At 54.6% G+C, this 57523-nt stretch carries 54 protein-coding genes (2 of these 54 only partly in view); 26 read left to right on the top strand and 28 right to left on the bottom strand.

Going from position 1 to position 57523, the window contains the following annotated elements:
- The 4 genes in view from mlaC to mlaF are tightly spaced (at most 17 nt apart) and all read right to left on the bottom strand, a layout consistent with a single transcriptional unit that may run on beyond the window.
- Positions 1 to 224, bottom strand: the beginning of a protein-coding gene (gene mlaC / locus ACOTYN_RS08030) for a phospholipid-binding protein MlaC (RefSeq protein WP_014885387.1). It extends 412 nt beyond the left edge of the window; the window shows 224 of its 636 coding nt (coding positions 1-224); its start codon is at positions 222 to 224; its stop codon lies off the left edge, out of view.
- A 17-nt stretch (positions 225 to 241) separates the two neighbouring features.
- Positions 242 to 790, bottom strand: a complete 549-nt coding sequence (mlaD, locus tag ACOTYN_RS08035) for an outer membrane lipid asymmetry maintenance protein MlaD (protein WP_014885388.1) — start codon at positions 788 to 790, stop codon at positions 242 to 244.
- Positions 791 to 794: 4 nt separating this feature from the next.
- Positions 795 to 1577 carry a lipid asymmetry maintenance ABC transporter permease subunit MlaE gene (gene mlaE / locus ACOTYN_RS08040; protein ID WP_332957655.1) on the bottom strand — a complete coding sequence of 261 codons (783 nt, stop codon included), beginning with the start codon at positions 1575 to 1577 and terminating at the stop codon, positions 795 to 797.
- Positions 1578 to 1584: 7 nt separating this feature from the next.
- A complete protein-coding gene (gene mlaF / locus ACOTYN_RS08045; RefSeq protein ID WP_014885389.1) occupies positions 1585 to 2397 on the bottom strand; it encodes a phospholipid ABC transporter ATP-binding protein MlaF in 813 nt (270 codons plus the stop codon).
- Positions 2398 to 2624: 227 nt separating this feature from the next.
- Between mlaF and ACOTYN_RS08050 the strand changes: the two genes are divergently transcribed.
- The 11 genes from ACOTYN_RS08050 to npr all read left to right on the top strand — a co-directional run bounded on the left by ACOTYN_RS08050 (position 2625) and on the right by npr (position 10544).
- Positions 2625 to 3602 (top strand): calcium/sodium antiporter, encoded by a 978-nt coding sequence (locus ACOTYN_RS08050; RefSeq protein WP_045134767.1) that lies wholly within the window; start codon positions 2625 to 2627, stop codon positions 3600 to 3602.
- A 13-nt stretch (positions 3603 to 3615) separates the two neighbouring features.
- Positions 3616 to 4602: an arabinose-5-phosphate isomerase KdsD gene (gene kdsD, locus ACOTYN_RS08055; protein ID WP_014885391.1), complete on the top strand. Its 987-nt coding sequence runs from the start codon at positions 3616 to 3618 to the stop codon at positions 4600 to 4602.
- A gap of 14 nt (positions 4603 to 4616) precedes the next feature.
- Complete coding sequence (gene kdsC / locus ACOTYN_RS08060) at positions 4617 to 5183, top strand: 3-deoxy-manno-octulosonate-8-phosphatase KdsC (RefSeq protein WP_023331400.1); 567 nt, start codon at positions 4617 to 4619, stop codon at positions 5181 to 5183.
- Positions 5180 to 5755, top strand: a complete 576-nt coding sequence (lptC, locus tag ACOTYN_RS08065) for an LPS export ABC transporter periplasmic protein LptC (protein WP_014885393.1) — start codon at positions 5180 to 5182, stop codon at positions 5753 to 5755. Before kdsC ends, lptC begins: the two co-directional genes overlap by 4 nt.
- Positions 5724 to 6278, top strand: coding sequence for a lipopolysaccharide ABC transporter substrate-binding protein LptA (gene lptA / locus ACOTYN_RS08070; RefSeq protein WP_023331402.1), 555 nt, complete (start codon positions 5724 to 5726; stop codon positions 6276 to 6278). Before lptC ends, lptA begins: the two co-directional genes overlap by 32 nt.
- A gap of 6 nt (positions 6279 to 6284) precedes the next feature.
- Positions 6285 to 7010, top strand: a complete 726-nt coding sequence (gene lptB, locus ACOTYN_RS08075; RefSeq protein ID WP_332957653.1) for an LPS export ABC transporter ATP-binding protein — start codon at positions 6285 to 6287, stop codon at positions 7008 to 7010.
- Between the two features lie 47 nt (positions 7011 to 7057).
- Positions 7058 to 8491, top strand: coding sequence for an RNA polymerase factor sigma-54 (gene rpoN, locus ACOTYN_RS08080; RefSeq protein WP_014885396.1), 1434 nt, complete (start codon positions 7058 to 7060; stop codon positions 8489 to 8491).
- A 22-nt stretch (positions 8492 to 8513) separates the two neighbouring features.
- The gene (gene hpf, locus ACOTYN_RS08085) at positions 8514 to 8801 is read left to right on the top strand and encodes a ribosome hibernation promoting factor (RefSeq protein ID WP_014171818.1); all 288 of its coding nucleotides are present in this window, start codon (positions 8514 to 8516) and stop codon (positions 8799 to 8801) included.
- 82 nt (positions 8802 to 8883) lie between these two features.
- Entirely contained in the window at positions 8884 to 9375 is a 492-nt protein-coding gene (gene ptsN / locus ACOTYN_RS08090; protein WP_008501443.1) for a PTS IIA-like nitrogen regulatory protein PtsN, read from the top strand.
- Positions 9376 to 9420: 45 nt separating this feature from the next.
- On the top strand, positions 9421 to 10275 hold the full coding sequence (rapZ, locus tag ACOTYN_RS08095; RefSeq protein ID WP_071922859.1) for an RNase adapter RapZ: 855 nt from the start codon (positions 9421 to 9423) through the stop codon (positions 10273 to 10275).
- A complete protein-coding gene (gene npr / locus ACOTYN_RS08100; protein WP_003861872.1) occupies positions 10272 to 10544 on the top strand; it encodes a PTS phosphocarrier protein NPr in 273 nt (90 codons plus the stop codon). Before rapZ ends, npr begins: the two co-directional genes overlap by 4 nt.
- Before the next feature lie 38 nt (positions 10545 to 10582).
- Here the strand turns inward: npr and mtgA are convergent, their stop codons facing one another.
- From mtgA to lptF, 5 genes are all read right to left on the bottom strand, one after another.
- Complete coding sequence (gene mtgA, locus ACOTYN_RS08105) at positions 10583 to 11308, bottom strand: monofunctional biosynthetic peptidoglycan transglycosylase (RefSeq protein WP_071922858.1); 726 nt, start codon at positions 11306 to 11308, stop codon at positions 10583 to 10585.
- On the bottom strand, positions 11305 to 11958 hold the full coding sequence (gene elbB, locus ACOTYN_RS08110; protein WP_014885399.1) for an isoprenoid biosynthesis glyoxalase ElbB: 654 nt from the start codon (positions 11956 to 11958) through the stop codon (positions 11305 to 11307). Before elbB ends, mtgA begins: the two co-directional genes overlap by 4 nt.
- Before the next feature lie 232 nt (positions 11959 to 12190).
- Positions 12191 to 14524, bottom strand: coding sequence for an aerobic respiration two-component sensor histidine kinase ArcB (arcB, locus tag ACOTYN_RS08115; RefSeq protein WP_014885400.1), 2334 nt, complete (start codon positions 14522 to 14524; stop codon positions 12191 to 12193).
- Between the two features lie 135 nt (positions 14525 to 14659).
- A complete protein-coding gene (gene lptG, locus ACOTYN_RS08120; RefSeq protein ID WP_014885401.1) occupies positions 14660 to 15742 on the bottom strand; it encodes an LPS export ABC transporter permease LptG in 1083 nt (360 codons plus the stop codon).
- Positions 15742 to 16842 (bottom strand): LPS export ABC transporter permease LptF, encoded by a 1101-nt coding sequence (lptF, locus tag ACOTYN_RS08125; RefSeq protein WP_014885402.1) that lies wholly within the window; start codon positions 16840 to 16842, stop codon positions 15742 to 15744. The genes lptG and lptF overlap by 1 nt, the downstream gene beginning before the upstream one ends.
- Before the next feature lie 266 nt (positions 16843 to 17108).
- Here lptF and pepA point away from each other — a divergent pair, with 266 nt between their 5' ends.
- The 5 genes from pepA to ahr all read left to right on the top strand — a co-directional run bounded on the left by pepA (position 17109) and on the right by ahr (position 23767).
- Positions 17109 to 18620 carry a leucyl aminopeptidase gene (gene pepA, locus ACOTYN_RS08130; RefSeq protein WP_014885403.1) on the top strand — a complete coding sequence of 504 codons (1512 nt, stop codon included), beginning with the start codon at positions 17109 to 17111 and terminating at the stop codon, positions 18618 to 18620.
- Between the two features lie 118 nt (positions 18621 to 18738).
- A complete protein-coding gene (gene holC / locus ACOTYN_RS08135; RefSeq protein WP_014885404.1) occupies positions 18739 to 19182 on the top strand; it encodes a DNA polymerase III subunit chi in 444 nt (147 codons plus the stop codon).
- Positions 19182 to 22037, top strand: coding sequence for a valine--tRNA ligase (locus ACOTYN_RS08140; RefSeq protein ID WP_014885405.1), 2856 nt, complete (start codon positions 19182 to 19184; stop codon positions 22035 to 22037). Before holC ends, ACOTYN_RS08140 begins: the two co-directional genes overlap by 1 nt.
- A gap of 123 nt (positions 22038 to 22160) precedes the next feature.
- The gene (locus ACOTYN_RS08145; protein ID WP_023331404.1) at positions 22161 to 22664 is read left to right on the top strand and encodes a GNAT family N-acetyltransferase; all 504 of its coding nucleotides are present in this window, start codon (positions 22161 to 22163) and stop codon (positions 22662 to 22664) included.
- An 83-nt stretch (positions 22665 to 22747) separates the two neighbouring features.
- Positions 22748 to 23767 carry an NADPH-dependent aldehyde reductase Ahr gene (ahr, locus tag ACOTYN_RS08150; RefSeq protein ID WP_014885407.1) on the top strand — a complete coding sequence of 340 codons (1020 nt, stop codon included), beginning with the start codon at positions 22748 to 22750 and terminating at the stop codon, positions 23765 to 23767.
- Positions 23768 to 23810: 43 nt separating this feature from the next.
- Here ahr and ACOTYN_RS08155 read toward each other — a convergent pair whose 3' ends face one another.
- Entirely contained in the window at positions 23811 to 25451 is a 1641-nt protein-coding gene (locus tag ACOTYN_RS08155) for a dihydroxyacetone kinase subunit DhaK (RefSeq protein ID WP_100124668.1), read from the bottom strand.
- 137 nt (positions 25452 to 25588) lie between these two features.
- On the opposite strand from ACOTYN_RS08155, the gene ACOTYN_RS08160 reads away from it, so the two are divergent.
- The gene (locus ACOTYN_RS08160; RefSeq protein ID WP_071922856.1) at positions 25589 to 27091 is read left to right on the top strand and encodes a helicase HerA-like C-terminal domain-containing protein; all 1503 of its coding nucleotides are present in this window, start codon (positions 25589 to 25591) and stop codon (positions 27089 to 27091) included.
- Here ACOTYN_RS08160 and ACOTYN_RS08165 read toward each other — a convergent pair.
- Complete coding sequence (locus tag ACOTYN_RS08165; RefSeq protein WP_154816861.1) at positions 27071 to 28012, bottom strand: TIGR01212 family radical SAM protein; 942 nt, start codon at positions 28010 to 28012, stop codon at positions 27071 to 27073. The genes ACOTYN_RS08160 and ACOTYN_RS08165 overlap by 21 nt on opposite strands.
- A gap of 686 nt (positions 28013 to 28698) precedes the next feature.
- Here ACOTYN_RS08165 and gltB point away from each other — a divergent pair.
- Complete coding sequence (gltB, locus tag ACOTYN_RS08170) at positions 28699 to 33159, top strand: glutamate synthase large subunit (RefSeq protein ID WP_045268617.1); 4461 nt, start codon at positions 28699 to 28701, stop codon at positions 33157 to 33159.
- A 9-nt stretch (positions 33160 to 33168) separates the two neighbouring features.
- Positions 33169 to 34587: a glutamate synthase subunit GltD gene (gltD, locus tag ACOTYN_RS08175; protein WP_045134760.1), complete on the top strand. Its 1419-nt coding sequence runs from the start codon at positions 33169 to 33171 to the stop codon at positions 34585 to 34587.
- Between the two features lie 114 nt (positions 34588 to 34701).
- On the opposite strand, the gene ACOTYN_RS08180 is transcribed toward gltD, so the two are convergent.
- The 9 genes from ACOTYN_RS08180 to zapE form a co-directional block, all read right to left on the bottom strand.
- Entirely contained in the window at positions 34702 to 35262 is a 561-nt protein-coding gene (locus ACOTYN_RS08180; protein WP_032635417.1) for a hypothetical protein, read from the bottom strand.
- Entirely contained in the window at positions 35259 to 37679 is a 2421-nt protein-coding gene (locus ACOTYN_RS08185) for a fimbrial biogenesis outer membrane usher protein (protein ID WP_332957647.1), read from the bottom strand. Before ACOTYN_RS08185 ends, ACOTYN_RS08180 begins: the two co-directional genes overlap by 4 nt.
- A gap of 4 nt (positions 37680 to 37683) precedes the next feature.
- Positions 37684 to 38388 carry a fimbria/pilus chaperone family protein gene (locus ACOTYN_RS08190; RefSeq protein WP_014885415.1) on the bottom strand — a complete coding sequence of 235 codons (705 nt, stop codon included), beginning with the start codon at positions 38386 to 38388 and terminating at the stop codon, positions 37684 to 37686.
- 120 nt (positions 38389 to 38508) lie between these two features.
- Positions 38509 to 39192, bottom strand: coding sequence for a DUF1120 domain-containing protein (locus tag ACOTYN_RS08195; RefSeq protein WP_045134758.1), 684 nt, complete (start codon positions 39190 to 39192; stop codon positions 38509 to 38511).
- Between the two features lie 453 nt (positions 39193 to 39645).
- On the bottom strand, positions 39646 to 40140 hold the full coding sequence (gene sspB, locus ACOTYN_RS08200) for a ClpXP protease specificity-enhancing factor (RefSeq protein WP_014885417.1): 495 nt from the start codon (positions 40138 to 40140) through the stop codon (positions 39646 to 39648).
- A gap of 5 nt (positions 40141 to 40145) precedes the next feature.
- A complete protein-coding gene (sspA, locus tag ACOTYN_RS08205) occupies positions 40146 to 40784 on the bottom strand; it encodes a stringent starvation protein SspA (protein ID WP_014885418.1) in 639 nt (212 codons plus the stop codon).
- A gap of 309 nt (positions 40785 to 41093) precedes the next feature.
- A complete protein-coding gene (gene rpsI, locus ACOTYN_RS08210; protein ID WP_003860436.1) occupies positions 41094 to 41486 on the bottom strand; it encodes a 30S ribosomal protein S9 in 393 nt (130 codons plus the stop codon).
- A 15-nt stretch (positions 41487 to 41501) separates the two neighbouring features.
- The gene (rplM, locus tag ACOTYN_RS08215) at positions 41502 to 41930 is read right to left on the bottom strand and encodes a 50S ribosomal protein L13 (RefSeq protein WP_003860434.1); all 429 of its coding nucleotides are present in this window, start codon (positions 41928 to 41930) and stop codon (positions 41502 to 41504) included.
- Between the two features lie 332 nt (positions 41931 to 42262).
- Positions 42263 to 43387 (bottom strand): cell division protein ZapE, encoded by a 1125-nt coding sequence (gene zapE, locus ACOTYN_RS08220; RefSeq protein ID WP_214600475.1) that lies wholly within the window; start codon positions 43385 to 43387, stop codon positions 42263 to 42265.
- 189 nt (positions 43388 to 43576) lie between these two features.
- On the opposite strand from zapE, the gene zapG reads away from it, so the two are divergent.
- The 3 genes from zapG (at position 43577) to degS (ending at position 46673) form a co-directional block, all read left to right on the top strand.
- Positions 43577 to 43975 carry a Z-ring associated protein ZapG gene (zapG, locus tag ACOTYN_RS08225; RefSeq protein WP_010436126.1) on the top strand — a complete coding sequence of 133 codons (399 nt, stop codon included), beginning with the start codon at positions 43577 to 43579 and terminating at the stop codon, positions 43973 to 43975.
- A gap of 170 nt (positions 43976 to 44145) precedes the next feature.
- Positions 44146 to 45513: a serine endoprotease DegQ gene (degQ, locus tag ACOTYN_RS08230; RefSeq protein ID WP_023331415.1), complete on the top strand. Its 1368-nt coding sequence runs from the start codon at positions 44146 to 44148 to the stop codon at positions 45511 to 45513.
- A gap of 92 nt (positions 45514 to 45605) precedes the next feature.
- A complete protein-coding gene (gene degS, locus ACOTYN_RS08235; RefSeq protein WP_071922852.1) occupies positions 45606 to 46673 on the top strand; it encodes an outer membrane-stress sensor serine endopeptidase DegS in 1068 nt (355 codons plus the stop codon).
- Between the two features lie 90 nt (positions 46674 to 46763).
- Here degS and mdh read toward each other — a convergent pair whose 3' ends face one another.
- Entirely contained in the window at positions 46764 to 47702 is a 939-nt protein-coding gene (mdh, locus tag ACOTYN_RS08240) for a malate dehydrogenase (protein WP_014885422.1), read from the bottom strand.
- A 397-nt stretch (positions 47703 to 48099) separates the two neighbouring features.
- On the opposite strand from mdh, the gene argR reads away from it, so the two are divergent.
- From argR to yhcN (ACOTYN_RS08255), 3 genes are all read left to right on the top strand, one after another.
- Complete coding sequence (argR, locus tag ACOTYN_RS08245; protein WP_008502836.1) at positions 48100 to 48570, top strand: transcriptional regulator ArgR; 471 nt, start codon at positions 48100 to 48102, stop codon at positions 48568 to 48570.
- A gap of 375 nt (positions 48571 to 48945) precedes the next feature.
- Positions 48946 to 49209: a peroxide/acid stress response protein YhcN gene (yhcN, locus tag ACOTYN_RS08250; RefSeq protein ID WP_014885423.1), complete on the top strand. Its 264-nt coding sequence runs from the start codon at positions 48946 to 48948 to the stop codon at positions 49207 to 49209.
- 111 nt (positions 49210 to 49320) lie between these two features.
- A complete protein-coding gene (gene yhcN, locus ACOTYN_RS08255; RefSeq protein ID WP_048997431.1) occupies positions 49321 to 49587 on the top strand; it encodes a peroxide/acid stress response protein YhcN in 267 nt (88 codons plus the stop codon).
- Between the two features lie 67 nt (positions 49588 to 49654).
- Here yhcN (ACOTYN_RS08255) and ACOTYN_RS08260 read toward each other — a convergent pair whose 3' ends face one another.
- From ACOTYN_RS08260 to aaeX, 5 genes are all read right to left on the bottom strand, one after another.
- On the bottom strand, positions 49655 to 49927 hold the full coding sequence (locus tag ACOTYN_RS08260; protein ID WP_014885425.1) for a barstar family protein: 273 nt from the start codon (positions 49925 to 49927) through the stop codon (positions 49655 to 49657).
- Positions 49928 to 49971: 44 nt separating this feature from the next.
- The gene (locus ACOTYN_RS08265) at positions 49972 to 51426 is read right to left on the bottom strand and encodes an NAD-dependent succinate-semialdehyde dehydrogenase (RefSeq protein ID WP_014885426.1); all 1455 of its coding nucleotides are present in this window, start codon (positions 51424 to 51426) and stop codon (positions 49972 to 49974) included.
- 89 nt (positions 51427 to 51515) lie between these two features.
- Complete coding sequence (aaeB, locus tag ACOTYN_RS08270) at positions 51516 to 53483, bottom strand: p-hydroxybenzoic acid efflux pump subunit AaeB (RefSeq protein WP_071922850.1); 1968 nt, start codon at positions 53481 to 53483, stop codon at positions 51516 to 51518.
- Positions 53484 to 53488: 5 nt separating this feature from the next.
- Positions 53489 to 54421, bottom strand: coding sequence for a p-hydroxybenzoic acid efflux pump subunit AaeA (aaeA, locus tag ACOTYN_RS08275; RefSeq protein ID WP_014885428.1), 933 nt, complete (start codon positions 54419 to 54421; stop codon positions 53489 to 53491).
- Positions 54422 to 54428: 7 nt separating this feature from the next.
- Positions 54429 to 54632 carry a p-hydroxybenzoic acid efflux pump operon protein AaeX gene (gene aaeX, locus ACOTYN_RS08280; RefSeq protein WP_003860416.1) on the bottom strand — a complete coding sequence of 68 codons (204 nt, stop codon included), beginning with the start codon at positions 54630 to 54632 and terminating at the stop codon, positions 54429 to 54431.
- A 179-nt stretch (positions 54633 to 54811) separates the two neighbouring features.
- Between aaeX and aaeR the strand changes: the two genes are divergently transcribed.
- Entirely contained in the window at positions 54812 to 55738 is a 927-nt protein-coding gene (aaeR, locus tag ACOTYN_RS08285; RefSeq protein ID WP_014885429.1) for an HTH-type transcriptional activator AaeR, read from the top strand.
- Between the two features lie 50 nt (positions 55739 to 55788).
- On the opposite strand, the gene tldD is transcribed toward aaeR, so the two are convergent.
- On the bottom strand, positions 55789 to 57234 hold the full coding sequence (gene tldD, locus ACOTYN_RS08290; protein WP_023331419.1) for a metalloprotease TldD: 1446 nt from the start codon (positions 57232 to 57234) through the stop codon (positions 55789 to 55791).
- Positions 57235 to 57318: 84 nt separating this feature from the next.
- Positions 57319 to 57523: the 3' portion of an AsmA2 domain-containing protein YhdP gene (gene yhdP / locus ACOTYN_RS08295; RefSeq protein ID WP_071922849.1), read on the bottom strand. The gene runs 3593 nt beyond the window's last position; 205 of the gene's 3798 nt are visible here — the last part of the coding sequence; its start codon lies beyond the right edge, outside the window; its stop codon occupies positions 57319 to 57321.

Raw genomic sequence — 57523 nt, forward strand, 5'->3', positions numbered from 1 at the left:
GCACCAGCATATTTGATCTGCACATAGGGCAGCAGTTCCTGGTCTACCACGTCACGCAGATAATCAGGATTCGCGCGAATTTTTGGCTGTTCGTTTTTGAGACGGTCGAAGGTTTTCTTCGCAGCTTCGTCCATCAGTTTGTACGGGTTGCTTTGATCCGCAGCATGAGCCGCAGTCAGGGGAGCAATGACCAGCATGGCAACCATTAACAGTCGTTTAAACATGAATGACTTCTCCTGAATTAATTCGTCGCACCTGGGGTCGGCGCAGCGTTGGTATGGTCTTCACTCTGCGCAGGGGCATCGTCAGACTTTTTATCATCCCCTTTACTGTTGTAAAGGAACTGACCAATCATATCTTCCAGCACCATCGCGGACTTCGTATCCTGGATAACGCTACCGTCTTTAAGGATAGTCGTTCCAAGCTCAGGGTCTTCAAAGCCAACGTTGAGCGCCAGGTATTGCTCTCCCAGCAGGCCGGAAGTACGGATTGACAGGGAGCTGGTGTCCGGAATGTGGTTGTAACGCTCTTCGATATCCATCGCAACGCGCGGCAGATACGTTTTCTCATCAAGCGTTATGTCTGATACACGCCCAATAACAACGCCACCAATACGCACCGGTGAGCGCGCTTTCAGGCCGCCGATATTATCGAAGGTGGCATAGACACGGTACGTCGGCTCGGTGCGCACTGAGGTGATATCCGCCGCTCGCAGACAGATAAACAGTGCGGCCAGCAGCGCCAGCAGCAGAAACACGCCGACCCAAATTTCATTTTTTCTCGTTTGCATGAACTCAATTCCCAAACATCAGTGCGGTGAGCACAAAATCCAGACCCAGTACGGCCAGCGACGAATGTACGACAGTACGTGTAGTTGCACGGCTAATGCCCGCCGACGTCGGAATGGCATCATAACCATTGAACAAGGCGATCCAGGTGACCGTAATGGCAAATACCACGCTTTTAATCAGGCAGTTAACCAGATCCATTCGCAGATCGATGGCATCCTGCATGGCGGACCAGAAGAAACCGGCATCAATGCCTTTCCAGTGGACCCCCACCAGCGAACCACCCCAGATCCCCACGGCGACAAACAGAATAGTCAGTAGCGGTAACGAGATCACCCCCGCCCAGAAACGCGGAGAGATGACCCGACGCAGCGGGTCGACCGCCATCATCTCCATGCTGGAGAGTTGCTCGGTGGCGCGCATCAGGCCAATTTCTGCCGTGAGTGCTGATCCTGCACGACCGGCGAACAGCAGCGCCGCCACAACCGGCCCCAGTTCACGCAGCAGTGAGAGCGCCACCAGCATCCCGAGGCTGGTTTCCGCACTGTAGGTGGTCAGAACGAGGTAGCCCTGCAGCCCCAGCACCATACCGATAAACAGGCCGGAGACAATGATGATGAGCATCGACAGCACACCGACATTATAAAGCTGCCGCACCAGCAGAGGCGCTTGCTTGCGAAACTCCGGCTTGCCAACCAGCGCGTTGAATAACATTAATCCGGCACGCCCGAACGTCCTGATGGTTTTTATGCCACGGTGTCCAAGGGCGGCCAACGCATTTAACAGCATGAGTGGCTTAACTCCCTAATCCCAGTAAATCGTCACGATAATCGCCCGCCGGGTAGCGGAACGGTACGGGTCCGTCAGCAATACCATCGAGGAATTGCCGCACGCGCGGATCGCAATTTTCCTGAAGCGCCTGGGCGCTGCCGTGTGCGACGATCTTTTTGTCCGCCACGATATAGGCGTAATCGGCAATGCTCAACACTTCCGGTACATCGTGAGACACCACAATACAGGTTACGCCGAGCGCGCTGTTCAGTTCAGAGATAAGCTTCACCAGCACGCCCATCGTGATGGGATCCTGTCCGACAAACGGTTCGTCGAACATGATTAAATCGGGTTCTAATGCAATGGCTCGCGCCAGTGCGGCACGTCGCGCCATCCCGCCAGACAGTTCTGAAGGCATCAGTTTGGCAGCCCCCCGCAGACCGACAGCTTCAAGCTTCATCATCACCGTGCTTTTCAGCAGTTCAGGCGGCAGGCTGGTATGTTCTCGCAGCGGATAAGCCACGTTATCAAAGACGTTCATGTCGGTGAACAGCGCCCCCGACTGAAAGAGCATACTCATACGTTTGCGGACAGTATACAGGCGCGAGCGCGACATCTCCGGGATGTTTTCGCCATCGAAGAGGATTTCACCGCTGTCAGGTGGTATCTGCCCACCAATAAGGCGCAGAAGGGTCGTTTTACCGATCCCGGACGGCCCCATGATGGCGGTAATTTTGCCACGCGGTACGGTCAACGAAATATCATCGAATATCAATCGATTACTACGCGAGAAACTCACACCGCGGACATCGACTAAATTCGCCATCGTTTGGCTCATTTATGGTTCCTTTCTTACCCTGCTCACGTTTAAGCGTGCAGCCTGAATCAGCCCTAAACTCAGCATTTTTACAGAATATTAGCCATTGAGGTTAGCGAAAGCTGGCATTTGTTTTACTTTTCCGGCGCATAAAGTCAAAATTAGGAATTCGTTACGCCTCAGACCGTATGCAGTCCAGCCATTCCCGCGCGATGGACCGACAAGTATACCTGAAGAAAGGACTTTTGATGCTTTTAGCAACAGCACTGTTAATAATTGGTTTACTTTTGGTGGTCTACAGTGCTGACCGTTTAGTGTTTGCTGCATCAATCCTGTGTCGCCTGACGGGCGTACCGCCGGTTGTCATCGGGATGACCGTTGTCAGTGTTGGCACGTCGCTTCCTGAAATCATCGTCTCTGTCTCGGCATCGTTGCACGGTCAGTTAGACCTTGCAATTGGCACCGCGATTGGCTCTAACATCGTCAACATCTTACTGATCCTGGGCCTGGCGGCGCTGCTCCATCCATTTCGCGTGCATTCTGATGTTCTGCGCCGGGAATTGCCGCTAATGTTAATCGTAAGTCTGCTGGCAGGCTGCGTATTTTATGATGGCGTACTGAGCTACAGCGACGGCATTTTCCTGCTGGCGCTGGCCGTCATTTGGCTGCTGTATAGTGTTAAAATCGCCCGCCAGGCTGAGAAGCTGGGTCATGACAGCCTCACGCGTGAGCAGGTCGCCGAACTCCCGCGCGAAGGTACGCTACCGGTCGCTCTGCTCTGGCTTGGCGTCGCGCTGATTATTATGCCGATGGCAACGCGCATGGTCGTGGATAACGCGACGGTGCTGGCGAACTTTTACGCCATGAGTGAACTGACGATTGGCCTGACGGTGATTGCTATCGGCACCAGCCTGCCGGAGCTGGCCACCGCCATTGCGGGGGCACGTAAAGGGGAAGATGACATTGCCATTGGTAATATCATCGGTTCCAACATATTTAATATCGCGATTGTGATGGGTCTGCCGGCCCTGATTACGCCAGGGCCCTTCAACCCTCTGGCATTCTCTCGCGATTACGGAGTGATGTTGCTGGTCAGCGTGATATTCGCCCTGCTCTGCTGGCGGCGGCAACGACAGATCGGCAAAGGCGCAGGTGCGCTGCTGACAGGTGGATTTATCGTATGGATGGCGATGCTGTACTGGCTCTCGCCTCTTCTCTCTGGGTAAACGGAAACGCATTATGTCGCAAATAGAATTGCAGCCGGGTTTTGACTTTCAGAAAGCAGGCAAAGACGTTCTGGAGATTGAACGTGAAGGTCTGGCGCAGTTAGATCAGTACATTAATCAGGATTTTAGTCTGGCCTGTGAGAAGATGTTTTACTGTGCCGGTAAAGTCGTGGTGATGGGGATGGGCAAATCCGGTCATATTGGCCGCAAAATGGCGGCAACGTTTGCCAGCACCGGAACCTCCTCCTTCTTTGTCCACCCGGGAGAAGCCGCACACGGCGACCTGGGGATGGTCACGCCGCAGGATGTTGTCATCGCGCTGTCCAACTCCGGTGAATCCAATGAAATCCTGGCGCTAATCCCGGTACTGAAGCGCCTGCAGGTGCCGCTGATTTGCATGACCAGCCGCCCGGAAAGCAGCATGGCGCGTGCAGCCGATATTCACCTGTGCGTAAAAGTACCCAAAGAAGCCTGTCCTCTCGGTCTGGCGCCAACGTCCAGTACCACCGCGGCCCTGGTCATGGGCGATGCACTTGCCGTTGCGTTGCTGGAAGCGCGTGGTTTTACGCCGGAGGACTTCGCGCTTTCCCACCCGGGTGGCGCGCTGGGACGCAAGCTGCTGCTTCGGGTAAACGACATTATGCACACAGGGGATGAGATCCCTCACGTCAGTAAAGAGGCCTCCCTGCGTGATGCGCTGCTGGAAATCACCCGCAAGAATCTGGGCATGACGGTCGTGTGTGACGACCTGATGAAAATTCAGGGGATCTTCACCGATGGCGACCTGCGTCGCGTGTTCGACATGGGTGTAGATGTCCGTACACTTGGCATTGCCGATGTCATGACGCCCGGCGGGATTCGCGTGCGTCCGGGTACGCTGGCCGTGGATGTGCTGAACCTGATGCAGTCCCGCCATATCACCTCCGTTATGGTTGCCGATGGCGACCAGTTGCTGGGTGTGGTACATATGCATGATCTGCTGCGCGCAGGCGTAGTGTAATGAAGGATAAGACAATGAGTAATGCGGGTGCATCCCTTGCAACCTGTTATGGACCGGTTAGTACCCAGATGATGGCAAAGGCGGAAAATATTCGTCTGCTCATCCTTGATGTCGATGGCGTACTCTCCGATGGCCTGATTTACATGGGCAATCATGGCGAAGAGCTGAAAGCGTTTAACGTCCGCGATGGCTACGGAATTCGCTGCGCGCTCACCTCGGGTATCGAGGTGGCTATCATCACCGGGCGGAAAGCTAAACTGGTAGAAGACCGCTGTGAAACCTTAGGGATTACCCATCTGTATCAGGGGCAATCCGATAAGATGGCAGCGTTCAACGATTTACTGGGTAAACTGGCGATCGCGCCGGAAAACGTGGCCTATGTCGGGGACGATTTGATTGACTGGCCAGTGATGGCTGAAGTCGGTCTCAGCATTGCGGTTGCTGACGCTCACCCGTTGCTGCTCCCACGCGCTGACTACGTTACCCACATCAACGGTGGCCGTGGTGCCGTACGTGAAGTCTGCGACCTGCTTCTGCTGGCGCAGGGCAAGCTTGATGAGGCCAAAGGGCAATCAATATGAGTAAAACCAGACGTTGGGTTATCATTCTGCTTTCGCTTGTCGCACTGGTATTGATTGGCGTGAACCTGGCCGATCGCGACGATACGCAAAAGGAAGTGATCAACAATAACGATCCAACCTACAAAAGCGATCACAGCGACACCGTGGTCTATAGCCCGGAAGGTGCGCTTAACTATCGCCTGGTTGCCCAGCATGTGGAATATTTTTCCGATGAGGGCGTTTCGTGGTTTACCCAACCCGTCATGACCACATTCGATAAAGACAAAGTGCCGACGTGGTCAATTAAGTCAGATCGGGCCAAACTGACAAATGACCGTATGCTTTATCTGTATGGCCACGTTGAAGTCAACGCCCTGACCGCTGACTCGCAACTGCGGAAAATTACGACCGATAATGCCCAGATCAACCTGGTAACCCAGGACGTGACCTCGCAGGATCTGGTCACACTGTATGGCACAACATTTAATTCCAGCGGTTTAAGAATGCGCGGGAACTTACGCAGCAAGAACGCCGAGCTGATTGAAAAGGTTAGAACCTCCTATGAAATTCAAAACAAACAAACTCAGCCTTAAAGTAATTATCGCCAGCGCGATGCTGGCGGCCAGTCTCCCCGCGCTTGCTGTAACGGGCGATACCGACCAGCCGATCCACATCGAGTCTGACACTCAGTCCCTCGATATGCAGGGTAACGTCGTCACCTTCACGGGTAACGTCGTGATGACGCAGGGCACCATCAAAATTAACGCCGATAAAGTGGTCGTTACCCGTCCGGGTGGCGAGCAGGGCAAAGAGATCATTGATGGTTACGGCAACCCGGCCACCTTCTACCAGATGCAGGACAACGGCAAGCCGGTGAAAGGCCGCGCCTCGCATATGCACTATGAGCTGGCGAAAGACCTGGTTATCCTGACCGGAAACGCGTATCTGGAACAGCTGGACAGCAACATTACCGGCGACAAGATCACCTATCTGGTGAAAGAGCAAAAAATGCAGGCCTCCAGCGAGAAAGGCAAACGCGTAACCACCGTGCTGGTTCCGTCTCAGCTGCAGGATAAAGGCAAGGGTCAGGCCCCTGCACAGAAGAAGAGTAACTAATTCGTTATGGCAACATTAACTGCAAAAAATCTCGCGAAGGCCTATAAGGGCCGCCGTGTCGTAGAAGATGTCAGTCTGACCGTCAACTCCGGCGAAATTGTGGGCCTGCTTGGCCCTAACGGTGCGGGTAAAACCACCACCTTCTACATGGTGGTTGGCATTGTCCCGCGTGATGCCGGCAACATCATCATCGATGATGAAGACATCAGCCTGCTGCCACAGCACGCGCGCGCGCGCCGTGGCATCGGCTATCTGCCGCAAGAAGCCTCTATTTTCCGCCGTCTGAGCGTCTTTGATAACCTGATGGCGGTTCTGCAAATTCGTGACGACCTGACCAGCGAACAGCGTCAGGATCGCGCCAACGAGCTGATGGAAGAGTTTCACATCGAGCACCTGCGCGACAGCATGGGTCAGGCATTGTCCGGCGGTGAACGCCGTCGTGTTGAGATTGCGCGCGCGCTGGCTGCAAACCCGAAATTTATCCTTCTGGATGAACCGTTTGCCGGTGTTGACCCAATCTCCGTCATCGACATTAAACGTATCATTGAGCATCTGCGTGACAGCGGGCTTGGCGTGCTGATCACCGACCACAACGTGCGTGAAACGCTTGCCGTCTGTGAGCGCGCGTACATTGTGAGCCAGGGCAATCTGATCGCCCACGGTACGCCGCAGCAGATCCTCGAAAACGATCATGTTAAGCGCGTCTATCTTGGGGAAGACTTCAGACTCTGATAGGGTAGAGGTAACGTAACGCCGAACCGGAGAAAAATGCTCTGAACATGAAGCAAGGTTTGCAATTAAGGCTCAGCCAACAACTGGCGATGACGCCGCAGTTACAGCAGGCAATTCGTCTGTTGCAACTGTCCACCTTAGAACTCCAGCAGGAGCTCCAGCAAGCGCTGGACAGCAATCCCCTGCTGGAGCAAGCCGATCTTCATGATGAGGTAGATACACAGCAGTCCCAGGATACAGAATCGCTCGACACCGCAGATGCGCTCGAACAAAAAGAGATGCCGGACGAGCTTCCTCTGGATGCCAGCTGGGATGAAATTTATACCGCCGGCACCCCTTCCGGTACGCGTGCAGACTACCAGGACGATGAGCTACCGGTTTATCAGGGCGAAACCACCCAGTCGCTGCAGGATTACCTGATGTGGCAGGTGGAGCTGACCCCGTTCTCCGATACCGATCGTGCCATTGCCACCTCCATTGTCGACGCCGTTGATGACACCGGCTATCTGACCGTCACGCTGGACGACATTCTGGAGAGCATGGGCGATGAAGAGATTGAGCTGGAAGAGATTGAAGCCGTTCTGAAACGTATTCAGCGTTTCGATCCCGTAGGCGTGGCAGCGAAAGATCTGCGCGACTGCCTGCTGATCCAGCTTTCTCAGTTCAGCAAAGAGACGCCATGGCTCGACGAAGCACGCTTAATCATCAGCGATCATCTGGATCTTCTCGCTAACCACGACTTTCGTAGCCTGATGCGCGTTACGCGCCTCAAAGAAGAGGTGCTGAAAGAGGCGGTGAATCTGATTCAGTCCCTCGATCCGCGGCCTGGTCAGTCGATCCAGACGAGTGAACCCGAGTACGTGATCCCGGACGTGCTGGTCAGAAAACATAACGACCGCTGGGTCGTTGAACTGAACTCTGACAGCATCCCTCGCCTGCAAATCAACCAGCAGTACGCCTCCATGTGCACCAGCGCGCGCAACGACGCCGATAATCAATATATTCGTAGCAACCTTCAGGAAGCGCGATGGTTGATCAAGAGTCTGGAGAGCCGAAATGATACCCTGCTTCGCGTGAGCCGCTGTATCGTCGAACAGCAGCAGGCATTCTTTGAGCAGGGCGAAGAATATATGAAACCGATGGTACTGGCGGATATCGCTCAGGCCGTCGAGATGCATGAATCAACCATTTCCCGCGTCACCACGCAGAAGTATCTGCACAGTCCGCGCGGTATTTTTGAGCTTAAGTATTTCTTCTCCAGCCACGTGAGTACCGAGGGCGGCGGCGAAGCGTCGTCAACGGCGATTCGCGCACTGGTGAAGAAGTTGATCGCCGCGGAGAACCCCGCGAAGCCACTGAGTGACAGTAAGTTAACCACCATGCTGTCCGATCAGGGTATTATGGTGGCACGTCGTACTGTTGCGAAGTATCGAGAGTCTTTATCCATTCCGCCGTCAAACCAGCGTAAACAACTGGTGTGACACAACCGATAAGGAAGACACTATGCAGCTCAATATCACAGGACACAATGTCGAGATTACTGAGGCCTTACGTGATTTTGTGAACGCTAAGTTCGCGAAACTCGAGCAGTATTTCGAAAGGATCAACCAGGTCTACGTTGTGTTGAAAGTGGAGAAAGTGACTCATATCTCGGATGCGACCCTGCATGTAAACGGGGGTGAACTCCATGCCAGTGCGGAAGGGCAAGACATGTACGCTGCTATCGACGGCTTGATTGATAAGCTTGCGCGACAGCTCAATAAACATAAAGATAAACTGAAACAACACTAATTGTCCGGGCAGTTAACGGGTGCAGGACGGCCTGTTGTGAAAAACAACAGGCCATTTGTACAGTTAGCGCTTAGGTGAAATTATGATGAACAACGATTCCGCTCTTCAACTGAGCAATGTCCTTAACCAGGAATGTACCCGCAGTGCCGTTCACTGCCAGAGCAAAAAACGTGCGCTGGAGATCATCAGTGAACTGGCTGCAAAACAGCTGGGCCTGCCGCCGCAGGTGGTGTTCGAAGCGATCCTGACCCGTGAAAAGATGGGCAGTACCGGTATCGGCAACGGCATCGCGATCCCGCACGGCAAACTGGAAGAGGACACCCTGCGTGCCGTCGGTGTGTTTGTGCAACTGGAAACGCCAATTGCCTTTGATGCCATTGATAATCAGCCCGTCGATCTCCTCTTCGCGCTGCTGGTTCCTGCCGACCAGACCAAAACCCATCTACACACGCTTTCGCTGGTCGCTAAACGTCTGGCCGATAAAACCATCTGCCGTCGACTGCGCTCAGCCCAAAGTGATGAAGAGCTTTATCAGATTATCACTGAAGCAGAAGGCAATCAGGATGACGCGTAACCAGGAGATGGCCTTCACATCTGTTGTCCTGAGGAGAAACGGAACATGGTGCTGATGATTGTCAGCGGTCGTTCAGGGTCGGGGAAATCCGTTGCCCTGCGCGCGCTGGAAGACATGGGTTTTTACTGCGTAGATAACCTGCCGGTGGTGTTATTGCCCGATCTGGCGCGTACCCTGGCGCAGAGACAAACCTCTGCTGCCGTCAGTATCGACGTTCGTAACATGCCCGAGTCACCTGAAATCTTCGAGCAGGCAATGAGTAACCTGCCTGACGCGTTCTCGCCTCAGCTGCTGTTTCTCGATGCCGATCGCAATACCCTGATCCGCCGCTACAGCGATACCCGGCGTTTGCACCCGCTTTCCAGTAAAAATCTCTCGCTGGAAAGCGCCATCGACGAAGAGAGCGATCTGCTGGAACCGCTGCGTTCACGTGCCGACCTGATTGTCGATACCTCAGAGATGTCCGTTCATGAACTGGCGGAAATGTTGCGTACCCGCCTGCTGGGCAAACGCGAGCGCGAACTGACGATGGTGTTCGAATCCTTTGGCTTTAAGCACGGTATTCCGATTGATGCGGACTATGTTTTCGACGTGCGCTTCCTGCCGAACCCGCACTGGGATCCTAAACTGCGTCCTATGACCGGCCTGGATAAACCCGTTGCGGCGTTCCTCGACAGGCACACAGAAGTTCACAATTTTATCTACCAGACGCGAAGCTACCTTGAGCTATGGTTACCTATGCTGGAGACAAACAATCGTAGCTACCTGACGGTGGCGATTGGCTGTACCGGCGGTAAACATCGTTCGGTCTACATTGCCGAACAGCTGGCCGACTATTTCCGCTCGCGCGGCAAGAACGTTCAGTCCCGTCATCGCACGCTGGAAAAACGTAAAACATGACCGTAAAACAAACCGTTGAGATCACCAACAAGCTGGGAATGCATGCACGCCCGGCGATGAAACTGTTTGAGCTGATGCAGGGTTTTGATGCAGAAGTTCTGTTGCGCAATGATGAAGGCACCGAAGCGGAAGCGAACAGCGTTATCGCCCTGCTGATGCTGGATTCTGCCAAAGGGCGCCAGATTGAGGTCGAAGCCACCGGCCCTCAGGAAGAGGAAGCGCTGGCGGCGGTGATTGCGCTGTTTAATGCCGGGTTTGACGAAGATTAGGTCTGCCATTCTGGCGGGTGGCGCTGCGCTTACCCGCCCTACATCAGATGATTACGCTGCATAAACCCCTCTCCACCCAGCTGTCGCATCTGACGCATGATCCACGCCTGACGGCTTCGCACATAGCCTGATGGGGCACTGGCCTTAAAGCGAAGAGGATTAGGCAGTACAGCGGCTAACAGCGCGGCCTCCGACATGCTTAGCCTGCTGGCAGGTTTATTAAAATAGCGTTGTGATGCAGCTTCGACACCAAATACCCCCTCCCCAAACTCGGCAATATTGAGATAGACAGTCAGAATGCGCTTTTTGCTCCAGACTGTTTCCATTCCCAGGGTCAGCCCCGCTTCCAGCCCTTTTCGCACCCAGCTTCGGCCATCCCACAGGAACAGATTTTTTGCCGTCTGTTGCGACAGGGTAGACGCACCGCGCACGCGATTTTCATGGCGTTCGTTATGGGCAAGCGCCTTTTCAATCGCGGCCACATCGAACCCCCAGTGCTCCGGGAACTTCTGATCTTCCGCCGCGATGACTGCCAGCCCCATCCACGGTGAGATCTCGTCCGTACTCACCCAGTCAGAATGCGCGACATAGCCAAAATCACCGGAGAACCACGCGCTGAGCTGACGCTCAACCATAACGGCTGAAAACGGTACTGGCAAAATGCTGAACACGGCCAGTCCGCCTCCCCAGAACACCGCCAGCACGAGTAGGATGCGCAAAAGAAGGTATTTCACCCATTTTCCTGCGGAAGACTGTCGGCTCATTCCGTCAGCACCAGTACCCGGGCTACCAGTTTTTCAATACCCTCAGCCGCTTGCGCGATATTCTGCGCCAGCATGTACGCGGGCGTGGTGACGATTTTGTTCTCTTCATCCACGACAATGTCATCGACCGGGCACGGAACGTGTTCGCCACCCATCTCCTCGATGACCTCAGCAGTATCGATATCGGTCCCGATTGTCAGCCGTAACGGGAAATCAAAAATGTTTGGCAGCATGGCCGGTGCAATGCAGATAAAGCCCAGCGGCTTACCCGCCGCATGCATCGCCTGCGCCAGCGCTTTTAAATCCGCGTCCACCTTGCAAGCCGCGCCTTCAGCAGCAAAAGTGCTGAGATTTTTCGCGGCACCGAAGCCACCCGGCACAATGAGCGCATCCAGTTCAGCAGCATTTGCCTGGGCCAGCGGACGAATTTCTCCCCGGGCAATACGCGCGGCTTCAATCAACACATTACGGGTTTCGGCCATTGGCTCGCCGGTCAGATGGTTAATGACATCCGCCTGATTTTTATCTGGCGCAAAACACATCACCTCTGCGCCCTGTTTTGCCAGGGCCAGTAGGGTAATTACGGCTTCATGTATCTCTGAGCCATCATAAACACCGCATCCGCTCAGGACGACACCCATTTTTTTCATCTTGACGATCCTTCTTTGCAACTTGCTGAAGCACATTAATAATTTTGATTAAAACGCTATGCTTCACACATTTCACTGATTCATGTAACAAACCATTTAAGATTTGCTATCTTATCTGCGTGCGGCCTAAATTTTTCAGGCGGCGCCCATTCGAAAATAACGTTTAAAAACAGGCGCAGCCACGATTTCCCTGGTGTTGGCGCAGTATTCGCGCACCCCGGTTAAACCGGGGTCATTTTTTTCTGGCGTCCACCCAGGCTTTAAGCACCGCCACATCGTTCTGCCACTCTTGTTTCATCTCTTCAACCCAATCACCCACGTTATCTTCCCAGGCGGGTAAATCAGGCGACTGAATCTGTTGGCCCAGCTGCTGCAGGTGGCGTAACCCGACCGAGCCGGCGGCCCCTTTGATTTTATGCCCTTCTTCCACGATGCCCTTCTGGTCCCGCGCCGTCAGGTTTGACTCCAGCACGCTCAGATAGCCCGGCATCATTTTTTCAAACACAGCCAGACCGTCGGTAATCAGTTTCGGGCCGACCAGGTCAATGTATTGCTCCAGCATCGCGGTATCGAGTATCGTTTGGGCTTTTGCGCTATCAACAGACGTCATGGTGCTCTCCTCTTCATCACGGGTATCCCAGAACTTCTTGATCATGGCGGTCAGAGCAGGCACCGCCAGCGGCTTGCTGAGTACATCGTCCATACCGGCGTCGAGATACTCTTTTTTGTCTTTCAGTACGTTTGCCGTTAGCGCCACCAGCGGCGGCAGTTCGTCAGCCGCGTACTGACGCGTCAGTTCACGCGAGATATCCAGCCCGGTCATATCCGGCAACTGGATATCCAGCAGAACGAGGTCATATTCGCCCGGTGTAAACATCTCCAGCGCGGCTTTACCGGTCATTGCCACATCCACGCTGTTGCCCAGTTTTTCCAGCACAGAGCGCGCCACAATGACGTTCAGCTCAATATCTTCCACCAGCAGGACGTGCAGGGCTGGCAGCGGCATATCGTCGTTTTCAAAGGTATCCTCAACTTCTTCCGCCACAGCTGGCGCATGCACCGTCAGCGTAAAGGTTGATCCTTTGCCCGGCTGGCTGGCAACGGTAATATCACCGCCCATGCTCTTCGCCAGCCGTTTAGACACCGCAAGGCCAATACCGGTCCCGGTGGCAGGTTTTCCGCCGTTGCTGTCCTTCACCTGGTAGTACATCGCGAAAATTTTGTCCTGCTCTTCCTGTGGAATACCGATCCCGGAGTCCTCCACCTCGAAGTGCAGCATGTCGCCTGCGTCATAGCGGATACGCACCGCCACCTGCCCTTTCTGGGTAAATTTCACCGCGTTGCTGATCAGGTTCCACAGGATCTGGCGCAACCGCGTACCGTCGGTAACCACTTTATGCGGCAGCGGCAGGGTGGGCTCCATGACGAACCTCAGCCCTTTCTGCTGCGCCTGAAGACCAGACAGATTTTCCAGATCGGCAAGGAAACTGGTGAAATCAATCGGCTGGTTATCAAGCTGAACCTTACGGCGTTCCATCTTATCCATATCGATAATATCGTTGAAGATATTACCCAGCGTAACCGCCGAGACATGAATTGTTTTCAGGTACTTTTCCTGCTCTGCAGTGAGATCGGTATCCAGCAAAATACGGCTCAGCCCCACAATGCCATTGAGCGGCGTACGCAGTTCGTGGCTAATGGTGGAGATAAAGGTAGTTTTATCGCGGCTGGCGCGCTCCAGGGCATCCTGATAGCGCTTACGCTCGGTGATATCGCGGCCGAAGCCCATCAGGCCGTGGCGTTTCCCTACGCGGTCATAATAGGGCACTTTACGGATCTCAAAGCAGGCTTTGCGGCCATCCGGATAATCCAGCCACTGCTCGTAGGTCAGCGAGACGTTATGGCGGAACACTTTTTCGTCCGTTTCCATGACCTTGGCGGCCGCCTCCTCAGAGTAAACGTCCTGCGGCTTCAGGTGAATCAACTGCTTCTCGCTTTTTCCGGTCAGGAGTTCCATCGCCCGGTTACAGCCGGAAAACTCTTTATCTTCGTTGCGGTAGAACACCAGATCCGGCGAAGCATCCAGGAACGAACGCAGGAAAGAGGATTGCTGCTCAAGCTGGATCTGCGTCACCTCGCGCTCTTTCATTTCAACTTTCAGCTGTTCCAGCGTGGCCTGACGCTCCGCCTCCGCCTTCTCACGATCTGAAATTTCCTGATTCAGCTGCGCAATGTTGTCTTTAAGCTGAACGTTGAGTTTCAGATCGCGCTCGCGCATCTCCTCCAGTTTATCCACCAGTTTTGACAAGCGCTGACGAGACTCCTCAAGCTGTTCAACCACGACGGAAAGGAAATAGACGGCCCAGGGAGTAATAAGCAAGCCAAAGAAGATAGAGCGGATGACGTCGATACTCTCAACCTGGCCATGCAGAACCATGGTGACGGCCATTTGCACGACAATGGCCAGAACGACCAGCGCCAGCGCCAGCAGCATGGAGAAACGCACCAGCCCAAGCTTCATCATCAGGTCGACGTAATACTGGGCAAGCATTCGAATTTGCTTCATAGAGGATCCCTTCACGACTTTATCGCTCAATAATACTCAAATTCGGGGCAGGGCGTTGAAGGTTGTGAGAAAAAGTGCGGGGTGAAACAGGAGATTAGCCTCGCTCCCGGTCAACCGGAAGCGAGGAGAGGTCTGTCAGGAGCGTTTCAAAAGCAGCCAGAGGCTGATCAGGAAGAAACTGGCACTCGGCAGCAGCGCGCCAATAATCGGCGGGATACCGTACACCAGCGTCAGCGGTCCGAAGATCTGATCGAGAACGTAGAAGACAAAACCGAAGCTGATCCCCGTCACCACGCGCACGCCCATCGGTACGCTACGCAGCGGACCGAAGATAAACGACAGCGCCATCAGCATCATTACCGCCACGGACATCGGCTGGAAGATCTTGCTCCACATGTTGAGCTGATAACGTCCGGCATCCTGCCCGCTCGCCTTCAGGTACTTCACATAGTTGTGCAAGCCGCTGATAGAGAGCGCATCAGGATCCAGCGCCACGACGCCGAGTTTATCCGGCGTGAGGTTGGTCTTCCACGTGCCGCTGACGGTCTGCGAACCGGTGATCTGTTTTGGATCGGTCAGGTCAGATTCATCCACCTGCGACAAACGCCACTGCTTATGTTCGGGGTCAAACTTTGCCGAAGAGGCATGTCGTACTGACTCCAGGCGGCGCTGGTCATTGAAGGCGTAGATGCTCACGCCGCCCAGTTCATCATCGCCTTTTACCCGTTCGATGTAGACGAAGTTTTTACCATCTTTCGCCCACAGCCCTTGCTGCGTCGAGAGTAGTGAACCACCGTACATGGCCTGAGCACGATAGTTACGCGCCATCTGCTCGCCCTGCGGTGCCACCCACTCACCAATCGCCATGGTCAACAGCACCAGCGGGATAGCGGTTTTCATTACCGACAGCGCAACCTGCATACGGGTAAAGCCTGAGGCCTGCATCACCACCAGCTCGCTGCGCTGTGCCAGCATGCCCAGCCCGAGGAGTGCCCCCAGCAGGGCCGCCATTGGGAAGAAGATCTGCACATCTTTTGGCACGCTGAGCAGGGTGTACATCCCCGCGCCCAGCGCGTCATAACTGCCCTGCCCGGCTTTTTTCAGCTGGTCGACAAATTTGATAATGCCGGAGAGCGACACCAGCATGAACAACGTCATCATGATGGTGGTAAAAATGGTTTTACCGATATAGCGGTCAAGAACGCCAAACGCCTGCATTAGATGGCTCCTTTACGCGAAAATCGGGCACGTATGCGGCGCACTGGCACCGTATCCCACAGGTTTAATCCCAGCGCCAGTAAGATGTACAAGCTGTTAACGAACCACGTCCAGACCATAGGATCCAGCTTACCCTTCGCGCCGTTAGAGCGAATAGAGGTTTGCAGCAGGAAATAGATCAGGTAAAGCAGCATCGCTGGCAGCATAGAGAGCACGCGCCCCTGACGCGGGTTCACCACGCTCAGCGGAACCACAATCAGTGCCATCATAAACACGGTGAATACGAGCGTAATACGCCAGTGGAACTCTGCACGCGCTCTGTCGGTGTCGGTGTTCCACAATGTACGCATATCCATTTGCTCGGTATCCGTCGGATCGAGCGCCACCGCCTGATGGCCGATAATAGCCTGATAGTTCTGGAAATCCGTAATACGGAAGTCGCGCAGCATCGCGGTGCCTTCAAAGCGAGTGCCTTTATTCAGCGTGACAATCTGCGAACCATCTTTACTCTGCGCCAGCTGACCGGAATCTGCCACCACGACGGATGGACGCGCGTTACCTTTAGGTCGCAGCTGGGCCAGGAATACATCGTTGAATTTACTGCCGTCAACGCTCTCAATGAACAGCACAGAGTTACCGTCGGTCGCCTGCTGGAACTGCCCCTGCGCTAACGCCGCCATGCCGGGGTTCGCTTTCGCTTCGGCCAGCACTTCGTCCTGATGACGAGAAGACATGGGGCCCGCCCACATCACATTCACTGCCGCCACGATCCCCGTGAACAGCGCCAGTATCATCGCCGCTTTCACCAGTACGGCTTTGCTCAGGCCACAGGCATGCATCACCGTGATTTCACTCTCGGTGTACAGCTTGCCGAGCGTCATGAGCAGGCCGAGGAAAAGACTCAGCGGCAGGATCAGCTGCGCCATTTCCGGGATCCCTAAACCAAGCAGGGAAAGCACCAGATTCGTTGGAATTTCGCCGTCAACGGCCGCACCGAGGATCTTAACCAGCTTCTGACAGAAAAAAATCAGCAGCAGGATGAAGAGGATCGCCAGTTGGCTTTTGAGCGTCTCCCGCACCAGATATCTTATGATTATCACTTTAAATACGCCCGTAAAAACCCGTCTCTTTGCTGGAAAATCGCTTGTTTCATGGCTTAAACGTCATTTATTCTCTTGAGTCGTCGAAATCATCGCTAAGATTAAAACATCCGGCGGATTCACGCTTCAGGACTTTTTCTGACGTGTCGAAACCGTAGTAACGTAAGATTAACACGAAGTCACCACAACAGCGGACATGAGTTACGAAAGGTTTCAATTCTATCCGTAGCAGCCGCTGTTGTCTTTAAGATTCAGGAGCGTAGTGCATGGAGTTCAGTGTAAAAAGCGGTAGCCCGGAGAAACAGCGGAGTGCCTGCATCGTTGTGGGCGTCTTTGAACCACGCCGACTCTCCCCGATCGCCGAGCAACTCGATAAAATCAGTGACGGCTATATCAGCGCCCTGCTGCGCCGTGGCGAACTGGAAGGCAAACCTGGGCAGACGCTGTTACTGCACCATGTTCCAAACGTCCTGTCAGAGCGTATTCTACTGATTGGCTGCGGCAAAGAGCGCGAGCTGGACGAGCGTCAGTATAAGCAGGTCATTCAGAAAACCATTAATACGCTGAATGATACCGGTTCAATGGAAGCCGTCTGCTTCCTGACCGAGCTGCACGTTAAAGGCCGTAACACTTACTGGAAAGTCCGTCAGGCGGTCGAAACCGCAAAAGAGAGCCTGTACAGCTTCGATCAGCTGAAGACCAATAAAAGCGAGCCGCGTCGTCCGCTGCGTAAAATGGTCTTCAATGTGCCAACCCGTCGCGAACTGACCAGCGGCGAACGCGCTATTCAGCATGGTCTGGCGATTGCCGCCGGTATTAAAGCGGCGAAAGACCTCGGTAACATGCCGCCGAACATCTGTAACGCTGCCTATCTGGCCTCTCAGGCGCGCCAGCTGGCAGACTCCTACAGCAAAAACGTCATCACTCGCGTCATCGGTGAACAGCAGATGAAAGAGCTGGGGATGCACTCCTATCTGGCGGTCGGCAACGGCTCGCAGAACGAATCCTTAATGTCGGTCATCGAATACAAGGGCAACCCGTCCGAAGATGCGCGCCCTGTCGTGCTCGTCGGTAAAGGCCTGACCTTCGACTCCGGCGGCATCTCCATCAAGCCTGCCGAAGGCATGGATGAGATGAAGTACGACATGTGCGGCGCGGCGGCGGTTTACGGCGTGATGCGCATGGTCGCGGAGCTCCAGCTGCCCATTAACGTGATCGGCGTTCTGGCAGGCTGCGAAAACATGCCTGGCGGACGCGCCTATCGTCCGGGTGACGTGCTGACCACGATGTCAGGCCAGACCGTTGAAGTGCTGAACACCGATGCCGAAGGCCGTCTGGTGCTGTGCGACGTGCTGACCTACGTTGAGCGCTTCGAGCCTGAAGCGGTAATTGACGTCGCCACATTGACGGGTGCCTGCGTGATTGCACTGGGCCACCACATCACCGGACTGATGTCGAACCACAATCCGCTGGCGCACGAGCTTATCGGGGCATCTGAACAGGCTGGCGATCGCGCATGGCGTCTGCCGCTGGGGGACGAGTACCAGGAACAGCTGGAGTCTAACTTTGCGGATATGGCGAACATCGGCGGTCGTCCTGGCGGGGCTATCACCGCGGGCTGCTTCCTGGCACGCTTCACCCGCAAGTATAACTGGGCACACCTGGATATCGCGGGTACCGCATGGCGCTCCGGTAAAGCCAAAGGTGCCACCGGCCGTCCGGTGGCGCTGCTGTCGCAGTTCCTGCTCAATCGTGCGGGTTTTAACGGCGACGAGTGATGTAAAACGCCGGGTAGCGGCTTCGCCTTACCCGGCCGACAACGTCGCTCAACCGTAGGCCGGGTAAGCGTATCGCCACCCGGCTTTGCATTTAAATCCACGACAAGAAGCCCCATATATGAAGAATGCAACGTTCTACCTTCTGGACAACGACACCCATCAGGATGGCCTCAGCGCCGTCGAACAGCTGGTGTGTGACATTGCCGCAGAACGTTGGCGCGCAGGTAAACGCGTTCTGATTGCCTGTGAAGATGAACAGCAGGCGATTCGCCTTGATGAAGCCCTGTGGGCCCGCCCACCGGAGAGTTTTGTCCCGCATAACCTGTCGGGCGAAGGTCCGCGCGGTGGCGCCCCGGTCGAGATCGCCTGGCCACAAAAGCGCAACAGCAGCGCGCGCGATATTCTCATTAGCCTGCGGGCAGACTTTGCAGATTTTGCCACCGCTTTCACAGAAGTGGTAGACTTTGTCCCTTACGAAGAATCTTTGAAACAACTGGCGCGCGAACGCTATAAAGCGTACCGCCTGGCTGGTTTTAACCTGAATACGGCAACCTGGAAATAATGGAAAAGACATATAACCCACGCGATATCGAACAGCCGCTTTACGAGCACTGGGAACAGCAGGGCTATTTCAAGCCTAACGGCGACGAAAGCAAAGAGTCCTTCTGCATCATGATCCCGCCGCCGAACGTCACCGGCAGTTTGCATATGGGACATGCTTTCCAGCAGACCATCATGGACACCATGATCCGCTACCAGCGCATGCAGGGTAAAAACACCCTGTGGCAGGCGGGGACTGACCACGCGGGTATCGCGACCCAGATGGTGGTTGAGCGTAAAATTGCCGCTGAAGAAGGAAAAACCCGCCACGACTACGGTCGCGACGCCTTCATCGACAAAATCTGGCAGTGGAAAGCGGAATCCGGCGGCACCATTACCCGTCAGATGCGCCGCCTCGGCAACTCCGTGGACTGGGAGCGCGAGCGCTTCACCATGGATGAAGGCCTGTCCAATGCCGTGAAAGAAGTTTTCGTCCGTCTGTACAAAGAAGACCTGATTTACCGTGGCAAGCGCCTGGTGAACTGGGATCCGAAACTGCGTACTGCCATCTCTGACCTGGAAGTGGAAAACCGCGAGTCGAAAGGCTCCATGTGGCACATCCGCTATCCGCTGGCCGACGGCGCAAAAACCGCAGACGGTAAAGATTATCTGGTCGTTGCCACCACCCGTCCGGAAACCCTGCTGGGCGATACTGGCGTGGCCGTTAACCCGGAAGATCCGCGTTATAAAGATCTGATCGGCAAATTTGTGGTGCTGCCGCTGGTAAACCGCCGTATTCCGATTGTGGGCGACGAACACGCCGACATGGAAAAAGGCACTGGCTGCGTGAAAATCACTCCGGCGCACGACTTCAACGACTATGAAGTGGGTCGTCGTCACGCCCTGCCAATGATCAACATTCTGACCTTCGACGGTGATATCCGTGAAAGCGCAGAAGTGTACGACACCAAAGGCAACGAATCTGACGTTTACTCAAGCGAGATCCCGGCTGAATTCCAGAAACTGGAACGTTTTGCCGCGCGTAAAGCGATTGTGGCTGCCGTTGACGCACTCGGCCTGCTGGAAGAGATTAAACCTCACGACCTGACCGTGCCGTACGGCGATCGCGGTGGCGTAGTTATCGAGCCAATGCTGACCGACCAGTGGTACGTCCGTGCCGATGTGCTGGCGAAACCGGCGGTGGAAGCGGTTGAAAACGGCAGCATCCAGTTTGTGCCGAAGCAGTACGAAAACATGTACTTCTCCTGGATGCGTGATATTCAGGACTGGTGTATCTCCCGTCAGCTGTGGTGGGGTCACCGCATCCCGGCGTGGTATGACAACGAAGGCAACGTCTACGTTGGCCGCAGCGAAGACGAAGTGCGTCAGGAAAACAACCTGAGCGCTGACGTTGCGCTGCGTCAGGACGAAGACGTACTGGATACCTGGTTCTCTTCCGCGCTGTGGACCTTCTCCACCCTTGGCTGGCCTGAGAACACCGACGCGCTGCGTCAGTTCCACCCAACCAGCGTGATGGTGTCCGGTTTCGACATCATCTTCTTCTGGATTGCGCGCATGATCATGATGACCATGCACTTCATCAAAGACGAAGACGGCAAGCCTCAGGTTCCGTTCCATACCGTCTACATGACCGGTCTGATCCGTGATGATGAAGGCCAGAAGATGTCCAAATCCAAGGGTAACGTTATCGACCCACTGGATATGGTTGACGGTATTTCGCTGGAAGATCTGCTGGAAAAACGTACCGGCAACATGATGCAGCCGCAGCTGGCAGAGAAAATCCGCAAGCGCACCGAGAAGCAGTTCCCGAACGGGATTGAGTCTCACGGTACCGACGCCCTGCGCTTCACCCTGGCGGCGCTGGCCTCGACCGGCCGCGACATCAACTGGGACATGAAGCGTCTGGAAGGTTACCGTAACTTCTGTAACAAGCTGTGGAATGCCAGCCGCTTCGTGCTGATGAACACCGAAGATCAGGATTGCGGCTTCAACGGCGGCGAGATGACCCTGTCCCTGGCGGACCGCTGGATCCTGGCGGAATTCAACCAGACCGTGAAAGCGTTCCGTGAGGCGCTGGACAGCTACCGCTTCGATATCGCAGCGGGCATTCTGTATGAATTCACCTGGAACCAGTTCTGCGACTGGTACCTGGAGCTGGCGAAGCCGGTGATGAACGGCGGTTCTGAAGCGGAGCTGCGCGGCACGCGCAACACGCTGATTACCGTTCTGGAAGGTCTGCTGCGCCTGGCGCATCCGGTCATTCCATTCATTACCGAAACCATCTGGCAGCGCGTGAAAGTGATTGCAGGTATCAATGCCGATACCATCATGCTGCAGCCGTTCCCGGAATTCGATGCTGCGCGCGTTGATGAAGCCGCTGCTGCCGATACCGAATGGCTGAAGCAGGCGATTGTTGCCGTGCGTAACGTTCGTGCAGAAATGAACATCGCCCCGAGCAAGCCGCTGGAACTGCTGCTGCGCGGCTGCAGCGAGGCTGCCGTGCGTCGCGTGAACGAGAACAGCACCTTCCTGAAAACGATGGCGCGTCTGGAAAGCATCACCGTGCTGCCTGCAGATGACAAAGGTCCGGTTTCCGTGACCAAAATCATCGACGGCGCCGAGCTGCTGATCCCGATGGCAGGTCTGATCGACAAAGATGCTGAGCTGGCGCGTCTGGCGAAAGAAGTGGCGAAAGTCGACGTAGAAATTGGCAAAATCGAAAGCAAACTGGCGAACGAAGGCTTTGTCGCCCGTGCGCCGGAGGCGGTCATTGCCAAAGAGCGTGAACGTCTGGTTGCCTTCGCGGATGCGAAGACCAAGCTGATTGAGCAGCAGGCGGTTATTGCTGCCCTGTAATGCTTTTACCCCTTACGCTTCAGGGCGTAAGGGGTACCCTTCCTGAAAACTCCTCGCTTGCACTCCCTTTTCTGCGGTGCTATTAACAGCAGTTGTGTGTCAATTTTTGTCATGAGTAATACTATGAGCGTGATTACCCCCGTCGCGACGACGATGCGTCGGATCACTGAGCAGGACAATCCGGCTATTGCCACCGTTATCCGCACCGTTTCTGCGGAGTATGGGCTGACAGCGGATAAAGGCTATACCGTTGCTGACCCCAATCTTGACGAGCTTTTTCAGCTCTACAGCCAACCGGGCCACGCCTATTGGGTCATAGAGCAGAACGGCCAGGTAGTAGGCGGTGGCGGCGTTGCGCCGCTGAGCTGCAGCGAGCCGGACATCTGTGAGCTACAGAAAATGTATTTCCTGCCGTCCGCTCGCGGACAAGGGCTGGCAAAAAAACTGGCGCAGCTCGCCCTTGATCATGCTCGTACTCAGGGTTTTACGCGCTGTTACCTCGAAACAACCGCCTTCCTCAAAGAGGCCATCGGCCTGTATGAACATCTTGGCTTTGAGCATATCGATGCGCCGCTGGGCTGCACGGGCCACGTCGACTGCGAAGTGAGAATGCTGAAAAATCTGTAAATTTTGTTCCTGCCCCCTTCTGTTAAGCGGCCGTAAACTGAATGCTCTACACTCTCAGTTCACACCACAATGGGGGAAACACGATGTCGAAGATAAAAAGCTACGCCGCACCGCAGGCGGGTGCAGAACTTGAGCTGTACGAATACGATGCGGGCGAACTAAAAGCAGAAGACGTCGAAGTGCAGGTTGATTACTGCGGGATCTGTCACTCGGATCTCTCGATGATCGACAACGAATGGGGCTTCTCGAGCTATCCACTGATTGCCGGGCATGAAGTCATTGGTCGCGTCGCGGCGCTCGGTAGCGCCGCCCAGGACAAAGGGCTGAAGGTCGGCCAGCGCGTAGGTATTGGCTGGACGGCACGCAGCTGCGGTCATTGTGATGCTTGTATCAGCGGCAACCAGATCAACTGCCTTGAAGGCGCGGTGCCAACCATTCTGAACAAAGGCGGATTTGCCGATAAACTGCGTGCCGACTGGCAATGGGTTATCCCCCTGCCGGAGAGCATTGATATTGAATCCGCCGGTCCGCTGCTGTGTGGCGGTATCACCGTCTTTAAACCACTGCTGATGCACCACGTCACTGCGACCAGCCGCGTAGGCGTCATTGGTATTGGCGGCCTGGGACATATTGCCATCAAACTGCTGCACGCAATGGGCTGTGAAGTGACGGCGTTCAGCTCGAACCCGGCAAAAGAACAGGAAGTGCTGGCGATGGGTGCGGATAAAGTGGTGAACAGCCGCGATCCTGAAGCGCTGAAGGCGCTGGCGGGTCAGTTTGATCTGATCATCAACACCGTCAACGTCGATCTCAACTGGCAGCCATACTTTGAAGCGCTGGCCTACGGCGGTAACTTCCACACCGTGGGTGCGGTAATGAAGCCTCTGCCGGTTCCGGCGTTTACCCTGATCGGCGGGGATCGCAGCGTCTCCGGTTCTGCGACCGGTACGCCGTACGAGTTGCGCAAGCTGATGAAGTTCGCCGGACGCACCAAAGTGGCACCCACCACCGAGCTTTATCCGATGTCGAAAATTAACGAAGCTATCCAGCACGTACGCGACGGGAAAGCCCGGTATCGCGTGGTGTTGAAAGCGGATTTTTGATGTGAGTTTGCCGGGTGGCGGCTTCGCCTTACCCGGCCTACTTTTACCGCTGTGCCAATACGTTAAATACTTCTGCCACCGCAACCGCCCCCGGATCCATCACGCCATCCAGGTTCTCTTTGTTCACATACGACGAGCGCCCTGCTCCTGCTTTCTCCATTTTTGCCGTTGCTTCTGCCCCCTGCTGCGCTGCCTGCGCCGCTGCCTGAAGATCATTTTTCTGCAACGCCTCCAGCGCCGGTTGGAGCGCATCGATCAGGGTGCGATCGCCGAGATCCGCGCCGCCATACTGCTTCATTTGCGCCAGCCCGCTCAGCAGCGCATCCGGAAGCGATTTTCCGTCATGCAGCTTTTGCCCGGCTGCCGTGAAGAAGATCGACATCAGTACGCCACTCGATCCGCCCATCACCGTTGCCAGCCGCTCCCCTACCAGCAGCAGAAGCTTAGAGACATCATCAAGCGGAAGCGCATGCTCCTCCAGACGCTGCGCAATATCCCGCGCGCCTTGCGCAAAGGTGGAGCCGGTATCGCCGTCGCCCACTTTGGCATCCAGCGCGTTCAGACGATTTTCCAGTTGGATCAGCGTCCTGGCTACCGAGGAGACAGACTTTTCGACCTGTGGGTTTTCCGACGGAGTGTATTCCACGCGGTCATGGATGGCGCTATGTGCGACGGTACGCAGTGGCGCAAACGCCACGGGTTTCTGCCAGCCGAGCGTTTCCACCTCTTCATGAAGCGCTTTTTCGAATAGATCGTTGAGCTTCAGCAGCGTCAGCGAAAAACCCTTCATATCCAGGGCGCTTACCAGCGGGGCCGGGCCAATAAGATAAGCAATACTCTCTTTCAGCGCCGAGTGCGCCAGCTCTTTGGTCAGTAACGCCATTTCCAGCGCCGATACGCCACCAAGATTGTTAATCAGCACCGCAAAGCGCCCTTCACCCGCCTGCGCTTTCAGCGGGGTCACCAGCGTGTCGATAATCGCTTTGCTGTTTTGTGTGTCGACAACGGAAGCGCCCGGCTCACCGTGGATCCCCAGCCCCAGCTCGACATGACCCTGCTTAATGCGTCCCTCTTCATCGTCACTGCCCGGCAGGTTGCAGGTTTGCATCGCCACGCCCAGACTCCAGAGGTTATCGCAGGCCTGTTGCGCAATATCCCGCACTTCACTCAACGATTTCCCCTGCTCCGCCGCATAGCCCGCAATCTTATGCACCAGCGCCGTACCGGCAATACCGCGCGGCTGTTTGTTGTCGGGCAGCGCGATATCGTCCGCCACAATCACCATTTCGACCTTCAGCCCGTAACGTTTGGCCTTCTCGGCCGCCAGACCGAAGTTCAGCCGATCGCCGGTGTAATTTTTGATAATCAGCAGACAGCCGCGATCGCCCGTGACCGCGACAATGGCATTCAGCACCGCATCCACGCTCGGCGAGGCAAACAGATCGCCGCAGACGGCAGCCGTCAGCATGCCTTTGCCGACAAACCCGGCATGCGCGGGCTCGTGGCCAGAGCCGCCGCCGGAGATCACCGCCACGCGGCTTTTGTCCCAGTCACCGCGCGCGACAATCCTGATGGCAGGATCAATGTCGAGTTTGACGAGATTCGCGTGTGGCGCAGAAAGTAGTATGCCTTCAATGGCATCGTTGACCAGCTGTTTGCGATCGTTAAAGAAGAATCTGGACATAGTTTCCCACTATTTTGTTAACCGTATGCAAAAGCATAGTCCGCGCTGGATAATGCGCCGCAAAGTCAGCAATTTACTCAGCCAAATTGCTGCCAGGTTGCCTATACTCCACCCAGGACTAAGAGAGGAAGCGCATTATGAGTACACCATTGTTAATTGCCCGGACGCTGGAAAAAGAGCTGTATCTGCTGCCCGCGATGGCGAACCGCCACGGCCTGATCACCGGCGCGACCGGGACGGGGAAAACCGTCACCCTGCAGAAGCTGGCGGAGTCGCTTTCAGAGATTGGCGTGCCGGTCTTTATGGCTGACGTGAAAGGCGATTTAACCGGTGTGGCTCAGGAGGGTACCGCCTCTGAAAAATTGCTCGAGCGGCTGAAGAATATTGGCATCACGGACTGGACGCCGTACGGCAACCCGGTGGTGGTATGGGATATCTTCGGTGAGAAAGGCCACCCGGTCCGCGCCACCGTCTCCGACCTCGGCCCGCTGCTGCTCGCCCGTCTGCTTAACCTTAACGATGTCCAGTCCGGGGTACTGAATATTATCTTCCGCATCGCCGATGACCAGGGACTGCTGCTGCTCGATTTCAAAGATCTGCGGGCCATTACCCAGTACATCGGGGATAACGCTAAATCTTTCCAGAACCAGTACGGCAATATCAGCAGCGCTTCTGTCGGCGCGATTCAACGCGGGTTACTGACTCTGGAACAACAGGGTGCCGAACACTTCTTTGGTGAACCGATGCTGGATATCAAAGACTGGATGCGCACCGACAGCAGTGGAAAAGGCATCATCAACATTCTGAGCTCAGAGAAGCTCTACCAGATGCCGAAACTCTACGCCGCCAGCCTGCTGTGGATGCTCTCCGAGCTTTATGAACAGCTGCCCGAAGCGGGTGACCTGGAAAAACCGAAGCTGGTGTTCTTCTTTGACGAAGCGCACCTGCTGTTCAACGACGCCCCGCAGGTCTTGCTGGATAAGATTGAACAGGTCATCCGCCTCATCCGTTCCAAAGGTGTTGGCGTCTGGTTTGTCTCGCAAAACCCGTCGGATATCCCCGATAACGTGCTCGGGCAGCTCGGCAACCGCGTCCAGCATGCCCTGCGCGCCTTCACGCCAAAGGATCAGAAAGCGGTGAAAGCCGCCGCGCAAACCATGCGTGCGAATCCAGCCTTTGATACCGAAGCCGCCATTCAGGCGCTGGGCACCGGTGAAGCGCTGATATCGTTCCTTGATGCGAAGGGCAGCCCATCCATCGTGGAACGTGCGATGGTGATTGCGCCCTGCTCGCGTATGGGGCCCGTCACTGATGATGAACGTAACGGCCTGATTAACCATTCTCCGGTTTACGGTAAGTACGAAGACGAGGTGGATCGCGAGTCTGCGTTTGAGATGCTGCAAAAAGGCGTGCAGGCAACAACGGAGTCCCAGGATGCCCCTGCCGCAAAAGGGCAGTCCGTCGCCGTAGATGACGGCATTCTCGGTGGACTCAAAGACATTCTGTTTGGCAGCACCGGTCCGCGCGGCGGCAAACGCGACGGCGTGGTGCAAACCATGGCGAAAAGCGCGGCGCGGCAGGTCACCAATCAGATTGTACGCGGCATGCTGGGGAGTTTGTTAGGCGGACGTCGCCGGTAGAGGGGGAACCCACGGGCGCCCCAGCGCCGAACCCTGTACGCCGTTTTCCTGCAGATAGCGGTCAATTTCCACCATCCCCGTCCAGCGGTTCTCACACCAGAGCGGTGCCAGAAGCGTTGGACGGCGGGCGCTGGCCGAGATGCGGTGGTAAACAATCTCCGGCGGCGTGTGGCGAATCATCTCCCCCGCGGTCACCGTATAGTCCTCAAGCTCAATACCGCTTAACCGCCCCGCTTGCCAGGCTTTCGCCATAATGCTTCCCGTAACGATGTGTAGCGGATGCAGCTTGATACCGTCCACGCCGGTCTCAACGACCTTTTCCAGCGTCTCCAGGCCGTGCTGCTGCCCTTCGCCAGGGAGACCGACAATCAGGTGTGAACAGACCTTCAACCCACGCGCGCGCGCGAGGCGTGTGGTGCGCTGGTAACAGGCGAAATCATGGCCACGGTTAATGCGGTGCAGGGTTTTGTCATGTGCGGTCTGCAAGCCCAGTTCCAGCCAGATCTCGTAGCCTTGCTCCTTATACTCACTGAGCAAGTCCAGCACCGCGTCCGGCACGCAGTCCGGACGCGTACCGACGCACAACCCCACAATGTTTGCCTGCGTGACGGCCTGCTGATACATGGACCGCAGCACCTGCACTTCCGCCCAGGTACTGGTGTACGCCTGGAAATAGGCCAGATACTGCTTTGCGCGGTTGACCAGGCTGGCCTGATGTGCGAGCTGCTCTGCAATAGATTTGTGCTGCTGAGCTTCGTCAGCAAAGGAGGCCACGTTACAGAAAGTGCAGCCACCGCGCCCGATGGTGCCATCGCGATTCGGACAGCTAAAACCGCCGTGCAGCGTCAGCTTGTGAACCTTTTGCCCGTAGCGCTGCAAAAGATCCCCACCAAACATATTGACTAATTTCTGTAACTGCATAATCTGATAGACCGTCCCGAAGAAAGGGGACAAGCCTGCCATTTTTAGCCTCTGTCGGCGATGACCTGGATCAATCGCCCAGGACGGCCTTTATCTATATGAATAAATACTCAAGATTACTGCAGTTTCATTCACACCATCTGTGATTACTTTTCCTTATGTTCTGATTGTTTTTTTCATTTATAGCGCCAGCACTGAAAAACAGTGACTTTATGCGGGTTTATAACCCATGCCAGATTATTGTTCTGCGTTAAAACCACTATTTAGCATGCTACGTTGATAATACCGCTTACATATAGTGAGACAGATCACACTCCGTTGCGGTCTACAAGGGCTTTTAATCAATGTAAAAATAGTTAAATACTCTTTATTTACAAATACATAGTCACTCTTTAGCACATTTTTGGATAAATAAGATTGCCATTTGACCTGTGTACCAATTCCCGATAAGTTGGAAATCCGCTGGAAGCTTTCTGGATGAGCGGCCTGCTCATCATATTTATGCAGTAATTGAGATTCCCTCTGAAGCAAGTCCTCAAACTTGTTTACCTGCGCGAAAGGATGAAAAGAGGGCGAATGCGAGGTACGCGTATGAAGCGCAAACCCCGTCGCCATGCTCTTTCTGCGCCTGTGCGCCACGGTAAAGTTCAGAGAGAAGCCCGACGAGCCTGGGGAGGTTCACTGATATGTTGTACGATAAATCCCTTGAGAAGGATAACTGTGGTTTCGGCCTGATCGCCCACATAGAAGGCGAACCTAGCCACAAGGTAGTGCGTACCGCTATTCACGCACTGGCCCGTATGCAGCACCGTGGCGCCATCCTTGCTGATGGTAAAACCGGCGACGGTTGTGGCCTGCTGCTGCAAAAACCGGATCGTTTCTTCCGTATCGTTGCGGAAGAGCGCGGCTGGCGTTTAGCCAAAAACTACGCTGTCGGTATGCTGTTCCTGAACCAGGATCCTGAAAAGGCTGCCGCTTCACGCCGCATCGTCGAAGAAGAACTTCAGCGTGAAACCCTGTCGATTGTCGGCTGGCGCGATGTGCCAACCAACGAAGGGGTGCTCGGTGAAATCGCCCTCTCCTCACTGCCTCGTATTGAGCAGATTTTTGTTAACGCGCCTGCGGGCTGGCGTCCACGCGATATGGAACGCCGCCTGTTTATCGCCCGTCGCCGCATTGAAAAACGCCTCCAGGACGATAAAGAGTTCTACGTCTGTAGCCTCTCGAACCTGGTCAACATCTATAAAGGTCTGTGTATGCCGGCTGATCTGCCGCGCTTTTACCTGGACCTGGCGGACCTGCGTCTGGAATCGGCCATTTGCCTGTTCCACCAGCGCTTCTCCACCAACACCGTTCCACGCTGGCCGCTGGCGCAGCCGTTCCGCTATCTGGCGCACAACGGCGAGATCAACACCATCACCGGTAACCGCCAGTGGGCTCGCGCCCGTACTTATAAGTTCCAGACGCCACTGATCCCTGACCTGCACGACGCTGCGCCGTTCGTGAATGAAACTGGCTCGGACTCAAGCTCCATGGACAACATGCTGGAGCTGCTGCTGGCGGGCGGGATGGACATCGTGCGCGCCATGCGTCTGCTGGTGCCACCGGCATGGCAGAACAACCCGGATATGGACCCTGAGCTGCGCGCCTTCTTCGACTTTAACTCCATGCACATGGAGCCGTGGGACGGCCCGGCGGGCATCGTTATGTCCGACGGTCGTTTTGCCGCCTGCAACCTGGACCGTAACGGTCTGCGTCCGGCGCGATACGTCATCACAAAAGACAAGCTCATCACCTGTGCCTCTGAAGTCGGTATCTGGGATTACCAGCCTGATGAAGTGGTCGAGAAAGGCCGCGTCGGTCCGGGCGAGCTGATGGTTATTGACACCCGCGGTGGGCGCATACTGCACTCTGCCGAAACCGATCACGATCTGAAGAGCCGTCATCCATACAAAGAGTGGATGGAGAAGAACGTGCGTCGTCTGGTGCCGTTTGAAGATTTGTCGGACGAAGAAGTGGGCAGCCGCGAGCTGGACGACGATACGCTAGCAAGTTTCCAGAAACAGTTTAACTACAGCGCGGAAGAGCTGGACTCGGTTATCCGTGTGCTCGGAGAAAACGGCCAGGAAGCAGTCGGCTCCATGGGTGACGATACCCCATTTGCCGTGCTCTCCAGCCAGCCACGCATCATTTATGACTACTTCCGCCAGCAGTTCGCGCAGGTTACTAACCCGCCAATCGATCCGCTGCGTGAAGCCCACGTGATGTCGCTGGCCACCAGCATCGGTCGCGAGATGAACGTCTTCTGCGAAGCCGAAGGCCAGGCGCACCGTCTGACCTTTAAATCGCCGATCCTGCTGTACTCCGACTTCAAACAGCTCACCACCATGACCGAGGAGCACTACCGCGCCGACACGCTCGACATTACGTTTGACGTGAACGACGCGAGCCTCGAAGAGACGGTGAATGCGCTGTGTGACAAAGCCGAACAGATGGTGCGTAACGGTACCGTTCTGCTGGTGCTGTCTGACCGCAATATCGCGAAAAACCGTCTGCCGGTGCCTGCGCCAATGGCGGTGGGTGCTATCCAGACGCGTCTGGTGGATAAGAGCCTGCGCTGCGATGCCAACATCATTGTTGAAACCGCCAGCGCCCGCGACCCGCACCACTTTGCCGTGCTGTTAGGCTTTGGCGCGACGGCGATCTACCCGTACCTGGCCTACGAAACGCTGGCCCGTCTGGTGGATACCCGCGCGATCGACAAAGATTACCGTACTGTGATGCTGAACTACCGTAACGGCATCAACAAAGGCCTGTACAAGATCATGTCCAAAATGGGCATCTCGACCATTGCCTCTTATCGCTGTTCGAAGCTCTTTGAAGCGGTCGGCCTGCATGATGACGTGGCAAATCTCTGCTTCCAGGGCGTGGTTAGCCGTATCGGTGGAGCCGGTTTTGCTGACTTCCAGCAGGATCTGGTGAACCTGTCCAAACGTGCCTGGCTGGCACGTAAGCCGCTGGATCAAGGCGGTCTGCTGAAATACGTTCACGGTGGTGAATACCACGCCTATAACCCGGACGTTGTGCGCACGCTGCAGCAGGCGGTGCAGAGCGGTGAATACAGCGATTATCAGCAGTATGCTGAGCTGGTGAACAACCGTCCGGCGGCGACGCTGCGCGATCTCATTGCCCTGAATCCGGGTGATGAAGCGGTCAGCATTGACGACGTTGAGCCTGCTTCCGAGCTGTTCAAACGCTTCGACACCGCAGCAATGTCCATCGGCGCACTGAGCCCGGAAGCCCACGAGGCGCTGGCCGAAGCCATGAACAGCATCGGCGGTAACTCCAACTCCGGTGAAGGCGGTGAAGATCCGGCGCGTTACGGCACCAATAAAGTGTCCCGTATCAAGCAGGTGGCATCCGGTCGTTTTGGCGTGACGCCTGCGTACCTGGTCAACGCCGACGTGATTCAGATTAAAGTCGCTCAGGGTGCGAAACCGGGCGAAGGCGGTCAGCTGCCGGGGGATAAAGTTACCCCGTACATCGCCAAACTACGCTACTCGGTGCCGGGCGTGACGCTGATCTCCCCGCCACCGCACCACGATATCTACTCTATCGAGGACTTAGCGCAGCTGATTTTCGACCTGAAACAGGTCAACCCGAAAGCGATGATCTCCGTGAAGCTGGTTTCCGAACCGGGCGTGGGCACCATCGCCACCGGCGTGGCGAAAGCTTATGCGGATCTCATTACCATCGCCGGCTACGACGGCGGTACCGGTGCAAGCCCGCTCTCCTCCGTGAAATACGCGGGCTGCCCGTGGGAGCTGGGCCTGGTGGAAACCCAGCAGGCGCTGGTGGCGAACGGTCTGCGTCATAAGATCCGACTTCAAGTGGACGGTGGCCTGAAAACTGGCCTCGACATCATCAAAGCCGCGATCCTCGGTGCGGAAAGCTTCGGCTTCGGTACAGGCCCAATGGTGGCGCTCGGCTGTAAATACCTGCGTATTTGCCACCTGAACAACTGCGCAACCGGTGTGGCGACCCAGGATGAGAAGCTGCGTAAGAACCACTATCACGGGCTGCCGTTCAAAGTGACCAACTACTTTGACTTCATCGCCCGGGAAACCCGCGAGCTGATGGCGCAGCTGGGCGTGAAGCGTCTGGTGGATCTGATTGGCCGTACCGACCTGCTGAAAGAGCTGGAAGGCTTCACGGCGAAGCAGCAGAAGCTGGAGCTCAGCAAGCTGCTGGAAACCGCGCAGCCACACCCAGGCAAAGCGGTGTACTGCACCGAGAACAACCCACCGTTTGACAATGGCGTGTTGAATGCGCAGCTGTTGCATCAGGCGAAACCGTATGTGGACGAGAAGCAGAGCAAGACGTTCTGGTTTGATATCCGCAACACCGACCGTTCCGTGGGCGCGTCGCTCTCCGGTTATATCGCGCAAACGCACGGTGACCAGGGGCTGGCAGCAGATCCGATTACCGCGCACTTCAGCGGCACTGCGGGTCAGAGCTTCGGGGTGTGGAACGCAGGCGGCGTTGAGCTGTACCTGACCGGTGACGCCAACGACTACGTCGGTAAAGGCATGGCGGGTGGTCTGCTGGCAGTGCGCCCTCCGGTCGGCTCTGCCTTCCGCAGCCACGAAGCGAGCATCATCGGTAACACCTGTCTGTACGGCGCGACCGGCGGTCGTCTGTTCGCTGCGGGCCGTGCGGGTGAGCGTTTTGCGGTGCGTAACTCCGGTGCCATCACCGTGGTGGAAGGCATTGGCGATAACGGTTGTGAATACATGACGGGCGGGATTGTTTGCGTTCTGGGTAAAACCGGCGTGAACTTTGGCGCAGGCATGACGGGCGGTTTTGCCTACGTCCTGGATGAAGACGGTGAGTTCCGCAAACGCGTGAACCCGGAACTGGTGGAAGTGCTGGACGTTGATACGCTGGCTATCCATGAAGAACACCTGCGCGGTTTGATTACCGAACACGTGCAGCATACCGGTTCTTCGCGCGGCGAAGAGATCCTGGCGAACTGGCCGGCGTTCTCAGCGAAATTTGCGCTGGTTAAACCGAAGTCCAGCGATGTTAAAGCCCTGTTGGGTCACCGTAGTCGTAGCGCAGCAGAGCTGCGCGTGCAGGCGCAGTAAGGAATTCAGATGAGCCAGAACGTATACCAGTTTATCGACCTGCAGCGTGTTGATCCGCCAAAGAAACCGCTGAAGATCCGTAAAATTGAATTTGTTGAGATTTACGAGCCGTTTTCAGAAGGCCAGGCCAAAGCGCAGGCAGACCGCTGCCTGTCCTGCGGTAACCCTTATTGCGAATGGAAATGCCCGGTCCATAACTACATCCCGAACTGGCTGAAGCTGGCCAACGAAGGGCGTATTTTTGAAGCCGCCGAACTCTCACACCAGACCAACACCCTGCCGGAAGTGTGCGGCCGTGTGTGTCCTCAGGACCGCCTGTGTGAAGGCTCCTGTACCCTGAACGACGAGTTTGGTGCGGTGACCATCGGTAACATTGAGCGCTACATCAATGATAAAGCGTTCGAGATGGGCTGGCGTCCGGATATGACCGGCGTGAAGCAAACCGATAAGCGCGTGGCGATCATCGGTGCGGGCCCGGCGGGCCTGGCCTGTGCGGACGTGCTGACCCGCAACGGCGTGAAGGCGGTGGTCTTTGACCGTCATCCGGAAATCGGTGGTCTGCTGACCTTTGGTATTCCGGCCTTCAAGCTGGAAAAAGAGGTCATGACCCGTCGACGTGAAATCTTCACCGGCATGGGTATTGAGTTCAAACTGAATGTGGAAGTGGGCCGCGACGTGCAGCTCGACGATCTGCTGAAGGATTACGACGCGGTGTTCCTCGGCGTGGGCACCTATCAGTCCATGCGCGGCGGTCTGGAGAACGAAGATGCGCCGGGCGTGTTTGATGCCCTGCCGTTCCTGATTGCCAATACCAAGCAGATTATGGGCTACGGCGAAACCGCCGACGAGCCGTTCGTCAGCATGGAAGGCAAACGCGTGGTGGTGCTGGGCGGCGGTGATACCGCGATGGACTGCGTGCGTACCTCTATTCGTCAGAATGCGGCGCACGTCATCTGCGCCTACCGCCGTGACGAAGAGAACATGCCGGGCTCTAAACGCGAAGTGAAAAACGCGCGTGAAGAGGGCGTGGAATTCCAGTTCAACATCCAGCCTCTGGGTATTGAAGTGAATGCTAACGGCAAAGTGAGCGGCGTGAAGATGGCGCGCACGGAGATGGGTGCGCCGGATGCGAAAGGCCGTCGTCGTGCAGAGATTGTCGCAGGCTCTGAGCATGTGATCCCGGCTGATGCCGTGGTGATGGCGTTCGGTTTCCGTCCTCACAGCATGGAGTGGCTGGCGAAGCACAGCGTTGAGCTTGACTCTCAGGGTCGTATTATCGCCCCTGAAGGCAGCGATAACGCTTTCCAGACCAGCAACCCAAAAATCTTCGCGGGTGGCGATATCGTTCGCGGTTCTGACCTGGTGGTGACAGCCATTGCCGAAGGGCGTAAAGCGGCCGACGGGATTATGAACTACCTGGAAGTGTAAGAAAAAAGCCGGACGGTATTTACCCTCCGGCTTTTTTTATGCGGTTTACAGCCATTGATTATCACCCTACCCCGCATGCAGCTCCGCTTTTAAGGAGTGCCGCGAAGAGAAGGGTTACTTCGTCAATAAACTCCAGGACAAATCACTTTCCAGCGTAGTTTGATCTGTCAGATGGCTGAACGCGCTATCGTTGAGAACCGGCGAGAGCGTTACGTTGAAACTCATCTGCTGGCCGGAAGGAACCTGGTTATTCTCAAGCGCAATCACCGCCTCGTTATTACGCAGGTAGAGAGGTGTCGGCGTACCGTTTTCAGGCGTAAAATTTAGCTGATCAACTGTTTTACCCACACTGTAACTTTTGCCATCGACGGTCATGTTGTCAATTTTGACCGCGACACCACCGGACTGCCCAAAAAGAAACCGCCCCTTATCTCCAGCTGTACCGCGCAGTAACACCGCCATCTGCTGAGTCTGAGGACAGAAAACGTTGACCGTGATGTCACGATCGGCCATTTTGTGCCAGTCCTGTTGCGTCGTTTCGATCGTATCCCGACGCATCTCGTGATAATCCACCACCGGCTGTGAGAGGCTGATCTGGCAGTCTTCAGCATGGGTTACCCCTGTCATACCGAGCATCAGCAAGGCTACTAAGCCCGATAAGTGTCGACTGTTCATCGGCAAACTCCGTTCACTTCTTCGTAGAAGGCATTTTCGTCACGCTTATCAGCCAGAGTGTAATCAATCTTACACAGTCGGTTATTGTTACCGTCTAGCGCGTAGAGGGCGCTCAGCTGATCGGCATCGTTAATAAAGACGTGGCCATCATCAACCGTGGTCACGATATAGTTACCTTTCTCATCAACAATCGAGATCCCTTTATTCAGGGGCTGACCGTTAGCCTGCTTTACGCTCAGCATGACGCGGCGGCTGTTGAGTACTTTGAAATCAATCTCGCTGACCGAAGCATGGCCTGCGGCGATATATTTCGTGCCGTTAGCCAGCGTCATACTCTGCGGCAGCTTGTTAGCATCAATTTCTATGCGGGAGTTATGCCATTCGTTGAGAGAAGGCACCACGGCCTGGCCCCATGGATCGGTCCAGACGGTGCCTTGCGGAGTGGAAATTTCAACGCCGCTCTTCTTCTCGCTCAGTCTGGCAATCGCGAAGGTATCCTGAATCGAATACGGCGAGAAAGTCACGCCCTCTTTATGCATGGCCACGCCACCCGACAATGTCGCACTGTAGTTCCGCTGATTATCACCACTGGTTCCGCCCCCCACGCTTAGCTGCGTATAGTGGAGGTTAGTGTTGATGTTGCCATTGAAGCTGTTGTCTTTGGTATCCTGATCGCGATCGGCTGAGATGTAATAGTGCGTATTGTCTCCCAGCGAGCCGCTGTTAGACACGCCATAGGTGGTGCTATCACCCTGTTTACGCATATAGGAGCTGATCGACTGACTGCCACCGAGCGGGATGCTCACGTTGACGTAGAACATCTCATTGTCCTGATCGTCATCGACATTACCTACCGCACTTTGCCAGTTCATGGACACTGACGCGTACGAAAAGGTCTTGCCCCATGACAGCAGGAGATAACGTGAGTCATCCCTACCACCATTGGTCTGGTTGTAGTTGAACCCTGCGCTAAACACCCCCGCCAGAGGGGAGGAGAAACGAACGTTGCCAGAATAGGTATTGTCATATCCCTGATAATCGTCATCCATTGCGTCAGCCATTTCGCGGTACTCGCCGCTGTAATGCGTCGCACTGCCTGAAAGACCGACATACTCGTTCAGGATATAATCACTTTGCAGATCGGTTTTTACTCCGCTGCTGCTGTCACCAAAGTTCGCACTGCTGACTGCTGCGCCCGTTGAAAGAGTCCAGTCATCGTTTATCAGGAACTCTGTTCTGCCGCCTGCTGCCTGGTAGTTTTCCGCAGCTGCACCAGAAGCCAGGAGATTCATCCACGGTGAGATGCGCCAGCCGTCAGAAATGTTCATTACCAGCGGATCGCTATATTCGCTTTCGATGCTGCGCACCTGACCTACAGAAAGGGTCAGCCCCTGTGGGCGTGAAAGGTTGCGCGCCCTTACCTGAGACGCCGGGACAATAAACCGGTTAGTCGCACCATCGGACTCTACCACCGAGACGTCCAGATCCACATTGTTGCGAACCACGGGCACGTCATCCAGCGTGAAGGGGCCTGCAGGCACAAGGGTACTGAAGACCAACTGCCCGTTCTGGCGGACTTCTACACGTGCCTGGGAAGACTGGGCGATACCGGAAACACTCACGCCAGAGCTTGTTTTCGCCAGGCCGCTGGTCGGCATAAACTGCACGCCGGTAATCGGCACGCCGCTCAACACGTTGGACATGGCGTTGATTTCACCCACCTGCATCGTCATCTTCTGCGCGGCAAATACATGTTCTGCATAGGTGTAAATGCTTTCAGCATTTCGGCTACCGTTGTCATCCGTCAGGATATAACGGCTGCGCAGCGCCCAGTCCATCGTGTTGAATCCGGCTTCCAGGCTGGCCTGAGAGTAGCGGCTAGTGTCGTTGTCACCATAGTCGTTATGGGTACTGAACAATGAATAGTTCAGCAGCGCCGCCGTTCCGCCATGCTGAAAGTTTTTGATATCTCCCGACAGACTGTTCACCGCTTCAGCTGGCAGATAGAGTTCAACGGCTTCCTGGTTAGGCAAAGCGTTGATGATGGCTTTAGGATAGTTATCACGAATATCGTGACACGTCTCATCGGACTTTATTGGCACAGGCATCAGCCCGGCAAACTCCATGAGATCGTTGTCAAAGCAAAGCACGCCATCTTTGTTGAAACGAACTGCAGCCATTCCTCGCTCTTTCCCATTGACCTTCACCGAAACGGAGTGGGTTCCGGGTAAAAATCGCGGTGCTTCAGCGAAGTAATGGTTGAGATCTGTATTCAACCCCAGCGTTTGCATAATCCCCGTATCGAAGGTGACTTCCCTCGCCAGGACGGATGTCGAATCAAGTAATACCAGAGGTAATGTGCCGCAAAGAATGGCGCGGACACAAAATGCAAGGCGGCTTTGTTTAATCACCGTCATATCCCTATTTATTTAATTCCGACGTAAAGCTCGGTACCTCAACGCCATAGCGGCTGGCCGGGAAAAACTTAACGCTGCTGTCACCGCTGACTTTCTTTTTCATATCAGCCGTTAGCGTTTCGCCAGGAAGAATGTAGGTTTTGGACAGAGTGGCACTCACACCTGAAGGCAGCAGCATTACGTTCTGCCCAAGACGGACCACATATTTGCTAGGGTTTTTCACGGTGACAGACGCGCCGTTTGAAGACCACTTAAGGAACTTCCAGGCATCAGTAACCACTCCCAGAGATGCCGGACGAATAAGCACGGGTATATCCTGGCGAATGTTTATACCGATCTTGATTTTTTTATCATCGTTTTTAGGTGGAATACCGTCAAACGTGACGCGTTTATAATGCTCAACGTCCAACGGTTGTTTATTCTGAAGAATAAAGCGCAACTGCTGCGTCTGACCTGGCTCAAGACGTACCACTGGCTGCGTCGCAATAAGCTTAAGACCGGTATCATCCGGCAGATCAACGACATTCGTATATAAAAGTGAAGGGTGCGAGTCGGTATTCTTGACGTTTATCGTTCCACTGTGCGTCGCTTCATCAATGATTAACAGACTGGTTTCAGGCACCATGCCTTCTGCATGTACAGCAACACTGGCAGACAATAATGTGGCAGTAATAAGTGTATTAATTAAAGTGGATTTTAAACCTTGCATAATAATATCTCCTTGAAAGCAACAACAGAACAGTCCATGTTTATCGCGCCGTTAAAAAGAGAGTAAATGCAGCGCATTTACTCTCCGGTAATTAAATAACATTTACTCGATTAAAAAGTCTTACAGATAACGCAGACTGATTGTTACCTGACCGTCAAGCTGGGTGTCATCAGTGATCGCCAGCGTGGTGGTATCCTGGATCGCCAGGGAGGTTACCAGTGGGAAGGTTGCAGTTTCGAACGCCAGAGGAGCCAAAGAGCCAACAGTAGCAACGGTGAAATCACGATAATTGTCGCCCTGAGTAGAACCGTTGATGCTCTTAGTCCATTCACCCGCAGAGCCCTGCTGGTAAATTGGATCAACAGTAGCACCATCAGCCACTACGCTGTCAGTTTTAACAAACATTGAATAAGAACCGATGCTTACTGGTGTTGCACCTGCAGTTTTACCGACACCATAAAGCTGGCTTTCAGAAGTCTGAGAATCCCCACCAAACATGCCCTTCTCAACTTCGAGTTTCGCGTTTGAATCTTTGCGATCGTCAACCATGTTCCAGGAGACTTTCGTTGCCGCGGTGCAATTAATGGTCAGGTCGATATTTTTCTGACCCAGCTGGTTAACCGCTGTAGCACTCAAATTGCCCAGATTAATTCTACCGTAGTCAACGGTACCACCATTACTTAATGTTGGCGTACATGCTGCATTTGTCAGCGTACCCTTAACCTTCAGAACAGCGGTAGGGTTAGCAGCAAATGCTGATGTTACACACAGAGAAAGGGCGGTAGCGAGTAATACTTTTTTCACTTGTTAATCCTTAACATACGAGAAATTGCAATATTAAATCACGTAATGGTAAATGCCTTTACCGATTACTGATTGTAGTCATGCTTGTCAGCATGCGCCCATAATATTATTTTTATAAATACATGCAATTTAGCAAAATTAATTTTGATATTAAGAATATCAAAAAAATGATTATTTCCTTAATTTATTAAGGAATTACTCGTTTAAAAAGGAGATTAACATCAAAAAAATAATATTACCCAAAATTTACCTTTACTTTTATCACTGTTTTGATATTGGCTTAAATCACAATAATTCACAGGAATTATAAATCCATTTAATTATTAACCAAGTGATGAAGAATCAAGAGGTATAAACAATGCTTGTTTATACCTATCGTCACGATTATTTGAAATAAGAATAAAAAAAAGCCAGTGATATCACTGGCTTTTAATAAACAGGCCGCAAGCGGATTTATTTCACTACGCGTAGTGCTGGACGACCACCGCGCGGCGGCGGTGTGTCATCAGGATCGTCGTCGTCGTGATGGTCGGGCTTATCGCCGTCGATCACCGACATGACCGTTTCACCTTCAGCGCCAGCTTCTTCATCGTCATTGACGTGAATTGCGTCTTCGTCATACGCCGCTTCCGGCTCAAACATGGTGCCTGCACCGTTTTCACGCGCATAAATCGCCAACACCGCAGCCAGCGGCACAGAAACCTGACGCGGTACACCGCCGAAACGCGCGTTAAAGCGCACTTCGTCGTTGGCCAGTTCGAGGTTACCCACCGCGCGTGGCGCGATGTTCAGTACGATTTGTCCGTCGCGTGCATATTCCATTGGAACCAGCACGCCCGGCAACGTCACATCCACAACCAGGTGCGGCGTGAGCTGGTTATCCAGCAGCCATTCATAGAAGGCGCGCAGCAGATACGGACGGCGTGGGGTCAGTTGTGACATTTCCACAGTCATTAGCCTCGGCCGAGACGCATTTCACGTTCCGGTTCAGTTAAAGATGCCAGGAAAGAGTCGCGCTCAAATACGCGGGTCATATAGCCCTTCAGCTCTTTCGCGCCAGGACCGCTGAACTCTACGCCCAGGGTTGGCAGACGCCACAGCAGCGGCGCCAGGTAGCAATCCACCAGGCTGAACTCATCGCTCAGGAAGAAGGGTTTTTGGCCAAACACAGGGGCAATGGCGAGCAGCTCTTCACGCAGTTGCTTACGCGCTGCATCGGCTTCAGAAGCGGAACCGCTGGTGATGACGTTCATCAGCGAGTACCAGTCTTTTTCGATACGCTGCATGTACAGGCGGCTTTCACCACGCGCAACAGGGTAAACAGGCATCAGCGGCGGATGCGGGAAACGCTCATCCAGGTATTCCATAATGATACGGGATTCCCACAGGGTCAGCTCGCGATCCACCAGCGTCGGTACGCTTTGGCTCGGGTTGAGATCGATCAGATCCTGAGGCGGGTTATCCTTTTCCACATGCTCGATCTCAAAACTGACACCTTTCTCGGCCAGCACGATACGAACCTGATGGCTATAAATGTCAGTAGGACCAGAAAACAGCGTCATTACCGAACGTTTGTTGGCAGCGACAGCCATGAAAACCTCCAGGTATATTCAGAATTTTTACTGCTACCGGCCCAACAGGGGCCAGCCAGATGTTGTATCGCCCATCCCAGAGAAGACACATTGTTCAGGAATCGAACAAAAATCGAGTATTCACCGACATTTGGGCAGAAAATTGGATGATAGTTTACCAGATTTTGATGGCTTTGTGGTGAGGGGATTCTGGAAAAGAGGAAAAAGAGAAGATATATGCATGGATATTGTGGATAACCTGCGCATTATCCATAAAAAAAACCCGCCGAAGCGGGTTTTTCGCCAATCGTTCTGCGTAAGCAGAATGGATTAACGTTTGGAGAACTGTGGACGACGACGTGCTTTACGCAGACCCACTTTCTTACGTTCAACCTGACGAGCGTCACGAGTAACGAAGCCAGCTTTACGCAGTTCAGAACGCAGGGATTCGTCGTACTCCATCAGAGCGCGGGTGATACCGTGACGGATCGCACCTGCCTGACCGGAGATACCACCACCTTTAACGGTGATGTACAGATCCAGTTTTTCTACCATGTCAACCAGTTCCAGCGGCTGGCGAACTACCATGCGGGCAGTTTCGCGACCGAAGTATTGTTCCAGAGAACGCTGGTTGATTACGATTTTACCACTGCCCGGTTTGATGAAAACGCGAGCTGCGGAACTTTTGCGGCGACCAGTGCCGTAGTATTGATTTTCAGCCATTGCCTATAATCCCGATTAGATGTCAAGAACTTGCGGTTGCTGTGCCGCGTGGTTGTGCTCGTTGCCTGCGTAAACTTTCAGTTTACGGAACATAGCACGACCCAGCGGGCCTTTTGGCAGCATGCCTTTAACCGCGATTTCAATCACACGCTCAGGACGGCGAGCAATCATCTCTTCAAAGGTCGCTTCTTTGATACCACCGATGTGGCCGGTGTGGTGGTAGTACATTTTGTCAGTACGCTTGTTGCCGGTTACAGCAACTTTATCAGCGTTCAGAACGATGATGTAATCACCGGTATCAACGTGCGGAGTGTATTCCGCTTTATGCTTACCGCGCAGGCGACGAGCCAGTTCAGTAGCCAGACGGCCCAGAGTTTTACCGGTCGCGTCAACAACATACCAGTCGCGCTGTACGGTTTCTGGTTTAGCTGTAAAAGTTTTCATTAAAAGCTTACCCAAATAATAAGTTACACGTTGGTGAACACCCAAACGTTTAGTCAGTTGAGGTTCACACGACAAAGTCCGGCAAACCTACCCCTTCGAATAGCACATGCCGACACATAGAAAGTTTCGGGAAAAAAACCTTCTCGTAACGTGGGGTCGCAAGATTATAGAGAAGTTGAGGTCAAAGATCGACCCTTAAATGTGATTTGGAATGGGTTTTTCGGGGGTTAAGTATTGTGCGGTCTGGTGCCCTCACCCCCCGGCCCCTCTCCCACAGGGAGAGGGGAGCATTTATCTCACCCCCAGCCCCTCTCCACGGGAGAGGGTGGCATTTATGGCATATGCTCCCGCTTCAGGTATTCCTCGCTCTGCATCTCCTGCAGGCGCGACAGGCAGCGCTGGAACTCAAACTTAAGCCGCTCGCCCTGGTAGATCTCATATAAAGGTACCTCGGCGCTGACCACCAGCTTAACGTGGCGCTCATAAAACTCGTCCACCAGGGCAATGAAGCGTCGCGCTTCACTTTCCATCAGTTTCGTCATCACCGGCACATCCAGTACCATCACGGTGTGGAAGAGACGCGAAAGCGCAATGTAGTCGTGCTGACTACGGGCATCCACGCAGAGCGTCGTAAAGGAGACCGCCAGCGTTTGGTTTTCGACGCCGAGCGTTGGCAACGGGCGATGGTTTATCTCCAGCGTCGGAGCATGTTCACGTTTTGCGCCCGCCAGCGCCAGCCACAGTTTATCCATCTCGCGGGTAGTCTGCGCATTGAGCGGTGAAAGCCACAAATGGGCCTGGGTCAGCGTGCGTAACCGGTAATCCACCCCGGCATCCACGTTCATGATGTCGCAGTGTTGCTTGATAGCATCAATAGCGGGCAAGAAGCGCGCCCGTTGCAGGCCGTTGCGATAGAGCTCGTCCGGCGGAATATTCGAAGTCGCCACCAGCGTGATCCCTCGGGCGAACAGGGCTTTCATCAGGCCGCCTAGCAGCATGGCGTCGGTGATGTCAGACACAAAAAACTCATCGAAGCAGAGCACGTCTGTTTCCGCCTTGAATCTGTCGGCCACAATCTCCAGCGGATCGCTTTTGCCCTGCAGCGCGGTCAGTTCCTCATGCACCCGCAGCATAAAACGGTGAAAGTGCAGACGCTGCTTACGTGCGCCAGGCAGGCTGAGATAGAACAGGTCCATCAGCCAGGTTTTTCCGCGCCCGACCCCGCCCCACATATATAAACCACGCACCGGAGCCTGAGTCTGTGGCGTTTTTTTACCGAGCAATCGTCCAAATGCCGCTTTTAGCCCACTGCTCTGATCAACGTCAGCGGGTTTTGCCGTGAGTTCCTGATAAATCATCTCCAGGCGGTTTACCGCCTCACGTTGAACATCATCTGGTTGGTGCGTGCCCTCGTTAAGGGCCTGTTGATATCGCGACGCAGGGGACAGGTTTTGCATAATCTTATTGTTATTCCTTCAATTAACGCTCACCAGCAGGCGTGACTGATGAAAAAAAGGCCGTTCTACACTACGCGATGATACGTCAGGATTCCACTTCTGCGGAAATAGCGGTTATAGTGGCATTATCAGGCACAGGCAGGAGCCGAGCCAACACCCTACGGAACAACAAGACAACGGGAGAAGTTCATGACCTGGGAATATGCGCTAATCGGTTTAGTCGTCGGCATCGTGATCGGTGCTGTGGCCATGCGTTTCGGTAACCGCAAATTGCGTCAGCAGCAGTCACTGCAGTACGAACTGGAAAAGAACAAAGCAGAGCTGGAAGAGTATCGCGAAGAGCTGGTTAGCCACTTTGCCCGTAGCGCTGAGCTGCTGGACAATATGGCAACCGACTACCGTCAGCTGTATCAGCATATGGCGAAGAGCTCCAGCAGCCTGCTGCCGGAAATGACCGCGGAAACGAACCCGTTCCGCAACCGTCTGGCAGACTCGGAAGCCGGTAACGATCAGGCTCCGGTTCAGATGCCTCGTGACTATTCTGACGGCGCATCCGGTCTGCTACGCGGTGGCGCAAAACGCGATTAATCGCACAACCTGAATATATTTTACGGGCGCATCCCTTGCGCCCGTCCTTTCTTCCCGTCCCCAGCTATTATTTAGTCAAACGCCTCATTGTTCAGCGGTATAAAATTCAATAACATCATTATGATTTTGGGTCGTTCTTCTTTCATTCCAGGATACGAGAGTCAGCATCAATGAAGAAAAAAAACCAGCTGTTGAGCGCTTTAGCGTTAAGTGTCGGGTTATCCCTCTCGGCGTCCTTCCCTGCCAGTGCGGCGTTGCCCTCACAGGTGCCGGGACAAGCAGCCATTCCAAGCCTCGCGCCGATGCTGGAAAAAGTGTTGCCTGCGGTTGTCAGCGTGCAGGTTGAAGGTACGGCAGTACAAAGCCAGCGCGTACCGGAAGAACTGAAAAAATATTTTGGCGATGAGGGCCCTGACCAGCAGGCACAACCCTTTGAAGGTCTGGGTTCAGGCGTCATTATTGATGCGGCCAAAGGCTATATCCTGACCAACAATCATGTCATCAGCCAGGCCGATAAAATCAGCGTACAGTTGAACGATGGTCGCGAATTTGACGCCAAACTGATTGGCGGTGATGACCAGAGTGACATCGCACTGCTGCAGGTACAAAACCCGAGCAACCTGACCCAGATTGCCATTGCGGATTCCGACAAACTCCGCGTCGGTGATTTTGCCGTTGCCGTGGGCAACCCCTTTGGTTTAGGACAAACCGCCACCTCCGGCATTATCTCTGCGCTGGGGCGTAGCGGCCTGAATCTGGAAGGTCTGGAAAACTTTATCCAGACCGATGCCTCGATCAACCGCGGGAACTCCGGCGGGGCGTTGCTCAACCTTAACGGTGAGCTGATTGGGATTAACACAGCGATACTGGCACCGGGCGGCGGCAGTATCGGGATCGGCTTTGCTATCCCGAGCAATATGGCCAAAACGCTGGCACAGCAGCTTATCCAGTTTGGCGAAGTCAAACGCGGGCTGTTGGGTATCAAAGGCATGGAGATGAGTGCGGATATTGCGAAAGCGTTCAATATTAACGTGCAGCGTGGTGCTTTTGTCAGTGAAGTGCTGCCAAACTCCGGCTCGGCAAAAGCAGGCATCAAATCAGGCGATGTAATCGTCAGCCTCAACGATAAGCCATTGAGCAGCTTTGCTGAATTGCGCTCGCGTATTGCCACGACTGAGCCCGGTGCGAAGGTGAAACTCGGTCTGATCCGTGACGGTAAGCCGTTGAACGTCGAAGTGACGCTGGATAAGAGTACCTCGTCATCGGCCAGCGCGGAGCTTATCGCCCCTGCGCTGCAAGGGGCAACGTTGAGCGACGGGCAACTGAAAGACGGTACGAAAGGCATTCGCATCGACACCGTTGAGAAGAGCAGCCCTGCCGCGCAGGCCGGATTGCATCAGGAAGACGTCATCATTGGCGTAAACCGTAATCGCGTGCAATCCATCGCTGAACTTCGCAAAGTGCTGGAGAGCAAGCCGGCGGTCATTGCCCTGCAGGTGATGCGCGGCAATGAGTCCATCTACATTCTGTTGCGCTAAGCATTTGCTATCCCGGACATCACCGCTGCGTGTGATGTCCGGATAACTCATGTTATGCTGCAAATCGTTCCTTTTATCACGACACGCGCATCATGCTTTCAAAGCTCTTACGTTCCATTGTTATCGGTTTGATTGTCGCTGGCCTGCTGCTGCTGGCGATGCCGTCTTTGCGTCAGTTCAATAAACTGTCCACTCCCCAGTTCGACAGCGCGGATGAAACGCCAGCAACCTATAACACGGCCGTTCGCCGTGCCGCCCCTGCCGTGGTTAACGTTTATAACCGCGGCCTCAATAGCTCGGCCCATAACCAGCTTGAGATCCGCACGCTGGGCTCCGGGGTGATTATGGACGAGCGCGGCTACATTATTACCAACAAACATGTGATCAACGATGCCGACCAAATCATCGTTGCCCTGCAGGATGGTCGCGTGTTTGAAGCATTGCTGGTGGGTTCTGACAGCCTGACCGACCTTGCCGTGCTCAAAATCAATGCCACCGGGGGTTTGCCGGTCATTCCGATTAACCGCAAACGCACGCCACACATTGGCGACGTGGTCCTGGCTATCGGTAACCCTTATAACCTCGGCCAGACGATCACGCAGGGGATTATCAGCGCAACCGGTCGAATTGGCCTTAACCCGTCAGGGCGGCAGAATTTCCTGCAAACCGATGCGTCAATCAACCACGGTAACTCGGGTGGCGCGCTGGTTAACTCGCTGGGCGAACTGATGGGCATCAATACCCTCTCGTTCGATAAGAGCAACGACGGCGAGACGCCGGAGGGGATCGGCTTTGCTATTCCCTTCCAGCTGGCGACCAAGATTATGGATAAGCTGATTCGCGACGGGCGCGTCATCCGCGGCTATATCGGCATTGGCGGGCGCGAAATTGCACCGATGCATACCCAGGGCGGTGGTATCGATCAGATTCAGGGCATTGTGGTCAACGAGGTATCGCCTGGCGGTCCGGCGGCTAACGCGGGGATTCAGGTGAATGATGTCATTGTCTCGGTTAACGGCACACCGGCCGTCTCTGCCCTGGAGACGATGGACCAGGTGGCAGAAATTCGTCCGGGTTCGATCATCCCTGTTGAAGTCATGCGTAACGATAAAAAACTGACGCTGCATGTGACGGTTCAGGAATATCCGGCAACAAACTGACAGCCATAAAAAAACCGAAGCCAGTCAGTGCTTCGGTTTTTTTTGCCGGGTGGCGCTAACGCTTACCCGGCCTGCGGCAGTTGGCTCGTTTTACTTATTAACGAACTCTTCGCCCAGCGTGATATCTTTCTTCAGCGTATCCAGCATGCCTTCCATCGCGTTTTGCTCAAACGCGCTCAGCGTACCGATAGACTTACGCTCTTCAATACCATTTTTACCCAGCAGCAGCGGCTGAGAGAAGAAGCGGGCATGTTCGCCATCGCCTTCAACGTAAGCGCATTCAACAACGCCTTTTTCGCCCTGCAGAGCGCGAACCAGTGACAGACCGAAACGTGCCGCCGCCTGGCCCATAGACAGCGTTGCAGAACCGCCACCCGCCTTCGCTTCCACCACTTCGGTGCCCGCGTTCTGGATACGTTTGGTCAGGTCAGCCACTTCCTGCTCGGTGAAGCTCACGCCTGGGATCTGCGACAGCAGAGGCAGAATGGTGACACCAGAGTGACCGCCGATGACTGGCACTTCCACTTCTGTTGGCTGTTTGCCTTTCAGCTCAGCAACAAAGGTGTTGGAACGGATGATATCCAGCGTGGTCACACCGAACAGTTTGTTTTTATCGTAAACACCGGCTTTCTTCAGCACTTCTGCCGCGATAGCGACGGTCGTGTTCACTGGGTTAGTGATGATGCCGATGCACGCTTTCGGGCAGACTTCAGCGATCTGCTGCACCAGGTTTTTCACGATGCCCGCATTGACGTTGAACAGGTCTGAACGATCCATGCCTGGCTTACGCGCCACGCCTGCAGAAATCAGCACCACGTCAGCACCCTGCAGTGCAGGACGCGCATCTTCACCGGAGAAGCCTTTGATTTTTACAGCTGTCGGGATGTGGCTCAGGTCAACCGCCACACCTGGGGTTACCGGAGCAATATCGTACAGGGAGAGTTCTGAGCCTGAAGGCAGTTGGGTTTTCAGTAGTAGGGCAAGCGCCTGGCCGATACCACCAGCAGCGCCGAGGACTGCGACTTTCATCCTAAACTCCTTATTATGGTTAACTTAAGTATCTGTAAATCCGTTGCCGCGACCTTAATTCAGCACGTCTTTAATTACAATTTTCGAAGCTAAAGAATTTGAGGTCACGCGTCTTTATCTCTCATCAGAAGGCTATCTGACGACAGAAGGCAACGCATTAAGAGGGGGTTACAATACACCCTGCCCCGCCACCAAAACAACATCATTTTGATAACATTTAATTTACTTTTAAGCTTATTTGCGTGGCGTGACCCAGGCATGTTTTCTGATAACGAAATCTGATAAAATCACTCCCTTTCATAACATTATTTCAGCCTTGCGCTGAGTAGATAATTTGCATAAAAATTCATCCACATGCATAATAATGTTGTTTCTTTCGTCATATTCCGGGTGACTTATGCGAAGCTCGTCTAAGCAAGAAGAATTAGTAAAGGCGTTTAAAGCGCTACTCAAAGAAGAGAAATTCAGTTCTCAGGGAGAAATTGTTCAGGCGCTGCAGGAACAAGGTTTCGATAACATCAATCAGTCGAAAGTCTCCCGCATGTTAACTAAGTTTGGCGCGGTACGTACCCGTAACGCGAAGATGGAGATGGTCTATTGCCTGCCGGCTGAACTTGGCGTGCCGACCACTTCCAGCCCCCTCAAAAATCTGGTTCTGGATATCGACTATAACGACGCCGTGGTGGTGATCCACACAAGCCCTGGTGCCGCACAGCTGATTGCCCGCATGCTGGACTCGTTAGGTAAAACGGAGGGCATCCTGGGCACCATCGCAGGCGACGACACCATTTTTACCACCCCGGCCAGCGGTTTCTCCGTAAAAGATCTCCACGAAGCGATTCTGGTTCTGTTCGAACAGGAACTGTAATCCTCTCTCCCCGTAGCGATGCTACGGGGAACATCCTGCTCCAGCCTCGTTTTCCCCTGCATTCTACTGCCTCTGGTTTTAACAAATAGTGCTTTTTACCACCTATTAACATTCATCTGGAGAATGATAAATCAAAAAATCGCACAAAAAATCAAAAGCAGATATCCATGTGATTTGCTTAGATTTAAACACACTTAACGCTCAAAAAACACCCAATATTATGCGTTTTGGTTATAAAAAACGGTGTGTTTAACACGTAATAACACAGGAAACCATTAGTCTGGTATTAATTTTTGCCGTTATTAGTGTATACTTGATTTTGTGATGAGGGTCACGAAACAAGACCCCACTAAAAAATTCGACGAGGTAAGAATCATGAAAATCAAAACTACTGTAGCGGCGCTGAGCGTCCTGTCTGTCCTGTCCTTCGGTGCTTTCGCGGCTGACGCTATTAATGCTGACCAGGCACAATCCCGTGAGGCAATCGGTACGGTTTCGGTCGGTGCAGTCGGCACGTCGCCAATGGACATGCATGAAATGCTGAACAAAAAAGCGGAAGAAAAAGGTGCATCATCTTATCGCATCATCGAAGCGCGTTCCGGTGACCACTGGCACGCAACCGCAGAGCTGTACAAATAAGTTTTAGTTATCACTGAAGATGTAATTCTCCACTCAACGGCACCAGGCATAAAAATAGCGGTTCAACCCTTCTCGCCGTTGAGCAAAAAACCTTTTCCAGGAGTAAAGACTATGAAAACCAAATTTATCATCGCAACCCTCGGTCTGGCATCCGTTCTCTCTTTCGGCGCAAGCGCAGCCGTACAGCAAGTGAATGCCGACCAGGCACAAAATCTGCAGCGTATGGGCAGCGTATCCGTCACGTCGGTCACCGGCTCACCGATGGATATCCGTCAGGAACTTGCCGCCAAAGCTGAAAAAGCAGGCGCCAGCAGCTATCGCGTCACCGAACTGAATCAGGGTGACCACTGGCATGCCACGGCAGAACTGTATAAATAAACCCTCGTCGTATCTCATCATACGACTTGCCCCTGGCCTGATGGTCAGGGGCTTTTTTAAGGCTTGCTCAGTGGCGAGCATTGAAACGCAATTGTCCTTCCAGCTCTTCTTCCGCTTCATCGAACAGTAATATCAGCGCCCCGAAACGTCTGCGCAGCTTATCGGGCAGATGGATAAACTCTATTTCCAGCGGTAGCGGCAACAGACTGCCGGTTACCACATCCCACAGCGTATCCAGATTCGTCACGCTTTGCCGTTCAAGATCAAACACCCGAGTAAATTCCCGATAGAAGTCTTCCTGACTGTCTATCTCATCAAAATCAAAGGTATAGGTTTTCATTACCAGCCACCAGTCCAGGCGAGCGGCAGATGCCGCTCCATCTATTATAATCCCCCGATATGCAGGGTTTTAACTTCCAGATACTCTTCCAGCCCCAGCACCGATCCCTCACGCCCCAGGCCGGATTCTTTTACGCCGCCAAAGGGCCCCAGCTCTGTGGAGACGGCGCACTCGTTAATCCCAATCATTCCGCTTTCAATTGCCTGTGAAACTCGGAAGACCCGCGAGAGATTCTGTGTATAGAAGTACGCCGCCAGACCATAAGGCGTGTTGTTGGCACGCTGGATGACTTCATCTTCTGAAGTGAAACGGAAGCACGCCGCGACCGGGCCAAACGTCTCCTCTTCTGCCAGCTTCATCCCTTCATGACAGTCCCCCAGTACGGTTGGCATCCAGAAATTGCCGCCAAGGGAATGAGGTTTACCGCCCGCCAGCACGGTCGCGCCACGCGCAACAGCGTCGTCAACATGTTCACGTACCTTGTCGACCGCTGCACCTTCAATCAACGGCCCGACGACGACGCCGTCCTCAAGACCATTTCCCACCTTCAGCGCCTTCACCGCATCAGCGAGTTTATTCACGAATTTGTCGTAGACGGTTTCCTGAATATAGAAGCGGTTCACGCTGACGCAGACCTGCCCGGCATTGCGAAACTTATTGGCGATCGCGCCTTTCACAGCCGCGTCGATGTCTGCATCCTCAAAGACGATGTACGGAGCATTCCCCCCCAGCTCCATCGAGACTTTTTTCATGGTTTCTGCGGCGTTACGCACCAGCGTTTTGCCAACCGATGTCGAGCCGGTGAAGGAGATTTTTCGCACGTCCCGGCTGGCCATAATCGCGTCGCTGATTTCGTGCGTATTCCCGGCGACTGCGTTGAGTACCCCATCCGGTACGCCGGCCTGTTTTGCCAGCGTCAGCAGCGCAAAAGCGCTGAGCGGCGTGTTATTGGCCGGTTTGATTACCCCGGTGCATCCGGCTGCCAGCGCCGGGCCTAACTTGCGGGTGAGCATCGCCATCGGGAAGTTCCACGGCGTGATAGCCGCGACAACACCTATCGGTTCACGGGTCGCCAGAATGCGCGAGCCGGGTTTGATCGGCGGAATAATTTCACCGTTCGCACGCTTGGCCTCTTCGGCAAACCACTGGATAAAGCTGGCGGCGTACTCCACTTCACCTTCCGCTTCTTTCAGGGGCTTACCCTGTTCGGTGGTCATTAGCCGTCCGAGCCAGCTTTTATTCTCAATAATCAGTTCGTACCAGCGGTAAAGAATGGCCGAACGCTCTTTCGCGGTTTTGGCGCGCCATGCAGGGAAAGCCTGGGTGGCGGCAGCAATTGCTGCTTCGGTCTCTGCTTTGCCGGCTTTCGCGACGCGGGCGATGACTTCCCCGGTAGCCGGGTTAAGCACATCAAACGTCGTATCCAGCGGTTTCCAGAGGCCGTTAACCAGATAGCCGGTCTGAAAAAGGGTATTGTCCTGAAGCGCCTGGGTCGTCATGTGTCCTCCCTTTCTGAATGTAAGAACGTGCTGGAATAAGTATAGCCACAAAAAAACCGACGCTTTTGGCGTCGGTTTTTTTACTTCAGTCAGTTATCGGTGAGGGCATTTTGATAGCGACGCAGCATCAGCGCCAGCCGCCCTACCGGTTCGGTGACCTGAAGCGGTGCATCCCAGTGCTTAAGCTTTTCCTGATAGATATCGAGCTCTTCAAGGAGCTGCGTAAAGTAACGGCGACGTTTGTCATCACTGCTGGCGGAAAGCACATGGTCCGCGGTACGACGCAGCTGACGGTGCCAGGCGGAGAGATCGTCGTTGATCGGCACAGGTGCACTGCGCAGACGCTGGTGCGCGATAATCATGGTTAACGCCAGGCGGAACTTCGCGATGTCGCCCGGAAACTTGTTCAGCAGTAAAAACAGATGCTGATAGAGCGCCGGGAGGTGGTTCTCTTTACGACGCGCGGTATTGGTGGTCATCGACGACACGGCGGCAGAAACAAACTGATTCAATAACACACGCCCCGTCCGCGCCTGTGAGTTATCTCGCACCAGCAGAATGACCATCATCGCCAGGAAACAGCCCACCAGCTGGCCCAGCGCGCTGTCGAGGAACTGGCTGAAATGGAAAGTCATCGGGTTATCGAGCACGATGATGTTAATCGTACTCGCCAGCGCCCCCAGCGATCCCAGGCGACGCTTTTGCACTTCAATGCCGATAAAGAACGCCATCACCGCCAGGCTAATACAGAGCAGCAACATGCTTTGTTGCGTCGACGGGATGATGACCAGGAAATAGAGCGCCCCTATCGGCAGGGCGGCAATGGTACCGTAGAGGAAATCAACGGCAACCATACGGGGGTTAGGCAGACGCATCGCCAGTGCGGTCACAACGGCAATCATCACCATCGCGCCGCTGCCAGACGTCCAGCCTGTCCACAACCAGAACAGCGTACCGAGCATACAGGCAAGCGTGGTACGCCAGAAGTTGACCATCGCGTGGTGACGTTCGGCAGATTCGGCCTTGATGACCACTTCACCCTGGAGGACCTCTTCTTCCGCCGCGCTAATTTTGGTGTTGCCGATCACGCCACGTTTCAGCAGCAGATAGCGCGTCGCGGCCCCGACCCAGGTGTAGATGGTCACCGGCGTGTCGCGCTCCCCGGTCCAGGCGATCACCCGACGCATACGCTTAAGCTGTTTATGCACGTCCTGCACGGTTTCCACCGGCTCGGCAAACAGCTCACGGAACGTATCGGTGACCGCTTCCGGACGGGTGTTCTGGATGAGATACGTTTCACACGCCTGGGTAATCAGCGTCAGGGAGACAGTATTGAGGGCTTTCAGGCGGCGGTTCGCACGGGCCCAGCGCGAGGACTCCATGTTGAGGTTGCTACGCATCCCCTCCAGCGCCTGCGTCCGGCGAACCAGCCCGCTCCAGGCGTTATCCACCTCTTCACTGTCGCCATGCTTAATGCACAGCTGCATCAGCTGGTACTGGGCAACGATCAGCGCGTCAAGTTCACGGTCGACTTCCTGTTTGATGGAGCGTGGAGAGAAAAGCAGGTCAGCGACAATCGCACTCACAATACCGATCACAATCTCGCTGCAGCGCTCCACGGCAAACTGCGGCGCGAGCAAAGGTTCAGACTGAATGGTGATGATAATAATCAGCGCGGTATAACCCGCCAGCCCCCAGGCGTAGGAGTTTTCCACTTTCACCAGAGACGAAATCCAGGTGCAGAAACCCGCCCAGATACAGCACACCATCAGCATCAACAATGGCGTGCGGATCATCAGAATAATAATGGTGAGTGCTGCGAAACAGCCGATAAACGTCCCGATGATACGCAGCATCCCACGATAGCGGATCGCGCCAGAATAGGGTTCCCCACCCGCGGCAAAGGCAGGACCCGCCGCAACTATTGCAGCCGTCAGGACCGCCCAGCGAGGGGTTTCAAGCTGGAAGTGAAAGCCAACAAACAGCGCCAGCACAATGGCACAGGCCAGCTTCACGGCGAAGCGAATGTGCTGGCTGGCGATGGAAAAGATACCCATGGCGATTAACCAAACTCGCGCAGGCGATGGGCAATTTTACGGAAGAAGGAGTCCTGGCTGGCATCCCGATCTTTTTCACCGGTGATCACCACCGTCGCCGTGGTCCCCGCCGGCCACAGGTTGCCCTGCTGTTCATCAAGGTGAATACGTACCGGCACACGCTGCGCCAGACGCACCCATTCCAGGTTGGAATCCACCGTCGCCATTCCTTTGGTATCGTTAGAGCTGCTGGAGTTGGTCACCCCTGCAGCGACACTGTCGACGGTACCTTTGAAGACGCGGTTACTGCCCAGCGGCGTGATTTCCGCACGATAACCCGGACGCACGCCTTCCAGCTTGGTCTCTTCCATATAGGCGAGCACGTAGAAGGAGTTCTGTTTAACCAGCGCCACGGCAGTGGAGCCACGGGTAATAAACTCCCCGGCATAGACATTGAGGTTAGTGACCCAGCCGTCGGATGGCGCGCGGATCACGGTGCGCTCCAGATCGAGCTTAGCGAGATCGCGCGTGGCTTGCGCTTTCGCCAGCTGGTGCAGCACGGTTTGCAGCACGTTGTTAGACTGGTCTATCTCTTCACGGGACATGGCCTGAACGCCCAACTGGTTACGGCGGCCCGCCTCACGGCGTTTTTCCGATGCCAGCGCCTGGTAATAGGCGACATCTGCTTCCGCTTCTTCCAGCGCCTTCTGGTAACGAGGCTGGTCGATGGTGAACAGAACCTGATCTTTTTTCACCAGCTGGTTATCGTGGACGTTGACCGCCGTGATAAGACCGGCCACGTCAGGGGCTATTGCCACCACATCCGCGCTGAAGCGCGCATCACGCGTCCACGGTGATTCGGTGTAATAGACCCAGGCACGAAAAATAGCGATGAAGGCGAGGATAACCAGCGCCATCGTGATGGCAGTGCGGGAGATTTTTCTTGTTAGCGTTTTCACATCAACCTCAGACAAACATGCGCGATATCAGGTAAAACAGGCAGCAATACAGCGCGGTATTGAACAATGCAGGGTGCCAGACGAAATCGTAAATCCCGGTAGGGACCAGCACCTTGCGCACCAGCCAGAAGATCGCCAGTGATAAAAGTAGCTCGAAAAATATCGGTGGGAACGACAGACCGAACACCACGATAACGGGAAACAGACTCATGTTGACCTTGATAAGAGAGAGTGCAGGCTTCAGAATTTTTTAGCGCACGCCATCGCAGAAGAGCAAGAAACGTCGGGCGAGAATGGCGCAGCCGTTATGTAATTAATAATATATTAACGTAACTGTTATGCTGTTATCTATAATATGTGATCTAAATCACTTTTAAGCCAGAGTGAACAATGGAACGTTTAAAACGCATGTCGGTCTTCGCCAAAGTGGTTGAACTGGGTTCGTTTACCGCCGCGGCACGTCAGCTTCAGATGAGCGTCTCATCCATTAGCCAGACGGTCTCTAAACTGGAAGATGAGTTACAGGTCAAGCTGCTCAACCGCAGTACCCGCAGCATTGGGCTGACGGAGGCGGGTAAAATTTACTATCAGGGCTGCCGACGCATGATGCACGAAGTGCAGGACGTCCATGAACAGCTCTACGCCTTTAACAACACCCCGATCGGCACACTCCGTATAGGGTGTTCTTCAACTATGGCACAAAATGTACTCGCTGCCATGACCGCGGATATGCTGAAGGAGTACCCCGGGCTTACCGTCAATCTGGTGACGGGTATCCCGGCGCCGGATCTGATCGCCGATGGTCTGGACGTGGTGATCCGCGTGGGGGCGTTGCAGGATTCCAGCCTCTTCTCGCGTCGACTGGGAAGCATGCCGATGGTTGTCTGCGCCTCGAAAAGCTATCTTGCGCAGTACGGCGTTCCGGAGAAACCCGCGGATCTCACCAACCACTCCTGGCTGGAGTACAGCGTGCGACCCGACAATGAATTCGAGCTGATTGCCCCGGAGGGGATCTCCACCCGGCTGCTGCCGGAAGGACGATTCGTCACTAACGATCCGATGACCATTTCGCGCTGGCTGGTGGCCGGTGCGGGGATCGCCTACGTCCCGTTGATGTGGGTGATCAATGAGATCAACAGCGGCGTGCTGGAGATCCTTTTCCCTCGCTATCAATCCGATCCGCGCCCGGTCTACGCCCTGTATACCGAAAAGGACAAGCTGCCGCTCAAAGTGCAGGTGTGTATCAACTATCTGACCGACTATTTTGTGGACGTGGCGGAGCTGTTTCAGGGGATGCGGGGAAGAAGGAAAGAATAGGCCTTTCCCCTCTCCCCGTTGGGGAGAGGGTTAGGGTGAGGCGGTGAAAACTACGCTGTACCGCCCACCGTCAGATTATCCACTTTCAGGGTTGGCTGGCCGACGCCAACCGGCAGGCTCTGGCCCTCTTTACCGCAGACGCCCACGCCGTTGTCCAGCTTCAGATCGTTACCGACCATAGAGATCTGCTGCATGGCTTCGATACCGGAACCAATCAGGGTCGCACCTTTTACCGCTTTGGTCACTTTTCCCTTCTCAATCAGATACGCTTCTGAGGTAGAGAAGACAAATTTACCGGAGGTGATGTCCACCTGGCCGCCGCCAAAGTTTGGCGCAAAGATACCGTAATCTACAGACTCGATAATCTCCTGCGGCGTGGATTTGCCCGGCAACATGTAAGTGTTGGTCATGCGCGGCATTGGCAGGTGCGCGTAAGATTCACGACGGCCGTTACCCGTTGGCGCGACGCCCATCAGGCGCGCGTTGAGTTTGTCCTGCATGTAACCTTTCAGCACGCCGTTTTCAATCAGCACATTGTACTGGCCTGGCGTACCTTCATCATCGATAGCCACCGAACCGCGACGGTCAGGCATAGTGCCATCATCCACCACGGTGCACAGCTCAGAGGAGACGAGCTGTCCAATCTGACCGCTGAACACGGATGTCCCGCGACGGTTAAAGTCGCCTTCCAGACCGTGACCCACCGCTTCGTGCAGCAGCACGCCCGGCCAGCCTGCGCCCAGCACCACCGGGAATGTCCCGGCGGGAGCCGCAACAGCATTAAGATTCACCAGCGCCATACGCACGGCTTCTTTTGCCCACGCGTCAGCGCGCGCTTCGCCATCTACATCGCCCAGGAACCAGTCATAGCCGAAACGACCGCCGCCGCCGCTGGAGCCACGCTCGCGTTTACCGTTGTCATCAACCTGCACGCTGATGGAAAGACGCACCAGCGGACGCACATCGGCGGCCAGCGTACCGTCCGTTGCCGCCACCAGAATCAGTTCATAAACACCGCTCAGGCTGGCAGAGACTTCCTGCACGCGTTTATCTGCAGCACGCGCCACTTTGTCCACGCGGCGCAAAATATCCAGCTTCTCTTCGCGGCTCATGCTCTGCAGCGGATCGATACTGGTATAGAGCGCAGAGTGCGACACTTCACCGAGGGTTTTCACACGGCCATCGCCAGTATCACGCACAATGGTACGCGCAGCCTGCGCACTTTGCTCCAGCGCAGCCAGGCTAATCTGGTCGGCATAGGCAAAACCGGTTTTCTCACCGCTGACGGCGCGCACGCCGACGCCCTGGTCAATGTTATAAGAACCATCTTTGATGATGCTGTCTTCTAAAACCCAGGATTCGTGATAGCTCGACTGGAAATAGAGATCGCCGTAGTCGAGACGGCGTTCGGTCAGTTGACCAAGAATGGAGAACAGGTCCTGATGGCTCAGGCCGTTCGCTGCGAGCAAATGTTCACTTACCAGGTTCAGACTCATCGTATTGCTACTCGTTCGTTGCCGCCCGTGGCGGTATAAAAATCGTATTTAATGAGAGTGAGGCAATTACCTGCCCACGTCAAATCATTGCTGTGCATCTTTGCGCGGCTGGCGCAGTACCTCGTTAATCTGAGGTTTATCCACCGGACCGGTAATGCGATAGCGCAGAATCGAGACTTTGCTCCACAGTGGGCCCAGCACTTTACTGGCAGCAAATACCGCCGCACCGACTATCGGGTTCACCACAAACGCCGCCGCCACGCCCACGCTCGCGGAAATTTCCGGCGCC

Origin of the sequence: Enterobacter cloacae complex sp. IR5458, assembly GCF_049238025.1 — a bacterium.
Taxonomy (GTDB): Bacteria; Pseudomonadota; Gammaproteobacteria; order Enterobacterales; family Enterobacteriaceae; genus Enterobacter; species Enterobacter kobei.

Bases quoted from the DNA above. Each gene is read 5' to 3' on its own strand.
- mlaD (WP_014885388.1), bottom strand. From the start codon at position 790: ATGCAAACGAGAAAAAATGAAATTTGGGTCGGCGTGTTTCTGCTGCTG.
- mlaE (WP_332957655.1), bottom strand. From the start codon at position 1,577: ATGCTGTTAAATGCGTTGGCCGCCCTTGGACACCGTGGCATAAAAACC.
- mlaF (WP_014885389.1), bottom strand. From the start codon at position 2,397: ATGAGCCAAACGATGGCGAATTTAGTCGATGTCCGCGGTGTGAGTTTC.
- ACOTYN_RS08050 (WP_045134767.1), top strand. From the start codon at position 2,625: ATGCTTTTAGCAACAGCACTGTTAATAATTGGTTTACTTTTGGTGGTC.
- kdsD (WP_014885391.1), top strand. From the start codon at position 3,616: ATGTCGCAAATAGAATTGCAGCCGGGTTTTGACTTTCAGAAAGCAGGC.
- kdsC (WP_023331400.1), top strand. From the start codon at position 4,617: ATGAGTAATGCGGGTGCATCCCTTGCAACCTGTTATGGACCGGTTAGT.
- lptC (WP_014885393.1), top strand. From the start codon at position 5,180: ATGAGTAAAACCAGACGTTGGGTTATCATTCTGCTTTCGCTTGTCGCA.
- lptA (WP_023331402.1), top strand. From the start codon at position 5,724: ATGAAATTCAAAACAAACAAACTCAGCCTTAAAGTAATTATCGCCAGC.
- lptB (WP_332957653.1), top strand. From the start codon at position 6,285: ATGGCAACATTAACTGCAAAAAATCTCGCGAAGGCCTATAAGGGCCGC.
- rpoN (WP_014885396.1), top strand. From the start codon at position 7,058: ATGAAGCAAGGTTTGCAATTAAGGCTCAGCCAACAACTGGCGATGACG.
- hpf (WP_014171818.1), top strand. From the start codon at position 8,514: ATGCAGCTCAATATCACAGGACACAATGTCGAGATTACTGAGGCCTTA.
- ptsN (WP_008501443.1), top strand. From the start codon at position 8,884: ATGATGAACAACGATTCCGCTCTTCAACTGAGCAATGTCCTTAACCAG.
- rapZ (WP_071922859.1), top strand. From the start codon at position 9,421: ATGGTGCTGATGATTGTCAGCGGTCGTTCAGGGTCGGGGAAATCCGTT.
- npr (WP_003861872.1), top strand. From the start codon at position 10,272: ATGACCGTAAAACAAACCGTTGAGATCACCAACAAGCTGGGAATGCAT.
- mtgA (WP_071922858.1), bottom strand. From the start codon at position 11,308: ATGAGCCGACAGTCTTCCGCAGGAAAATGGGTGAAATACCTTCTTTTG.
- elbB (WP_014885399.1), bottom strand. From the start codon at position 11,958: ATGAAAAAAATGGGTGTCGTCCTGAGCGGATGCGGTGTTTATGATGGC.
- arcB (WP_014885400.1), bottom strand. From the start codon at position 14,524: ATGAAGCAAATTCGAATGCTTGCCCAGTATTACGTCGACCTGATGATG.
- lptG (WP_014885401.1), bottom strand. From the start codon at position 15,742: ATGCAGGCGTTTGGCGTTCTTGACCGCTATATCGGTAAAACCATTTTT.
- pepA (WP_014885403.1), top strand. From the start codon at position 17,109: ATGGAGTTCAGTGTAAAAAGCGGTAGCCCGGAGAAACAGCGGAGTGCC.
- holC (WP_014885404.1), top strand. From the start codon at position 18,739: ATGAAGAATGCAACGTTCTACCTTCTGGACAACGACACCCATCAGGAT.
- ACOTYN_RS08140 (WP_014885405.1), top strand. From the start codon at position 19,182: ATGGAAAAGACATATAACCCACGCGATATCGAACAGCCGCTTTACGAG.
- ACOTYN_RS08145 (WP_023331404.1), top strand. From the start codon at position 22,161: ATGAGCGTGATTACCCCCGTCGCGACGACGATGCGTCGGATCACTGAG.
- ahr (WP_014885407.1), top strand. From the start codon at position 22,748: ATGTCGAAGATAAAAAGCTACGCCGCACCGCAGGCGGGTGCAGAACTT.
- ACOTYN_RS08155 (WP_100124668.1), bottom strand. From the start codon at position 25,451: ATGTCCAGATTCTTCTTTAACGATCGCAAACAGCTGGTCAACGATGCC.
- ACOTYN_RS08160 (WP_071922856.1), top strand. From the start codon at position 25,589: ATGAGTACACCATTGTTAATTGCCCGGACGCTGGAAAAAGAGCTGTAT.
- ACOTYN_RS08165 (WP_154816861.1), bottom strand. From the start codon at position 28,012: ATGCAGTTACAGAAATTAGTCAATATGTTTGGTGGGGATCTTTTGCAG.
- gltB (WP_045268617.1), top strand. From the start codon at position 28,699: ATGTTGTACGATAAATCCCTTGAGAAGGATAACTGTGGTTTCGGCCTG.
- gltD (WP_045134760.1), top strand. From the start codon at position 33,169: ATGAGCCAGAACGTATACCAGTTTATCGACCTGCAGCGTGTTGATCCG.
- ACOTYN_RS08180 (WP_032635417.1), bottom strand. From the start codon at position 35,262: ATGAACAGTCGACACTTATCGGGCTTAGTAGCCTTGCTGATGCTCGGT.
- ACOTYN_RS08185 (WP_332957647.1), bottom strand. From the start codon at position 37,679: ATGACGGTGATTAAACAAAGCCGCCTTGCATTTTGTGTCCGCGCCATT.
- ACOTYN_RS08190 (WP_014885415.1), bottom strand. From the start codon at position 38,388: ATGCAAGGTTTAAAATCCACTTTAATTAATACACTTATTACTGCCACA.
- sspA (WP_014885418.1), bottom strand. From the start codon at position 40,784: ATGGCTGTCGCTGCCAACAAACGTTCGGTAATGACGCTGTTTTCTGGT.
- rpsI (WP_003860436.1), bottom strand. From the start codon at position 41,486: ATGGCTGAAAATCAATACTACGGCACTGGTCGCCGCAAAAGTTCCGCA.
- rplM (WP_003860434.1), bottom strand. From the start codon at position 41,930: ATGAAAACTTTTACAGCTAAACCAGAAACCGTACAGCGCGACTGGTAT.
- zapE (WP_214600475.1), bottom strand. From the start codon at position 43,387: ATGCAAAACCTGTCCCCTGCGTCGCGATATCAACAGGCCCTTAACGAG.
- zapG (WP_010436126.1), top strand. From the start codon at position 43,577: ATGACCTGGGAATATGCGCTAATCGGTTTAGTCGTCGGCATCGTGATC.
- degQ (WP_023331415.1), top strand. From the start codon at position 44,146: ATGAAGAAAAAAAACCAGCTGTTGAGCGCTTTAGCGTTAAGTGTCGGG.
- degS (WP_071922852.1), top strand. From the start codon at position 45,606: ATGCTTTCAAAGCTCTTACGTTCCATTGTTATCGGTTTGATTGTCGCT.
- mdh (WP_014885422.1), bottom strand. From the start codon at position 47,702: ATGAAAGTCGCAGTCCTCGGCGCTGCTGGTGGTATCGGCCAGGCGCTT.
- argR (WP_008502836.1), top strand. From the start codon at position 48,100: ATGCGAAGCTCGTCTAAGCAAGAAGAATTAGTAAAGGCGTTTAAAGCG.
- yhcN (WP_014885423.1), top strand. From the start codon at position 48,946: ATGAAAATCAAAACTACTGTAGCGGCGCTGAGCGTCCTGTCTGTCCTG.
- yhcN (WP_048997431.1), top strand. From the start codon at position 49,321: ATGAAAACCAAATTTATCATCGCAACCCTCGGTCTGGCATCCGTTCTC.
- ACOTYN_RS08260 (WP_014885425.1), bottom strand. From the start codon at position 49,927: ATGAAAACCTATACCTTTGATTTTGATGAGATAGACAGTCAGGAAGAC.
- ACOTYN_RS08265 (WP_014885426.1), bottom strand. From the start codon at position 51,426: ATGACGACCCAGGCGCTTCAGGACAATACCCTTTTTCAGACCGGCTAT.
- aaeB (WP_071922850.1), bottom strand. From the start codon at position 53,483: ATGGGTATCTTTTCCATCGCCAGCCAGCACATTCGCTTCGCCGTGAAG.
- aaeX (WP_003860416.1), bottom strand. From the start codon at position 54,632: ATGAGTCTGTTTCCCGTTATCGTGGTGTTCGGTCTGTCGTTCCCACCG.
- aaeR (WP_014885429.1), top strand. From the start codon at position 54,812: ATGGAACGTTTAAAACGCATGTCGGTCTTCGCCAAAGTGGTTGAACTG.
- tldD (WP_023331419.1), bottom strand. From the start codon at position 57,234: ATGAGTCTGAACCTGGTAAGTGAACATTTGCTCGCAGCGAACGGCCTG.